Here is a 57,671-nt window from a genome sequence, read left to right as displayed (position 1 = left end):
GGCCGTACGCTGTTTTCCGGTTTGGTGACCGCGCCTCTGGTCATGCCTGAGGTGATTACCGGTCTGTCCTTGCTGTTGCTGTTCGTGGCCATGGCGCAACTTATCGGCTGGCCCGCAGAGCGCGGCGTGATGACCATCTGGATAGCCCACACGACCTTCTGTACGGCCTATGTCGCGATTGTCGTCAGTGGCCGTTTGGGCGAGCTGGACCAGTCGATTGAAGAGGCGGCCATGGACCTTGGCGCGCCGCCGTGGAAAACCTTCCTGCTGATCACCGTGCCGATGATCGCGCCGTCGATTGCCGCCGGTTGGTTGTTGTCCTTCACGTTATCGCTGGATGATCTGGTTCTCGCCAGCTTCGTCTCCGGCCCGGGCGCTACCACGCTGCCCATGGAAGTGTTCTCCGCCGTGCGTTTGGGCGTCAAACCGGAGATCAATGCGATCGCCAGTGTGATCCTGCTGGCCGTTGCACTGTTTACGCTGTTGGCCTGGTTCCTGGTGCGGAGCGCCGACAAGCGCAGCCGCATGCCCCCGCCGGAAGATGACAAGCACATCACCTGGCAGGCGGCGATCAACAGCCGCAAACATTCCTAACGCCCAAGCAGGAACAAAAGGCGCCAATGGCGCCTTTTGTTTGTCTGCTGTTTGCCTTTTCCACCCGGTGGCCGCGCTTGGCAGGGCGCCGACAATAGGTTAATCTGAATATGAATGAACGTTCATTTTATTAATGACTTCATGCCGCCAGGGTGCTTAGCTTCATAAGATGCCCATTCAATAATCTGAAGTATGTACAGCCGAGGAATACCGGATAAACTAGGCGAATGAATACTCATTCGAACACTGCAAAAATCATTCGGCCCCGGATCAAGGACAAGCGCAGCGCCATATTACAAGCCGCGCTGAAAGTCTTCGCCGAGGGTGGCGTCAACGGCGTTCCGATGCCGGCACTGGCTGAACAGGCTGGCGTCGGCACCGGCACCATTTACCGATACTTCAGCAGCAAGGAAGCTTTGGTCAATGAGCTGTTCAGGGAGGAGAAGCTCAGTCTTAATCGACGCCTCTACTCGGATCTGGACAAGAGCCTGACGCCTTACGAGAAATTTGCGCTGGTGTGGCAGAGAATGGTGCTTTACACCCGTGAAGCGCCCGCGTCTTACCGTTTTATGGAGCTGCAGGATCATCGCCCCTATCTGGACGATGAAAGCCGCACCCTGGATCGCGAGACCAGAGCACCGCTTCTCGAACACTACCGCTTGTTGCAGAAGCAAGGCGTGTACCGCAAAGATATCCGCGCCGAGGTATTGATGGCGCTGATCTGGGGTGCCTTTGTCAATCTGATCAAGGCCGAACGCGATGGCCTGATCAGCCTCGATCAGACTGACATCGATGCCGCACGTGACGCCTGCTGGAGCCTGTGTACCGGTTGAGCCTTGCTGTACCACAACTAGCCATAACGTGGAGACAAGCAATGAGCACAACAAAGAAGACCCTTCTGGGCGCCGCCCTCACGGCGGCAATGAGCACCGGCGCCAGTGCCGGTGATCTGGAGCAACGCTGGCTGGAAATGATTGCCAGTGGTGAGGCCTACCCCGCCGAAACCCTGCTGCCCCTGTTCGAGCAACTGCAGCCGGTGGATACCGAGTTCATGCTCGGCACCTGGAAAGGCGGCAAGTTTGACGGCGGCGCAGAGCCAGACCCGATCAACTGGTACGGCAAACGCTTCAACTCCACGACCGATGTCGAACCACTGCTGGTACTGGATGCCGATGGCAAGGTGAAGACCTTCGACAAGCTTGGCGGCGCGCAGATGCGCGAGATCAAATACAACGGCGTTACCTCTGCCGCACTGATTTACGACAGCCAACCGATCATGGACTACTTTCGTAAGGTCAATGACGACGTTGTCATCGGTCTGGGCGACATCAAAGGCAAACCCACCGACTTCGTGTTTCATCTGACCCGCCAATAAGCCGGCAAATCAGGTTAGGATAAGCCTTGAATCTCACCGGCCACAGGTTGGCCGGTGTTACGCAATGCATCCGATGGAGAAACAAACGTGTCCAGCCTGGTCCCTGCCATTGATCCCGATGGCCTGCTCGAATACTCCGTGGTTTTTACCGATCGCTCGCTGAACCACATGTCCGGCACTTTTCAGCAGGTCATGCGCGATATTTCCACCACCCTGAAAGACGTATACCAGGCAGCCGCTGTTGCCGTTGTCCCTGGTGGCGGAACCTACGGCATGGAAGCGGTAGCCCGGCAATTTGCCCAGGATCAGCGTTGCATGGTGATTCGTAACGGCTGGTTCAGCTATCGCTGGTCGCAGATCTTTGAGATGGGTCGTCTGCCCGCCGAAGAGATCGTACTCAAGGCACGCCAGACCTCCACTGACGAGCAAGCTCCCTTTGCGCCAGTACAGATCGATGAAGTGGTGGCCAGCATTCGCCAGCACAAACCCAGCTTGGTGTTTGCGCCGCATGTGGAAACCGCTGCCGGCATCCTGTTACCGGATGACTACCTGCGCGCTGTGGCTGATGCGGTGCATGAGGTCGGCGGCTTGTTCGTACTCGACTGTATCGCCTCCGGCACCGTCTGGGTCGATATGCAGGCCTGTGGCGTCGATGTGCTGATCAGCGCGCCACAGAAAGGCTGGAGCGCGTCGCCGTGCAGCGCACTGGTGATGCTCAGCCGGCAGGCACTGGAGCGCCTGGAAGGCACTACCAGCAACAGCTTCGCCTGCGACCTGAAGAAGTGGCTGCAGATCATGCAGGCCTATGAAAATGGCGGCCATGCCTATCACGCAACCATGCCAACCGACGCGCTATTGCAGTTCCGCAATACCATGCTGGAAACCCGCGACTACGGCTTCGCCAAGGTCAAACAGGAACAGCTGGAGCTGGGCAAGGCGGTGCGGGCGTTATTCAAGGAGAAGGGGTTTGCCAGCGTTGCTGCCGAAGGCTTCGAGGCGCCCGGCGTAGTAGTCAGCTACACCAGCGATGACAGCATCCAGAATGGCAAGGCGTTCGGCGCCCAGGGCCTGCAAACCGCTGCGGGTGTGCCTTTGATGTGCGACGAACCCGCCAGCTTCAAGACCTTCAGGGTTGGGTTGTTCGGATTGGACAAACTGCACAATATCGAGCGCACTGTCAGCAATCTGCGCAAGGCGCTGGAGGCGCTCTAAGAGCGCAGCGGCAAGCTACAAGCGTCAAGCCACAAGCTAAAACCTAAATGCCGTGGTTTGCTTGCAACTTGTAGCTTGTGGCTTGTGGCTTGCAGCTAGCGGCTCGCCGCTCAGGACTTGCCACCCGCCTGCACCATGATCTCTTCCATCTTCAACCCGGTCAGACCATGGATGGTCTTCCACAGATAAACCAGAATCAGCACCATCATGATCATCGACGGGATCGCAATCATCGGATAGCTGACCAGCGTCATGCGTCCCAGCTCTTCATTGAAGGCCTGGGTACCGGCCGGGCTCACGACAATCCATTTAGCCACGATGTAGTTCATGATCGCCGAAAAGAAGAAGGTACCCGCGAGGAAGTAGGTGGCCTTGAGCAGGCGCTCTTCAAAGATGTCTACCAGACCCCGCTCGGCCAGGCGGTCATGGATCAGATCCACGTTCAGCACATTCTTGTTGTACAAAATGGTCCGGATCAACGGGAACCGAGTGCGGGTCGAGACCAGTACCGCCAAGCCGATGGCACCAGGCACTGCAGCTTCCTTGATGGCCAACCACTGCGGGTCGAGCTTCATCAGCCCAATGCCGCCGGTAAGGAAAACACTGACCATGCCCAGTAACGCGATGAAATTGAATTTGCGGTAGCGGATCAGCTCGAACAATCCCCAGCCCAACGGGAATGCCAACGCCAGCATCAGCGCCTGACTGGCACCCAGATTCTCCTCGCCGCTGAGTTTCATCAGTATCACTGACGGAATCAGGATACTGACCAGCAGGTCGATCATCGGGCGTGGCTTGTGTTGGGGCTTGTTCTGCGGACTGTGCTGGGAATCGTGCGGACGGTTGTCGGTCATGGGCAATCAGCGGCGCTCTTCAGAGTGTGCAGGCATGATACACGGCCGCACCGGGCGGACTCCATCTCATCCGACCGGTAGCAGCGCAGCATCAGGCCACAGAGATGATGGTCCAGGCCAGATAACCGGTGTAAGCCACGTAAACCGCCATCAGGCAACCGCCTTCCAGCCGGTTGATACGACCCAGGCGCGCCTTGTAGGTAAAACACATCAACAGCAGGCCCAGTGTCAGGGCAAACATCACCACCCAGTCGCGGTACAACACCACCGACTCCACGGCCATGGGTGCGATGCCAGCGGCAATACCCACAACCGCCAGCGTATTGAACAAACCCGAACCGATCACGTTACCCAACGCCAGGTCGTGCTCATTCTTGCGAATGGCGACCAGCGCAGAGGCCAGCTCAGGGAGTGAGGTACCTACGGCAACAATAGTCAGACCGATAATCAGATCACTGACACCCAGGCTCTGGGCGATATAGACCGCGCCCCAGACCAGTATCCGCGAGCTGACAACCAGCAACACCAGGCCCACTACCAGCCAGATCAGCGCCGGCCGCAGGGGCATCGCGTTGGCCTTCAACTCCTGGTCGTAATCAGTCTCCAGTGCGTCACCGCGGCTACGCAGGCCTTGATAGATAGACCAGCCCATCAGCACGAAGAACACGATCAGCAGCACCCAGGCATCATTCCGGCTGAGCTGCCCGTCCATCAACTGGTAGCCGGCCAACAGCGTGATACCCAGCAGAATCGGCAGTTCCTTGCGCACCACCTGAGAATGCACGTTGATCGGACTGATCAACGCGACCAGGCCGATAATCAGCGCGATATTGGTGATGTTCGAGCCATAGGCATTACCCAGCGCCAGGCCGGGGTTACCCTGCGAAGCAGCCAGTGCCGAGACTACCATCTCAGGTGCAGAGGTGCCGAAACCGATAATCAGCATACCGATCAGCAGCGGTGGCATACCGAAATGTGTTGCCGTAGCGGACGCGCCGCCGACAAATTTATCTGCACTCCAGACCAACAGAACCAGACCGACGACCACCGCAGCAAATGCCAAAAGCATGATGAGCTATACCTTGAAATATCTTGGCCGGCCATTATGGTGTAAAGCCAGCCGGAGCACTAGCGCCCTCAGCCGACTTGCTGCTGACGCTGGCGCTCTTCCTCCACCAGCTCTTTCTTCGACAGCTTGCCCACCGGGGTCTTCGGCAATGCATCGCGAATTTCCATCGACTGGAGGCGCTCATGTTTGCCCAGCCGCGACTCGAGAAAAGCTTGCAGGGTGGCAAAATCAAACACCTGCGCACCCGCCTTGAGCTTGATAAAAGCCTTGGGCGCCTGGCCGCGGTAAGCATCGTAAACCCCGATCACCGATACTTCTTCCACTGACGGGTGTTCGTAGATCGCCTCTTCGATGGTGCGCGGATAAACGTTGTAACCGCTGCAAAGAATCATGTCCTTGGTTCGGTCAACGATATACACCCAACCGCCTTCATCCATGTAGCCCACATCACCGGTGCGCAGAAAACCATCGGAGGTCATGGCTTCGGCCGTGGCGTCCGGGCGCTTCCAGTAGCCGGCCGTGACATTCGGCCCAGCGATGCAGACCTCGCCCTTCTCACCGGCAAGCATTTCGCTTTCGCCGCCGTCCAGCGCCACAATCTTGATTCGCGCACCAGGTACTGGCAGGCCACAGGAGCCCGGATGTGGCTCGGCTTCCTTCGGCGTAAAGGTGCCGCTGGTAGTGGTTTCAGTCATGCCCCAACCCTCCCGCAGGGCGCAGCCCGCTACCTGCTGGTAACGCTGTTGCACGTCCAGCGGCAAGGGCGCACCACCGGAGTTGCACATTTTCAATGAGGTGAGGTCACGCTCGGCGGTCAGCGGGTGAGCCAGCAGGCCGATAAACATGGTGGGCACACCGGGGAAGGTGGTAATGCGGCTATGGTGAATTTCGTTGAGGACCGTTTCCGCATCGAAACGCGGATGCAGATAAACCTCCGACGCCATGCGCAGACTGAACAGCATATTGATCATCAACGCGTAGATATGAAACGGCGGCAGCACGGCCAATACCCGCTCCTGGCCCGGCTGCAAAGAACTGTCTAGCACTTCCTGCAGCTGCGCGCAGGACGTTGTCAGATTACCGTGGGTCAGCATCGCGCCCTTGGGCGCGCCAGTGGTGCCGCCGGTATATTGCAGCACGGCTAATGCCGAATCTGGGTCATCCAGCGGATAGGCCTGGTAGTCACCGGCGTTGTTCAGCAGGCTGCTGAAACGATGGCAGCGCTCATTGGACTCGACCGCCACCGACGGGCCAAGCAGTCCCGCCTGCTGCGCCGTAACCGCGCCACAGAATTCGGTGAGCTCGCCCACTACCAGCGACTGCAGCCGCGTGGTTTCCAGCAAGGTGAGCATTTTCGGGTAGAAGGCGGCGAGATCCAGGGTGACCATGATATCGGTCTGGCTGTCTTCAATCTTGTGCGCCAGGGTGCGCTCGGCATCCAGCGGCGAGTAGTTGACCACAGTGCCGCCGGCGCGCAGTACGCCAAGAAAGGTAATAAAATAGTGCGGGCAGTTGGGTAGATAAATACCCACATGCACTCCCGGCCCAACGCCCAGCTGTTGCAGGCCATAAGCAAAGCGGTTGACCAACTCATCCAGCTGGCGATAGCTGATCTTGTGGCCGAGAAAGTCGATCGCCTGGTTGTCGGGGAACTCGCCCACGGCCATATCCAGGAGCTCATAAACCGGACGAGATTTTAGCTCCGCATCCCAGCGAACGGTGTCAGGGTAAGATTTCAACCAGCGCAGTTCAGCGTTCAAAACGAGCCTCCAGTAAGAGCCTGTTGTTCTTGTATAGTGTTATCCAGCGCCTGAAATTAGCGCGCCGCTGTCTCGCCGAGAAGACAAATCAACCGCATATATATCAAGTCATACTCTTTGGCAGCTTTGACAACAGTCTTTTACCCATCCGCCTCTTGCTAGCCACCAACACCACAGGCTATACAGGGCAGCTACAAACAATAACTCCTGCCGAGACTGTTATGCGCAAGCGCCTGATTCCTGTACTGATTATTATGGTCGGCATTATCGGCTTCGTGGTGCTCAAGGCGACGCGCGACGTACCCGACCCGGTTAGCCCACAGGAGCGCAGCTGGCGGGTCGATGTGATGGAGATCCAGCCCGATGCCCTGCAACCCAGTCTGACCTTGTATGGGCAGTTGGAGTCGCCCCGGCGCTTTACCGTGGTTGCGCCCATGGCCGGACGTATTGGTGAGCTTCCGGTGCGCGATGGTCAACAGGTAGAGCAGGGTAGCCTGCTAGTGGCGCTGGATGAGGACGACATCCTGCCCCGGGTGAAGCAGGCCGAGGCCGATCTTGCCGATGCCCAGGCGCAGTTGCTCAGCGAACAGCTGAATCACCGTAATGATCAACAAGCCCTGGCGCTGGAACAACGCATTCTTGCCAACGCCGAGACCAGTTTCAAACGTACCGAACAACTAGTAGGCCGCGAACTGGTCTCGCGCGCAGAATTGGACAATGCCCAGGACATCGTCGAGCGCGCGGCGCTGACCGTAGCCACCCGCCAGCGCAGTATCGATAGTCACGAATCGCGCCTGACCGCACTGCAGGCCCGCGCCGAACGCGCGGAAGCGGCGCTGGAAAGCATGCAGCGCGACGCAGAGCGCAGTCGTTTCATGGCGCCCTTTGCCGGCGTGGTCGGCAGCGTGCAGGTCGCTGAAGGTGACCAGGTCAACGCCAATGCCGCATTGCTCGACTTCTACCCTGTCGAGGGCATGGAGCTGCGCGCCAGCCTGCCGCAGATTCATGCGCCGGAATTCATTCGCGCCCTGGCTGCTGGGCAACAACTGGTAGCGCACACACTGGAGACCCGCAGCCCGCTGAGCATGACACTGCAACGTATTGCCGGCCAGGCAGATGCCAGCGGCGTGGAGGCGTTGTTTACTCTGGATCAGCCGGTAGCGGGCCTGCGCGTGGGCAATCTGCTGGCAATCAGCGTGCCCAAGCCGGTCAGTGAAAACAGCGTAGCGCTGCCCTACAGCGCGCTGTATGGCAATAACACCGTGTATGCCCTGGTGGATGGGCGGATGTCGCGGATTGAAGTCGAGCGTGTTGGCGAAACCCGCCAGGAAGGTGGTCAGCGCTGGATCCTGGTGCAGTCGGAGGAGCTTAAGGCCGGCATGCGCATCATCACCACGCACCTACCCAACGCGCTGCAGGGTCTGCGGGTTGAGACCGCTGAAGGCGACGCCGTGGGGACCGCCCCGGAGAGCGTGACGGAGCGCGCAGAATGACTCCGCCCGCGACGCCGGTAGGGTTTTTCGTTCGCCACAAGGTCGCCGCCAATCTGGTCATGCTGGTCATGTTGCTCGGCGGCGTGCTCGGCCTGATGCGCATGAATATCCAGTTCTTCCCGACCTTTGCATTGGATTTCGTCACCGTGCGGGTGATCTGGAGCGGCGCAGCAGCGGAAGATATCGAACAAGCCATTACCCAACCGCTGGAACAGCGTTTGCGCAGCCTGGAAGGGCTGAAGTCGATGACCTCCACGTCGGCCCAGGGCGTCTCCAATATCACCCTGGAGTTTGTCGAAGGGACCGATGCCATCATTGCGCTGGACGATGCGCGCCAGCGGGTAGACGAATTTCGCAACCTGCCTGCCGATGCCGAACGCCCCGAGGTGATTCGCGTAGCACGCTTTGATCCGATCGCCACCCTGGTGATCTACGGCCCCTATGCTGACCACGAGCTGCGCGCGCTAGCCTACCGTTATGAACGCGACCTGCTCAGCCGTGGCATTGACCGCATTGATATCCGCGGTTTGCCCTCCCAGCAAATCAGCATCGAGGTACCCAACAGCCAGCTGCAGCAGCTGGGTATGTCGCTGGATCAGGTAGCCGAACGGGTGGCTGCGGAATCCAGCGATCTACCCGCCGGCCTGGCTGGCGAGGCGGACTCCGCTCGCGAATTGCGCGCCGTGGAACAGCGACGCAACCCGGAAGAGTTTGCCGATCTGCCGCTGCAGCCTGGCGGAGCCGACTATGTGCGGCTTGGCGATGTGGCCGACATCCGCCAGGAGCCGATGCGCAACCAGCTGCAACTGCGGCACAAGAATTATCCTGCGGTTGAGCTGTTGCTGCAGCGCGCCGAGAACGGTGATTCGCTGGCTTCAGCGAATATTCTCAACGAATGGCTCGCCGAGGTCGAGCCGACACTGCCGCCGGGCATTTCGCTCGACACCTATGATCAGGCCTGGCAACTGATCAGCGATCGTATCGGTCTGTTGGTCAGCAACGGCGTCAGCGGTTTGGTCCTGGTATTGCTGCTGCTCTATCTGTTCCTCCCGGGGCGCGTCGCGCTCTGGGTTGCTGTGGGCATTCCTACTGCCTTCCTCGCTGCACTGGGGGTGTTCTGGCTGATTGGCGGCTCCATCAACATGATTTCGTTGTTCGCGCTGATCATGGCCTTGGGGGTGATCGTCGATGACGCCATCGTGGTTGGTGAGGATGCCGACGCGCATTTTCGCAGTGGTGAAAATCCAGCCTTCGCCTCGGAGGGAGCCGCGCACCGCATGCTCTGGCCTGTAGTGGCCTCGTCGCTGACCACCATCGCGGCGTTTATGCCGCTACTGGTGGTAGGTGGCATCTTCGGCAATATCCTCGGCGACATTCCCATTGTGATGATCTGCGTACTGATTGCCTCGTTGCTGGAATGCTTTGTGGTACTGCCGCATCACCTGCGCAACGCCTTCAAACCCGTGGTGGCCTCTACCGGCACCGGGCTGTTGCAGCGCGGTGGCCGCCGTGTCGATCGCCTGCGCCAGGGGTTTGATCGGCATTTCGATCACTTCCGTGAGGGTCGCTTCCGGCGCCTGTCGCAACTCACCTTGCGCCATCGTGGGGCCACTCTAGCCTGTGCCCTGGTCAGCATTATTCTGACCATTGGGCTGATCAGTGGCGGCCGAATTGGCTTCAGCTTCTTTCCCACGCCCGAGCCTCAGGCGATCTACGCCAATGCCAACTTTGTCGCTGGCACGCCCAAGGCGGATGTAGATGCCTTTCTCGATCATCTACAGGAAACTCTGAACCAGACCGAAGAGAGCTTCGGCGTGCCGCTTATCGATAATGCCATCGTGCGCCGCGGCGAAGTCATTGGCGCGTCGGGCGCTGGCCGGCTGGGCGATCAACTGGGTTCCATCTCGGTGGAGCTGGCCTCACCTGACCATCGCGATGTGCGCAACATCGCGTTTATTCGCGCCTGGCGTGAACGTATCCAGCTACCCGCCGGCATAGACCAGTTGATCATCGCCGAACGTACCGGTGGGCCGCCGGGCAAAGACGTGAATGTGCGACTGACCGGTGAAAGCCCCGCGCAACTCAAACTGGCTGCCGAAGCGGTGGGCGTTATGCTCGGCAGCATTGCCGGGGTAGTCAGCACAGAAGACGACATGCCCTGGGGTCGCGAGCAGTTGATTTACAGCCTGACGCCCTATGGTCAATCCCTGGGCCTGAGCACCCAGACCCTGGGGCGACAGCTGCGGGCCGCCTATGACGGTCGTCTGGCGCAGATTTACCAACAGCAATCGGATGAAATCGAAGTACGCGTCCAGTTACCGCGGGCGGAGCGCGAACGGCTGGGCAGCCTGAATGATCTGGCGATCCGCCTGAATGACGGCCGCTTTGTGCCCCTCAATCAAGTCGCCGAATTCGAAACCCGCCAGGGCTTTGAAGCATTGCGCCACGCGGAGGGCCGCCTGGCCGCGGAAATCACCGCCGATATCGACGCAACACAGACTACCGCAGGCGAGGTGCTGGCGACGCTGACTGAGGCGTTGCCCGATCTGGCCAGACAGTACAACGTTCGTTACAGCTTTGAAGGACGCTCCGCCGACCAGCGCGAGACCATGGCCGATATGCAGACCGGCCTGGTCATCGGCCTGTTGCTGATGTACGCGGTACTGGTCTGGGTGTTCTCGTCATGGAGCACGCCGCTGATTGTCATGGCGGTGATTCCTTTGGCACTGGTCGGCGCCTTGCTCGGGCACTGGGTGATGGGCTTGAACATGACGATTCTGTCACTGTTCGGCTTGTTCGGGTTGTCCGGCATCGTGGTCAACAACTCGATCATTCTGGTCAGCTTCTATCAGCAACAACGCAAACTTGGCTTAAGCATATCCGAGGGCTTGAATGAGGCGGTGGTACAGCGCCTGCGCGCCGTGCTGCTAACCTCGCTGACCACCGTTGGCGGCCTGCTGCCGCTGCTGTTCGAGACCTCGTTGCAAGCGCAGTTCCTTATCCCTATGGCGACATCCATTGCCTTCGGTCTGGGCTTCTCGACCCTGCTGGTGCTGCTGGTCATCCCGGCGTTGATGTCAGTACTGGAGGAGTTCAAGGAGCGGCGGCAGGTGCGCCCGGCCTAGTATCAGGAGCACAAAAAACCCGGCCGAAGCCGGGTTTTTCTAATCAGGAAATCAAGCGCTCAGAGGGTCGGCTGCTTGACGCTTTCCATGGTCTTGGTGATGGCCGCCACCGCAGCGCCGATATTGCTCAACTCGGCAGGCAGAATCATGGTGTTGTTGGTCTTTGCCAGCTTGCCGAATTCACGCACATACTGCTCGGCAACCCGCAGACCCACTGCCTCCTTGCCGCCTTCGGTGTTGATCGCTTCAGCAACGCGGCGCAGGCCTTCAGCCGTGGCCTCGGCAATCAACTGGATTTCACGGGCACGGCCTTCCGCCTCGTTGATCTGACGCTGCTTGTCGGCTTCGGAGAGGTTGATAGTTTCCTGCTTCACGCCTTCCGACACATTGATCTTGGCCTCCCGCTCGCCTTCCGACTGGGCTACCACCGCGCGACGCTCCCGCTCGGCGCGCATCTGCTTTTCCAGTGCATCAAGAATGGTCGCTGGAAGCTCGATGTCGGCAATCTCGTAGCGCAGCACCTTCACGCCCCAGGGTTTGGCCGCTTCATCCAGCGCCAGCACCACCTGGGTGTTGATGGTTTCCCGCTCTTCAAAGGTCTTGTCCAACTCGATCTTGCCGACCACCGAACGCAAGGTGGTTTGCGCCAGCTGCATGGCTGCATAACGGTAATCATTGATCCCGTAGCTGGCCAGTTTCGCGTCCACCACCTGCAGGTAAAGTACCCCGTTGACCACGACCTGAATGTTGTCCTTGGTAACGCAGGCCTGGCTGGGTACGTCGATGGCCTCTTCCTTCAACGTATGCTTGTAGGAGACCCGATCAACAAAGGGCACCAGCAGGTGAAAGCCGGCTTCCAGAGTCTTGGCATATTTACCCAGACGCTCGACGATAAAGGCCGATCGCTGGGGCACGATGCGCGCCGTTTTGGCCACCGCGATGACGACCAATACCAGAAAGGCCAGCGAAATCATTGTAGTAATGTCCATGTACTTGCTCCGTTATGTCACGCTGATAAAAAACTACTAAGAAAACTCAGGCTCGCTCACGGCCGCTGCCGGCTGACCTTGAGTACGATGCCATTGTGATCGATCACCCAGGCATGCTCCCCGGCGATCAACGGGTCACTGGATTCAGCATCCCACTTGGCACCATTGAGCGTTACATCACCCACGCCATCGACAAAATCCACGATTACCTGGACCCGCTCGCCAATAAAGCCGGCATCGTCCATATCCTTCATCGAGCGGTCGGACTCGGTACCTTGAAGCCAACGCTGGCACTGCCGCCGCAAGACGAATAACGCAACCAGACTGATGACCGCAAAGCAGGTCAACTGCGCGCCGGTGGATTCGATCACCCCGAACAAGGTCAAAGCGCCAACGACAAGGGCGCCAAGCCCGAAAAAAGCGGCTATCAAGCCCGGTACAAAAAACTCCGATGCCAGCAATACCAGCCCCAGCAAAAGCCAGAACGCATAACCATTCAAGATCGTGCTTTCCACCATGATCAAAATCCTTATTCAAGGCGCATGCAGAGCGCTCAGCGTAACAGATACGCGCGAGGTTGGTTCGCTCTTGTACCGGGGCATGAGCAGGTTGGCGAAAAATTACTGGAAGGTCTGAATTACCATTCATCGGATTTATTTGATGAATTATATCGCGCCAGAAGCCACGACCGACGAGTCATAAAAAAGCGCAAGGGTCTTGGAACGCCCTTGCCGGCAGACCGCCTTTAGTTTGCGCAAACCCGTGTCTATGCTGATCTGGCGTATCTGTCAGATGTCGTCGCACACAACAAAAATAATGTACCAAGGCACAAAGGACACTTCTTATGCATAACAAAACCAGGCTCGCCCTGGCCTTAGGGCTGGCCGCGACCGTGGCTGTCTGTGGTCAGGCTCAGGCCAACTACACCAAAACCCAATACCCCATCGTACTTGCCCACGGCATGCTCGGCTTCGACAGTATTCTGGGCATCAATTACTGGTACGGCATTCCAGCCAACCTGCGCAGTGGCGGCGCCAGCGTCTATGTTACTTCGGTCAGCCAGCTCGATACCTCGGAAAAGCGTGGTGAGCAACTGCTGCAACAGGTGCAGAACATCGTTGCTATCAGCGGCAAACGCAAAGTCAACCTGATCGGCCATAGTCATGGCGGCCCGACCATTCGTTACGTTGCCGCCGTTCGACCAGACCTGATTGCCTCGGCAACCAGTGTTGGCGCACCACACAAGGGCTCCAAAACCGCTGACTTTATCCGCAACGTGCCGCCTGGTTCCGCTGGTGAAACAGTGGTGGCCGGGATCGTGAATGGCCTGGGCAGTCTGATCAACTTCCTTTCCGGCAGTAACACCACCACCCCACAGAACGCGCTGGGCGCACTGGAGTCGCTGAATTCGGCGGGCGCAGCGCGGTTCAATGCACGCTTCCCGCAGGGCCTGCCAACCAGCAGTTGCGGTACCGGCGCCTACAGCGTGAATGGGGTGCGCTACTACTCCTGGAGCGGCACCAGCCCGCTAACCAACGTCTTTGACGTGTCCGACGCCCTCCTGGGTGCCAGCGCCATTCCCTTCGGCTTCGAAGCCAATGATGGACTGGTTGGACGCTGCAGCTCGCGCATGGGCATGGTGATTCGCGACAACTACCGGATGAACCACCTGGATGAGGTCAACCAGGTGTTCGGCCTGACCAGCATATTCGAGACCAGCCCGGTATCGGTCTACCGGCAACACGCCAACCGGCTGAAGAACGCCGGCCTGTAGCAGGCGGGTATAGCCATAGGGCCGGTCCTCAGGGGCCGGCCTCCTGATTTGAAGCCATTTTTGCTCACTGGAGCCTGAATGAAAGTCTTGATATACCTGCCCTTCGCCGCCGCAGCATTACTCGTCGGCTGGCAACTGCTGGCGCCGGAAGATGCCGTCGTGACCGAGCGTGCGAAAGCCCCCCCGGCAGCCGCCCCCGCGCCTACCTATGAATCCATGCAACACATTCCGAACCGTTTGGGTTTGGCCGCGCCGACCGACGGCATTGAGTCGCTACGTGAAACGGAGGTGGACGGCACGCTGGAAGTCGACGCGCAGGGCAACCTGGTGATCAGCGAGCAGCTGCGCCACCTGTTTGACTATTTCTTCACCGCCGTTGGCGAAATCAGCTTTGAAGAAGCCGCCGAGCGCATTCGCATTTATCTCGCTAGCCAATTGCAGGACCCGGCTCTGGGCCAGTCGCTGGCTTTACTGCAGAACTATATCGATTACAAAACCGCGCTGGTGGAGCTGGAGCAAGGGTTTCCGGTAGTCGCTGACATTGCCGGCCTACGTGCCCGCCAGGACGAAGTCCAGCGCCTACGTGCGCGCCTGTTCAGCCCGGAAGCGCATGCGGCGTTTTTTGCCGCAGAAGAGATCTACAACCATTTCACCCTGGAGCGACTGGCGATTCTGCAGGATCCCAACCTGACCGACGATGACAAGGCGGCTATGATCGAGAACCTGCGCCAGAGCCTGCCTGACGCTGTACAGGACGTGCTGATACCGCAGATCCATCAAGAGCTGACGGTGCAAACCGAGCAGTTGCTTGAACAGGGCGCCGACCCCAGCGAAGTCCGCGAGCTACGCCTGTCACTGGTGGGCCCTGAAGCGACCGGCCGGCTGGAGGATCTGGATCAGGAGCGTCAACAATGGCAGCAGCGCATGGATGATTTCAGCGCGGAGCGGGAGGAAATTCTGAGCTATCAAGGCCTGGCCGAAGACGACAAGCAGGCTGCGATTGAGGAACTGCTCGAGAACCGCTTCAATGCCAACGAACGGCTGCGGGTTAGCAGCCTGCTTGATATGACCGCTGAATAGTCAGACAGAAACCGTAACAGCTTGCCGCCCTGAGTTGCTGGTTACGCCGACAGCTCAGGCGCATACTCGCTCAAGATCCTTCCCCCGCTGGCCTGCCAGGGTAGTCCCAGGAGAGAGACATGCGAGCTGACGAATTTCTGAAAAAATACGGCCTGGATGGCGATCACCAAAAAGCCGATCACAGCCTGCGGGGCAAATCCCTGGAGCGTGCGCTGCATCCAGGCCAACCACGCAGTGGCACCCCGCACGACTGGGAAGATTGGGAAAAATTCCAGGCCAGCGAGGCAGAAAAAACCGCAACGACACTGCCGGACCAAAAGCCGCATGATGAGTAGAACTGCTCCTGGTGTAATCGCCATGACGATACTGGCCAGCTCAACTGCGGCCTTGGCTGACACCGCAAGCATCAACCCGGCCGACATACTGGCATGGGATAGCCGCGACTTCGCCGGCCCCAGCCAATACCGCCTGGATCAAAGTGGCAACCAGACGTTGCTGCGCGCGCAGTGCATTAACGGCGCTTCTGCGCTGTATCTGGAACAGGTAATCAATCTTCAGCAGACGCCGATCCTGAAATGGTCCTGGGCGGTAGAGAACATCTTTGAGGGTATCGATGAGACCAGCAAGGACGGTGATGATTACCCGGTCAGGCTATATGTAGTGAAGGACGGCGGGCTACTGCCCTGGCGTACCAAGGCGCTGAACTATGTATGGTCAAGCGCGCAACCTGTCGGGGCTGACTGGCCGAATGCCTACACCGCCAACGCGCACATGCTGGCCTTGCGCAGCGGCCCGCCGCCCACGCCGGGAAAGCTGGTCGAGGAACAGCGCAACGTGCGGGAAGATTTCAAGACCTACCACGGCATGGATCCGGGCAGCATTGATGGCATCGCCATCATGACCGACTGCGACAACAGTCAACAGCCGGTGACGGGCTGGTATGGCAGCATCAGTTGGCACGCCGAGGACGACTAGACCAACCGATGCCAGGCTGGCGCTATTTCTTCATCCACACATCATTAAGCAGGATATATTGCCCAGCGGGCGTGCGATCCAGCGCCTTCTTGCCGGCGATCGACTCCACATCCCTAAGCTGGATGCCGTTTTCCTCGGCCAGACGCTGATATTCCTCACGACGGGCCTGGTTGATCTGCTTGGCGATCTCGGCCGCACTGCCCGAGGCGCTGACCACACCGAGGTAACCGTTAGGCTGCTCGCCCAGTTGGCCCGCGGACTTGGCCGCCGGCAGCGCGCTCATGGCTTCATTCAGGCTCAAGGCCCACACCGGCGCGCTGACCAGCAGCGCCAGTACTACTGCAAAAAATCGACTATTCATGCGCATGTCATTTCCCTCTAGAACAGGCCACTGGATTCGCTGAAGAGTTCATCCAACTGCTTGTCGACCTTGATATAGATCTCGTGCTGGATCTTCACATTCAGATTGATATTGATAGGTTCATTCGGGGCCGCCAGTTGCACGGTGGGCGTGCAACCCGCCAGCAACCAGAACGCCACCGCGGTAACCGGGATCAGACGCCATCGCATGCTTGCTACTCCTTGGTCATGGGTCGGGGGCCAGGCGCCGTTGCAACAAGCGCTCCTGCACCCGCTTCTGAATTATGTCGCTGACTTGCCCGCTGAGCTGCAAACTGGCCAGCAGCGCAGGCACATTTTCTTCCAGACGGATATTCAGATGAATCGGCCTGCCGTCCTGTAACGAGGGATTGTGCCCCTGCAATTGCAATCCCAATACCAACAAGCCGTCCTGATCATAAGCTACATCCGAGGCTAATACACTGTACTGAAAATCATCCAGCGCAGCCGCCACCTGGCGCATACCTGCATTGCTGCGTGCCAGGTCATCAAGCTTCTCCGAGCGGTAGCGCAGAAAACCACCCGGCTCGCGAGCCTGGAGCTGGCCGTCGTCAACCACCAGTTTCCCGCCCTCGAGGCTTACCGGCAAGCGGCCGTCGAGCGTGCCTCGGCCGCTCAATCCTTCCGCTGGATAGACCTCGAACAACCTGCCCAGTTCAACACCCTCCAGCTCTACGAGCACGCTCTGCCGGGGACGGGACAGATCAAGCCTGGCCGCATTCACCCGCACCTGACCGCCGAGCATGCCCATGCGCGCAGCATCGACATTCAGCACTCCGCCGGTGAGATTTGCCAGCTCCGCGCGGTATTCGCCGCTGAAGCTGACCGGTCCCAATGGCATGCCTGGGTCCAATGCCTCCAGGCGCAGGTCCGGGAACACCAATTGCAGATCATCTGCGGCGAGCGCCAGGTTAATGTTCGCCGTCAGCCCTTCGAACGTTGATCGGTCGAAAATGCCCTTGCCGCCGCTCAGCGTGAACTGGCCTTGCACGCTGTCGAGCCCCGCTGATCCGACGGCCTCCAGCTGCCCGGTCAGACGGCCGCTGGCGAAGCTCAGCAGCGACGGCCAGCCAGAGAATGTATCCGCCAGAGGATTGGCTGCGCGCAGAAACACCTCCTGCAGGCTTACATTGGCGCGCCATGGTTGCTGCTCTGGCCAATCAAACTCCACATCCAGCCCCAAACCAGTGGTGGTTTTCCCGACCCCCTTCCAGCCAATCTGCTGCGCCGAATAGTCCAGCTCACCGTCAAGCGCCCAACCCTGGGGTTCAAGTACATCGTGGTTAACGCTGGCCGCGGTCATGTTCAACGGACCTTTCAGGCTGATCTGCAGCGCCTCGTCCAGCGGTGATTGCAGCTGAAGCCCGGACAGGTCCAGCGACACGTTTTGCAACGCCATTCCGGTCGAGGCATCGACGATGCTGCTGGCCTGCAGGCGGGCCCCCTCGCCGAACTGCGCGGTCAATTGCTGCGCGTCCAGACGGCCCTCAAAAGGCCAGTCCAGCTTAAGGCCGCGCAGCTGCAACTCGTCCAGATCCAACTCGGCGGCAGCGCCCTTGAGCGTCAGCAGCTGCCATTCCGCCTGCCAGTGCGGACGCGAGGTCAGCGTGAGCTGGCCAGCCAACCCCAGTTCTACCCGGCCAGTTGCCTCAAGCTCAATCCCCAGTGACAACGGCGTGGCTCGGCCGAGCGCACTGTTATCTTCCGGGTCGATCCGCAGAATCAGTTGGTTGGGCCGCAGATCTTCGGGCAGACGCTGCAGCGCCGCCACCGCCGGCTGGTCTATCACCAGCCGGGCGGAGCCTTGTTGCAGGCCCCAGTCGCCGTTATCACCCACTACATCCAACAGCATTTGGCCTTGCAGCTCTCCGACCTCCGGCCAATACCAGGATTGTGGCAGGGCTATATCGGCATTCAGCTGCACCTGCCCATCCAGCAGATCAACCCATTCCGCCGGTCGGGTCACGGGTGCCAGGTTCCAGTCCACGCTGGCGCGCATGCCAGTGGGTAACTGCTCGAACGGATAAGCCTGACGGCCCAGCCAGGGTGCGGCATAGGCCAACAACCAATCCGCTTGCGGCCACTGTGTTACCTGCACGCTGCCGGCCCAAACAGGTAGTTGATCCCGCTGCGACCAGCGTCCTTCCAGCGTCGCAGCGGGCTGACCGGAAAGCTGTAACTGGGCTTGCAGGTCCAACGCCTCAACGTCTGAGTGCAGTTGCGCATCGAATTTCAGCCTGCCCTCGGGCGCGTTCAACACCAATTGCGCGGCGAACCGCTCTTCGCCCAGCCGGTTGAGCCGAAATTCGCCCTGTGCAGTACAACTCCCCGTTGGGCAAGGCACGCGCAACTCCAGGCTTTCCACCTGTAACTGGTCAGGCAACAACGCCAATTGGTCTTGCCAAGCTAACGGATCCGGCAGCCCATCCGTGGTGTCGTCGGCAGAGGCCTGCTGCGGTCGCCAATCCAGCTGCAGAGTCTGCAGATTGATCGCGGCCAGGCGGAACCGGGAATCACCGCCCAGCTGTAATTGCAGTGCGGAGATCTGGAAGGCGAGCGTGCCCTGCTGAGCATGATAGTTACCGGTAATCTGCTCTACCTGTACGCCACTCCAGCCTAGGCGCAGACCTTGCCATTCGAGCTGACCGATTCCAGCGGCTGTCAGCGCGCGCTGCGCCAGAAATACACCCGTCAGCGCCAGCACCAGGATAAGGCCGATCAACGCTACTACTATGCTTAACGCCTTGCGCATGCACTGCCTCGTGTCGGGGTTTTCGCCAGATTAGCATGTAAGACAGCGCACATTGTTGAACTACTCCTGTAGCCGAGCCCAGACCCGCTCTCTATAATCGGGCGACCGGCTGTCGCGCCAAAAGGCGTTGCCTGGGAGCCGGCTCAACCAGGGAGAAGGTCATGGATTGGTATCTCGAAGTACTTAGAAAATACGCGGTGTTCAGCGGTCGGGCGCGGCGCAAGGAATACTGGTTTTTTACCTTGTTCAACTTGCTCGCCATGCTGGTGTTGTCCTTTATCGACGGCATGATCGGCATGTACAGCATCGAAGCTGGCGTTGGCGTGCTGAGCGGCATTTACGCACTGGGCATTCTGATTCCCAGTCTGGCCGTGACCGTGCGCAGGCTTCACGACACCAGCCGCACAGGATGGTGGATACTCCTGGCCTTCATTCCGTTAATAGGGGCTGTGGTGCTGTTGATATTTACCGTGCTGGACAGTACACCCGGCAGCAACAAATACGGTCCCGACCCGAAAGGCATGGACGGCCAAGTACCCGTCTGACTCTGCCTGAGTAGTATGCTTTCGAGTAGCCAGTCTGACTAGCTACTCGTTCTTCCTTCTGAGTAATGTGCATGTCTTTTTCTTCGTCTTCAGCCCCCAATACCGCCAGCTCTCGCCCACTCTTGCATCCACTGCGCTGGATCACCTTGCTGTTGCTTTCAGCCTGGCTGATGACCAGCGGCTGTCAGGCATTCAGGCCGCTACCCGAGGGCCTGTCAATCGCCTCACCACCGCGCGACCTGCAACAGGCCGAGCTGCTGATCGATCAGACTTACGTCACCAGCAGCGGTGAGCGTGTCAGTGAACAACAGGTTTTCGACGAAGTGCTGCGCCTGATCGCCCAGGCCCGGAAGCTGGTGCTGGTCGATATGTTTCTATTCAACGATTTTGCCGGCAAAGACAGTTACCGCCCTCTCTCGGCAGAACTTACCGCCGCCTTGGTCCAGGCCCGAGAACAATATCCGCAAATGCCGGTTGTGTTGATTACCGACCCGTTCAATACCCTGTACGGCGGCATCCGCAACGGCCATCTGGAGCAGCTGCAAGCGGCCGGCGTCAGCGTGGTGATGACCGACCTCAGCCAGCTACCCGCTTCCAACCCGACGTGGACCGGCATTTGGACTCTGTGTTGCAGCTACCTGGGTAACAGCACTGAAGGTGGATGGCTTCCCAACCCCGTAGGCGAAGGAAAAGTCACGCTGCGCAGCTACCTGCATCTAATCAATTTCCGCGCCAACCACCGCAAGACCCTGGTCGTTGATGAAGGCGACAACTGGACCGGGCTGGTTACCTCGGGCAATCCACATGACGCCAGCAGCCGCCATAGCAACAACGCCCTGCGTTTCAGTGGCGCCGCCGCGCTCGACCTGTTGGCGAGTGAAATAGCCGTTCTGCGATTTTCCTCGGAAATAGATACCTCCGACTGGCCGGTCGCACCAGCGTCTGCAGCTACAACAGATACGCAACTGCAGGTGCTGACCGAAGCCGCCATTCGCGATGCCCTGCTGCGGATGGTCGACAGCGCTCAATCAGGCGACAAGCTGGATCTGGAGGTGTTCTATTTTTCCCATCGGCCGCTGATCGAGGCGCTGATACGCGCGCAGCAGCGGGGGGTGCAGTTGCGCGTGTTAATGGACGCCAATCGCGACGCCTTCGGCCGGGAGAAGAATGGGGTGCCTAACCGGCAGGTTGCCTGGGATCTGCACGAAGCGGGAATCGAAGTGCGCTGGTGCGCGACGCAGGGCGAACAGTGCCACCGCAAATGGCTGCGTCTGGATCACGCCGACGGTCGCAGCGAGCTGATCACCGGCTCTGCCAATTTCACCCGGCGCAACCTGGACGACCTGAATCTGGAAACCAGCGTGAGGCTGCTGGCACCCGCGCAGCAACCGGTCATGCAAGCGGCACGAGAGCAATTCGAACGCAGCTGGAACAACCCGAATGGCGAGCAGCACAGCCTGCCTTACGCGGATTTTGCCGACCACTCCCGCTGGCGTTACGGGCTTTATCGGTTTATGGAATTTTCTGGAATCTCTACCTTCTAGGTGACAGCAACCCTGGCGAGCGGCAAGCAGCAGAAAACTCTCTGCTTACCGCTTGTAGCTGCCTGCTTAGCTGCCAGCCAGTTCGGCAAAACAAGCCGCGATGATATCCATCCCCGCCTGCACTTCCATATCACTGGCCGTCAGCGGCACCAGAATACGGATCACGTTGCCGTACTGCCCGCAGGACAACAGAACCAGACCCTTATCACGGGCCAGCGCAACCACCTTGGCCGCCAGCTCCGCATCCGGCCGGCACTCGGAAGTAAACAGCTCGCACGCAACCATTGCGCCCAGTCCGCGCACATCACCAATGCGCTTGTCCTGCGCTGCAATGTCACGCAGCCGGCCCATGATCATCTCGCCCAGGGTGCTGCTGCGCGCCAGCAGATTCTCTTCTTCGAATACTTCGATAACCGCCAGCGCGGCGGCGCAGGCCAGCGGGTTGCCCGCGTAGGTACCGCCCAGCCCGCCGGGCGCGATGGCGTCCATCATCTCGGCACGCCCGCAGACACCAGCGACCGGGAAACCGCCGGCAATTGATTTGGCAAAGGTAGTCAGATCTGGCGCAACACCCATCTGCTCCATAGCAAAGAAAGTCCCGGTACGCCCAGCGCCGCTCTGCACTTCATCGGCCACCAGCACAATGCCGTGCAGGTCGCAGAGCTCACGCAGTTTCTTCATGAACGCCGGGCTGGCGACATAAAAACCACCCTCGCCCTGCACCGGCTCAATGACGATCGCCGCAATATCCCGCGGTTCGGCATCGTTCTTGAAAATACGCTCGATACTGGCGATAGCGTCATCGTCGCTGACGCCATGCAGCGGGCAGGGGAACTGCGCCCGATAGACACCGCCTGGCATCAATCCCATACCGGCTGAATAGGGCGAGACTTTACCGTTCATTGACAGCGTCATCATCGTGCGGCCGTGATAGCCGCCAGTGAAGGCAATCACACCCGCACGTCCGGTCGCTGCACGGGCTATTTTCACTGCGTTTTCCAGCGCCTCGGAGCCGGTGGTGACCAACAGGGTCTTCTTGGCAAAGTCGCCGGGCACCAGCGTGTTGAGCTTTTCACACAGCTCCACGTAGGGCTCGTAAGCCAGCACCTGAAAGCAGGTGTGGGTGAACTGCTCCATCTGCCGTTTGACCGCCTCCATCACCTTGGGGTGCCGGTGGCCGGTATTAAGTACGGCGATGCCGCCAGCGAAATCAATATACTGACGACCTTCGACATCCCACACAGTGGCGTTCTCTGCGCGCTGTACGAATATCGGGTGGATCTGGCTAACGCCACGGGCGACCGCGGCATGCCGGCGCTGCATCAAGGAATCATTGGTCTTGCTCATATCGACCTCCATCAGTGCTGACCCTGAAACAGGGCTCAGATGCCACCCAGGCACAGGTATTTGATTTCAACGTACTCATCAATGCCGTGCCGGGAACCTTCGCGGCCCAGGCCGGATGATTTCATGCCGCCAAAAGGCGCTACTTCGGTAGAGATCAGGCCGGTATTGATACCCACCATGCCGTACTCCAATGCCTCCGCGACGCGGAAGGCCCGACTCAGATCGCGCGCATAGAAGTACGCGGCCAGACCGAACTCGGTGTCGTTGGCCTGGCGGATCACGTCCTCTTCATCGCTGAAGCGGAACAGCGGAGCGAGCGGGCCGAAGGTTTCCTCACGGGCCACCAGCATGCTGCTGTCGATATCGGCCAGCACCGTAGGCTCGAAGAAAAAACCGCCCAACTCATGCGGCTTGCCGCCAACCAATACCTTGGCGCCCTTGTCAGTCGCATCCTGAAGATGCTGCTGCACCTTGGTCACCGCCGCAGCGTTGATCAGCGGCCCGGTGGTCACATCAGCCGCTGCGCCATCTCCCACCTTGAGCTTCTTCACCGCCTCAACCAACTTGGCCGCGAACGCATCATAAACGCCGTCCTGTACATAAATGCGGTTAGCGCATACACAGGTTTGCCCGGCGTTACGGTATTTGGAAATCATCGCGCCTTCGACGGCAGCATCCAGGTCGGCGTCGTCAAACACGATAAAGGGCGCGTTGCCGCCGAGCTCCAGCGACAGCTTCTTCAGCGTTGGTGCGCACTGTTCCATCAGCTTGATACCTACGCCGGTGGAGCCGGTAAAGGACAGCTTGCGCACAATCGGATTGCGACACAGTTCGCCGCCCACGGCGATGGACTTATCCACATCGGCAGTGACCACGCTGAACAGCCCGGCGGGCAAACCTGCTTGCTCTGCCAAGGCAGCCAGGGCAAGCGCCGAGAAAGGCGTCTGGGGTGCGGGCTTGAGTACCATGGCACAACCAGCGGCCAAGGCCGGAGCCGCCTTACGGGTGATCATTGCTGCCGGGAAGTTCCACGGAGTGATCGCCGCAGTCACGCCTACCGGCTCTTTCTGCACGATAATGCGCTTGTCCGGCTGGTGGCCCGGAATGGTCTCGCCGTAGACGCGCTTGGCCTCTTCGGCGAACCATTCGATAAAGGAAGCGGCATAGGCTACTTCGCCGCGCGCCTCTGCCAGCGGCTTGCCCTGTTCGGCAGTCATGATGCGCGCCAGATCTTCCTGGTGCAGCATCATCAAATCGAACCACTTGCGCAGTACTGTTGTTCGCTCTTTGGCAGTACGTTTACGCCACGCGGGCTGAGCAGCGCGAGCGGCCTCGATGGCGCGCGCGGTTTCTTCCACGCCCATATTCGGCACACTGCCCAGCCGCTCGGCGTTGGCCGGATTGAAGATCTCGGTACGTGCGCCGCTGTCGGCCTCACACCACTGACCGCCAATAAAGGCTTGTTGGCGAAACAGATCGGGGGCGTGTAATTCCATGGAAGATCCTCACTGGCAACGGTAAAGCATTTGCCGTCAGGCGTAATGCATTTACCACATAGATGTTTGATATTTCAAACATGCTAAGGCGCAGAAAGGTTTCAGGCAAGAGCCCAATGGAAAAAACGAGAGGAGGAAGCGAGCTAATGCGGGGAGGGCTGCGATGCCCTGGCGGCGGTGGCTGGCATACGCTGGCAACATCAGCCAGCGCAGCCGCGACGCCGGGCTGTCAAATCAGGCTGCGGACTCGCTTTCGAACAGCTCGGCAGGACCGTGTTGATCCGCTTCAAGCAAACCGGCCACCCGCTGCAAACTGGCCAACATCATCAGTTGCTCCCAGTCGGCGAGCTTGCCAAAACGGTCAAGAAACTCAGCGGGCAGCAACGCCGGCTCAGCTTGAATAGCCGCCAGACCCTTGGTGCTCAGGGCCAAATGCACCTTGCGCTTGTCGCTCTTGCTGCGAATACGCTGCAACATATCGCGATTTTCCAACCGATCAATAATGGTGCTCAGAGTTGCCTGAGAAACACTGACCTTCTTCGCCAGATCGCCCAGGGTGCCTTCTCCCATCGCCTGAATGCTGTGCATGATCAACAGCTGGATGGGGGTCAGGCCACTATGCCGACCCAAACGCTTGGCATGTATTTCGGTGGCGCGTTGCAGGCGGCGCAACGCTAAATAAAGATCGTGCATCATGTACATGTTCAGCTCCCGGCAGCACTCTCGGATGAGCGCGCATTTTGCCACACAGTCTAAATATTACAGTAGTAACTAGAAGTTTTGGCTAAGCGCCGCCCAAACAACCTTAGAGCCCCTGCCTAGCACAAAATAATCTTCAATAGAGCGAGAGATTACACCAATTTTATTTTTACTTCAAAATACTTTGACGGAAATACGCGCCAGCAACAGTTGGTATGGGAAAGGGCTCATGCGCAAAGGACCCCACCCGCGTCTGCAAGTCAGGGTTGCGCAAAGCTTGGCGCATCAAGCTGTGCATAACCCTGTGTATAAACCGTGGCAACGGCTCTGAGATGCAAGCGATAACGGCTGTGCGCCATAAGCTGCGCAGGCCTGTGCAAGGAGTTGCGCAACTTTACGAGACGCGCATCACACCATTACTGCACACCCCAACGGCAAACGTCCTAACTTCCTGTTATTCATGGCTTTACAAATAAATGGCACAACTCTTGGACTAACCAGAGCTCCCGGACACCAAGTCCAATCCATCAGGCAAGGAGAGCTCTAATGCCAACACCCGCGTATATGTCCATCGAAGGAACCAAACAAGGTCTGATCACTTCCGGTACCTTTACCGAAGATTCGGTCGGCAACATTTTTCAGGAAGGTCACGAAGATCAGATCCTGGTTCAAGCCTTTGATCACCAGGTAATCATTCCGCGTGACCCGCAGTCCGGCCAGCCGACTGGTCAGCGCGTGCACAAACCGCTGATGATCACCAAGGTGTTCGACAAGTCCTCGCCGCTGATCTTCAACGCCCTGACTTCCGGTGAGCGCCTGAGCAGCTGTCGCCTGGAGTGGTACCGTACCTCCTCTACCGGCACGCAGGAGCATTACTTCACTATCGAACTGCAGGACGCGATCATCGTCGATGTGCAATCGCACATGCCGAACTGCCAGGATCCGGCCCAGTCTCATTTCACCCATCTGGAAGATGTATTCTTCACCTATCGCAAGATCGTCTGGACCCACGAAGTATCCGGCACGTCCGGCTCCGACGACTGGCGCACTCCGATTTCCGCTTAAATCGAAAGCCAGCAACACCATCAGCCGGGCCATCCGGCTGATGTCTACGAGCAGCCCCAAGCCCGAACCCCCACGTACCCAGCATCCCTATCAAACACAACTTTACTAAACGCAACTCTAAGCCCGTCTGCCTGTCCATACTCTAGCAACGGGGCGAATAAGCCCACCTACATTCACCCCCTGACAAGGGCGACAGTATGTGCGGAATTGCAGGAGAGTTTCGTTTTGATGGTTTGCCAGCGGATATGGCTACCCTGGATCGTATTACCCGGCACATGGCACAGCGCGGCCCCGATGCCTCGGGACTCTGGGCCCAAGGCGGCCTGGGACTGGGTCATCGCAGACTCAAGATCATGGACCTCGCCGAAGCATCCGGCCAGCCTATGGTGGACGCCGAGGCAGGCCTGTCGCTGGTATTCAACGGGGCCATTTACAACTACCCACAGTTACGCGCCGAGCTGGAAGCCATGGGCTACCGGTTCTTTTCCGGGGGCGATACCGAGGTCATCCTCAAGGGCTATCACGCCTGGGGCGAAAAGCTGTTGCCGCGCCTCAACGGCATGTTTGCCATGGCCATCTGGGAGCGCGACAGCCAGCGCCTGTTTCTCGCCCGCGACCGCCTGGGCATCAAGCCGCTGTATTTGAATCGTACCGAGCAGCGCCTGCGCTTCGCCTCCAGCCTCACCGCACTATTGCAAGGCGATGGCGTCGATACCAGCATCAACCCGGTCGCGCTGAATCATTATTTGTCGTTCCATGCCGTCGTGCCGCCGCCACTGACGCTACTCAACGGCATCGAAAAATTGCCACCCGGCCACTGGATGCGCGTGGAAAGCGACGGCACCAGCCATCAGCAGCGCTGGTGGGATCTGGAGTACGGCGCCCGCGCCGACGAACAGTCGCTGACCTTCGACGACTGGCAGGACCGGGTGCTCGATAGCCTGCGCATGTCGGTCAAACGCCGCAATCTGGCCGCAGTGGATGTGGGCGTGCTGCTGTCCGGCGGCGTCGATTCCAGCCTGCTGGTCGGCCTGCTGCGCGAAGCGGGAGCGGAGAAACTGCAAACCTTTTCCATCGGCTTTGCCGACGTGAATGGCGAAGCCGGTAACGAGTTTCAGTATTCCGACCTGATCGCCGAGCACTTCGCCACCGAGCATCACCAGTTGATGATTCCCGAGCAGGAAATTATCGCCCAATTACCGAGTGCCATCGGTGCGATGAACGAGCCCATGGTCAGTCACGATTGCATTGCCTTCTATCTGTTATCACGCGAGGTCAGCAAGCATTGCAAGGTGGTACAAAGCGGTCAGGGCGCGGATGAAATCTTTGCCGGCTACCACTGGTATCCGCAAGTGGATCAAGCAGCTGATCCGGTCGCCGCCTATCAGCAGGCGTTCATGGATCGCAGCTTTGCCGAATACCAGCAGACCGTTAGTTCAGGCTGGGCTACGCATGACTACGCCGGCGATTTTATTCGCGAACATTTTGCTCAGCCGGGCGCGAGCAGCGGCCTGGACAAGGCCCTGCGACTGGACACTCAGGTGATGCTGGTCGATGACCCGGTCAAGCGCGTGGATAACATGACCATGGCCTGGGGCCTGGAAGCGCGCGTACCCTTCCTTGACCATGAAGTAGTGGAGCTGGCAGCCAGAGTGCCCGGCCGTTTCAAGCTGCCGGACGACGGCAAATATGTGCTCAAGGAAGCCTCGCGCAAGGTGATTCCCGCTGCAGTGATCGACCGACCCAAGGGTTACTTTCCGGTACCCGGGTTGAAGTATCTGGAAGGTTCGACGCTGGATTGGGTAACGGAGTCGCTGACCAGTCAGCGTGCTCTGGAGCGTGGCCTGTTCAACCCAGGTTATATCGACACCCTGCTCAGCGACCCGAAGGCGCACATCACACCGTTGCGCGGCTCCAAACTCTGGCAGCTGGCGATGCTTGGCCTGTGGCTTGATGCGCATAATCTGTAAGGAATGACTGACCATGTCCAGACCCATGCCACCGGATCAACAACGCATGCTGCGCGGCAATGCCCCCACGTTCGAGAGTCTGCGTGCGAGTCACGCCAAGCAGGGAACCAGCACCGGAGCGGCCACCGATGCCGCGGTGCATTGCGGTTGGGGCAGATTGTTGTTCGGCCAGACTTTTTCCGATTATCGCTTGCTGGCCGAGACTCTCCTGGATGAACAACCTGGCGAGCGCGATATCGTGCTCTACGTTGAAGATCCGCAGGTGGTACTTTCCTTCGCGCCACAGCAACTGTTCCTTGACCCCTCTGACACCCTGCGCCTGTGGTTTAGCGATTACCGGCCCGCACATGAGAGCCCCCAAGGATTCAATCTGCGACACCCGCATGGCGATGCCGACTGGGAGGCGATCAATCGGCTCTACAAGCTGCAGAATATGGCCTGCGTGGACCCGGACAAGATAACGCCCAGGGAGGCCGGCGGCCCCGTGTTCTGGCTGGCGGAAGATGAGGAAAGCGGCGAAGTGATCGGCACGGTGATGGGCCTGAACCATCGCAAGGCCTTCAATGACCCGGAGCAGGGCTCCAGCCTATGGTGCCTGGCGGTAGACAGCAGCACTCAGCGCTTCGGCGTAGGGGAGACGCTGGTTCGGCATCTGGTCGAATATTTCATGAGCCGCAGCTGTTCCTACCTCGACCTCTCGGTGCTGCACGACAATAAACAGGCCAAAGCGCTGTATCGCAAACTGGGGTTTCGCAAGCTGCGTACTTTTGCCTTGAAGCGCAAGAACAGCATCAACCAGGTGCTGTTTATCGGCCCGGACTCGGATCAGGAGCTGAACCCCTATGCCCGCATCATCACCCGCGAGGCGCGGCGCCGGGGTATCGAGGTGAATATCCACGATGCTCCTGCAGGACTGTTCAGCCTGACCCACGGCGGGCGCCGGATCCGCTGTCGGGAATCGCTCAGCGATCTGACCAGCGCCATCAGCATGACCCTGTGCCAGGACAAGCAGCTGACCCATCGGACGCTGCAACGCGAAGGCCTGAGCACACCGCGGTTTAAGGTGGCAGACACGGCCGACGTCAACGCGGCCTTTTTGGCAGAGCACAACGCTGTGGTGGTCAAACCTAACAACGGTGAGCAGGGGCAGGGCGTAGCCGTGGATATTCGCGACGCCAACGCGCTGGAGTCTGCTGTAGCCGCGGCGCGCCAGTTCGACAGCGAGGTGTTGCTGGAAAGTTACCACCCAGGCCAGGATCTTCGCGTGCTAGTGATCAATTACGAAGTAGTGGCGGCGGCGATCAGGCGGCCTGCCGAAGTATGCGGCGATGGGGTAAAAAGCCTGCGCCAGCTAATTGAAAAGCAAAGCCGCCGACGCCAGGCCAGCACCTATGGTGAAAGCCGTATACCGATGGACGATGAAACCCGGCGCACGGTTGAAGTCCAGGGCTTCAGCCTGGATGATGTATTACCCTATGGAAAACAATTGTTCGTGCGGCGCACCGCCAACCTGCACACTGGCGGCATGCTGGTAGATGTGACACGCAAGCTGGACCCGACGCTCCGGCAGGCCGCAATCGACGCGGCCAAGGCACTGGAAATACCCGTCGCCGGACTGGATATGATGGTTCCCGAACCGGATCAACCAGACTATGTGATTATTGAGGTGAACGAGCGCCCAGGGCTTGCCAACCACGAACCGCAACCCACCGCGGAACGCTTTATCGACCTGTTGTTTCCGCTCACTCGCTCGCCATCATGACGGCAGCGCAGCGACAGGAAGCTCAGGCACACAGACGGAGGAATGCATGACCGAGACCTACCCCGGACCGAACATGGAATTTCTCGAGCGCACACTGCTGGAAATGCTCGCCATTCCCTGTCCCACCGGCTTTACCGATGGCATCGTCCGCTATGTCGCCGAGCACCTGGACGCCATGGGCGTGGAATATGAACTGACCCGGCGCGGCACCATTCGCGCCACGCTCAAAGGCAAGCAGGCTACTCCGGACCGCGCCATCGCGGCTCACCTGGATACCATCGGCGCCATGGTCCGCGGCATCAAGGACAACGGGCGGTTGGAACTGGCACCCATTGGTCACTGGTCCAGCCGCTTTGCCGAAGGCAGCAGGGTCAGCCTGTTTGGCGACCACGGCTGCCTGCGCGGCAGCGTGCTGCCATTGATGGCCTCTGGGCACGCCTTTAATGAAGGTGTAGACAATCTTGCGGTGAGTTGGGATACCGTCGAGTTGCGCGTAGATGCAGCCACCACCAGCCGCGCCGAAACCGAAGCCCTGGGCATTCATCTCGGCGATTTTGTCGCCTTTGATCCTTGCCCCGAGTTCACTGATACCGGCTATATCAATTCCCGGCATCTGGATAACAAGGCTGGTGCGGCTGCGCTGCTCAGCGCAATCAAGCAGGTAGTCGACAGCGGCGAACTGCTGCCGATGGATTGCCACCCGGTCTTCACCATCACCGAAGAAACCGGCACCGGTTCGGCGGGAGTGCTGCCCTGGGATGTCAGCGAATTCGTTGGCGTGGATATCGCGCCTTCAGCTGCTGGTCAGAGCACCACCGAGCATTCGGTCACCCTGTGCATGCAGGATTCTGGCGGCCCCTACGATTACCATCTGACGCGGCATTTGCAGAGCCTTTGTCACCGCGACGAAATTCCGGTGCGCCGGGACCTGTTCCGCTATTACCACAGCGACGCGGAATCCGCGATCCGTTCCGGCACCGACACCCGTATCGCCCTGATCGGCTTCGGCACCGACGCTACCCACGGGTACGAACGCACCCACCGTGATAGCCTGGCGGCATTGAACCGCTTACTGGTGGCCTATATGTTCAGCCCACCCATATTCGAACACGATGATAAAAGCGACCCGCCATTGGATAACTTCCGCGACCAACTGGCCACCGATTCGGTCAGTGGCAGCGAAACCCTGTTGCCGCCGCTCAAACGTATTCTGTCCCCCGACAAACGCAATAACTGAACGCCTGCGGCTTTTATAAGCCGCCTACACTGAGCGTTTTCCTATAACAGCAACCAAGCGACTCCCATGAAAAAAATTGCACCATGCGCCATTGGCATTCTCTCCAGCCTGAGCTTTCCGGCTGCCAGCATCGCCCAGGAACGCCAGCTCAGCCTGCCCGCGCAAGTAGTGCTGGGTAGCGAGGCGCAGGAGGACGACACGCGCTTGCCATTGGCTCGCAGCACCCTGTCGGCGGACGAGCTCGAGACCTCCAACCTGGGCGCGAATCTATCCGAGTCGCTGCAACGGGTGCCCGGCCTGGTGGCCGTAAACCGGCAGAATTACGCCCAGGATCTGCAGATATCCTCCCGAGGTTTCGGTGCGCGCGCGGCCTTCGGCGTACGGGGCGTGCGCCTGGTGCAGGACGGCATTCCGCTAACCATGCCCGACGGCCAGGGCCAGCCAGCCCTGTTCGATCTGGATAGCATGCAGCGCATCGAAGTGCTGCGCGGCCCGCTGACCACGCTATACGGCAACGCCTCTGGCGGCATCATTCAGGGCTTTACCGGGGAAGGCAGTTTCTACCCGACGCTGGAAAGCCGCAGCGCCTTCGGCCCCGACGGCCTGCGCCGCTCGCGCCTGCGCTACGGTGGCCAGCATGGCGACCTGAATATCAACGCCAACGTCGCCCGCCTGGATACCGACGGCTATCGCGACCACAGCAAAACCCAGCGCGACACTGCCAACCTGCGCCTGGGCTGGGATATCGATGACGCCTCCAGCCTGACCCTGCTGATTAACAGCCTGGACCAGCCGGAAACCGAGGACCCGCTGGGTCTGACTGCGCAGCAGGTGCGTGAAGATCGGCGCCAGTCCGTAGCCGGCAGCCAGACCTTCAATACGCGCAAGACCGTGCGACACAATCAGGCAGGGCTGAATTACACCCGACGGCTGAGCAACGATGATCAGGTGACCGCCATGGTCTATGGCGGCGAACGTTATGTGCAGCAGTATCTGGCGTTCCCGGGCGGCGGCCAGTTCTCTGGCGGTGGAGTGATAGAGCTGGATCGCAATTTTGGCGGTGGTGAACTGGGCTGGCAACGCAATACCGAGGCATTCGGCCTGCCCGTCGAGCTGGCTGCCGGCGTGACCTATGACTACCAGGGCGAACAACGTCAGGGCTTCGTCAACGAGACCGGTCGCAAAGGCGCTCAGCAGCGCGATGAGTTCAACGCCGTCGACAGCCAGGATGCCTATCTGATCAGTACCTGGCAGTTGGACCCGCGCTGGACGCTAACGGCAGGCGTGCGTCACAGCCGCGTCGAGTTTGATTCGGACGACGATTATCTAATCGACGGTCAGGACGATAGCGGCAGCGTGCGTTACAGCCAGACCAATCCAGCTCTCGGACTAAGCTATCAGTGGACGCCAGCGGTAAGCTTGTACGCTGCGCTGGGACAGGGTTTTGAAACGCCGACCTTTCAGGAACTGGCCTACCAGCCCCAGGGTAGCGGTCTGAACTTTGATCTGACACCGAGCAAGTCGCGCAACGCCGAAATTGGTATGAAATATCGTCAGGATCAGACGCGCATTGATCTGGCGCTGTTCGAAAGCCGGGTAGAAGACGAGATTGTAGCCGGCGAAGAGCAGCAGCTCACCGGACGCGGCACCTTTGCCAACGCCGGGCGCTCGACCCGACGCGGTATAGAACTGGCGGTAGAGCAGGGCTTTGATCACGGCATCAGCGCTTATCTGGCCTATACGCTATTGGATGCACGCTTCGACGAATACCAGCGCGCCGATGGCAGCGATCTGTCAGGTCGCACCCTGCCTGGTGTGCCCCGCCATAGCCTGTTTGCTGAGCTCAGCTGGCAACCGCCCGGCACGGGCTTTATTACCGCGCTAGAGGCCCAGAGCCTAAGTCAGCGCTACGCCACCGATGACAACACCGCAGAGGCGGCCTCCGGCTATGCAGTATTCAACTGGCGCGCGGCGTACACGCATGCGGTCGGCAATTGGGAAGTCGAACCTTTCGCGCGGATTGATAATCTGGGTGACCGTGAATATATCGGTTCGCTTATCGTCAACGGTGCGGGAGCCCGCTATTACGAGCCGGCACCGGATCGGCAATGGCTGGTTGGCGTCGGCCTGCAGTACCAGTGGCGCTAAGGCCAGTAAGCTTGGTGTGGAAGAGTCCTGGCCGCACTGGGACTCGCTAAGCTGTACGGTCGGTTTGCGGCGCAGCGACGGCAACGTCGCTGAACGCCCCGCGCTGCCAGGCCAGAACGATAAAAACCAAAGCGGCAATAGCCATCAGCAACGGCAGCGCATGGCTGCTCAGCCACTGACTCGCGGCGCCGGTCGATAACGGCCCGAGCAGACTGCCAATCCCCCACAGCATTGCGATATGCGCATTGGCTCGCACCAGCGCATCGTCCCGGTAACGCTGCCCGATCAGGATCAGTGACAAGGTATATAACCCGCCAGCGCTGGCACCAAAGAGCACCAGTACCGGCCAGATCAATACGCTCTGCAGAATTGCTGGTATCGTCAGGCTGGAGACCAGCAGCACCAGACCACATGCTTTGTACAACGTGGTACGCGACAGCTTGTCCGCCAGCCAGCCGATCGGTACCTGGAGGGCCGCATCACCAATGACCACGGCGCCAACCATAAAAAGCGCACGCTGCGCATCAAAACCTTCGCGGATCAGATACACCGGCAACAAGGTCAGCGTCATCGCCTCGAATGCAGCAAACAGCATCACCGCCCAGGCCACCGCCGGCAATTTGCGCACAAAACCCATCAAGGCCCTGCCCGAGGTGCTGGCCGCATCCACTACCGGAGCGCCGGTGGCTTGCAGCAGCAACACAAAGCCCAATAGCAGCAAGCCACTGGACAACCAGAAGCCGATGTCATCATCGGTGCCAATGACGCCCAGCAACAGTGGGCCGCACAATTGGCTAAGCGCAAAGGCGCTGCCATAGACCGCGACCAGCCGGCCACGCAGGCGATCTTCGATCAGTTGATTGATCCAGCTTTCGCCGAGCACAAAGGTCACCGTCAGCGAGACGCCGAGCACCAGCCTGAGGACCAGCCACAACGCATAACTCGGCCACACCGCCAGCAACCCTACCGATATGGCGCTGCAAACCATAACCAGCCGCATGGCATTCTCGGTACTCAGCCAACCCGCCAGCCGCGCGGTGATCTTGGCGCCGACCAGCATGCCCACCGCCGGAATAGCCGCCATAACGCCGATGGCAAAGGCATCATAACCCCACTCATCCAGGCGCAAGGACACCAGCGGCAGGGTAATGCCCAGCGCCAGTCCGACGCAGATCACTGCCGTGGTCACAATCCCGTAGGTTTTCCAATCCATACTCGTGTCTATCCCACCCTTGAGAGCCAAACCCTAAGTGCAGCGCACACCCCTGGGCGCCCGCTCAACGGACAAAAGGGCATAAGGGACGGGCTTCGATCTGACAAACAGTAATCAGCCGACTCAGTAAATTCAATATATTTGACAGAAGGTCAGTAGATATTGCGTTTAAATGCGAAACACGGTCTTTTTCGTTTGTTATTTTTGACATAAACTCGGGGCGATCTCTTGTTTTGGTATCATTGTCTTCGCCACGCAACCACCCGCTACAGCAGCGCCAGGAAAGCCCCATGAACAGCATGCAACAGCCCGCTACCCAGTCACAGGACCAAAGTCTTGACGAGTTCTGGATGCCATTTACCGCCAATCGTCAGTTCAAGAGCCGCCCGCGCATGCTGGAAAGCGCCGAAGGCATGTTCTACACCGACGTCGAAGGCCGACAGATCATCGACGGTACCTCGGGGCTGTGGTGCTGCAATGCCGGGCACGGCCGCAAGGAAATTGCCGAAGCGGTGAGCAAGCAGATCGTCAAGATGGATTTCGCCCCCACATTTCAGATGGGTCACCCTCTGCCGTTCCAGCTTGCCGAGCGCCTGGTGGAGATCGCCCCCAAGGGCCTGGATCGGGTGTTCTTCACCAACTCTGGCTCCGAGTCGGTAGACACCGCGCTGAAGATTGCGCTGGCTTACCAGCGTGCCCGCGGTGAAGGCACCCGCACCCGTTTGATCGGTCGCGAGCTGGGCTATCACGGTGTCGGTTTTGGCGGCATTTCCGTCGGCGGCATGGTCAACAACCGCAAAGCCTTTGGCGTGCAATTACCCGGCGTCGATCACCTGCCGCACACGCTGGATCTGGAACGCAACGCCTTTACCCGCGGCCTGCCAAAGCACGGCGCGGAACTGGCTGATCATCTGGAAAAACTGGTTACGCTGCACGGCGCGGAAAATATCGCCGCGGTGATCGTTGAGCCAATGTCCGGCTCTGCCGGCGTCATTCTGCCGCCGGTCGGCTACCTCAAGCGCCTGCGTGAAATCACCGCCAAGCACGGCATCCTGCTGATTTTCGATGAAGTGATTACCGGCTATGGCCGCGTCGGCGCGCCTTTTGCTTCGCAGCGCTGGGAAGTCACTCCGGACATCATGACCACCGCCAAAGGCCTGACCAACGGTGCCATTCCCATGGGTGCGGTGTTTGTCAGCGAGCAGATTCAACAGGCGTTTATGCACGGCCCCAAAGGCCTGATCGAATTCTTCCACGGCTATACCTATTCCGGCCACCCGGTCGCCGCTGCCGCCGCACTGGCGACGCTGGATATCTATGCCCGCGACGGCCTGCTGACCCGTGCCCAGGAGCTGGAAATCTACTGGCAGGAAGGTCTGCACAGTCTCAAGGGCATGCACCATGTGATCGACATCCGCAACACTGGCCTGGTTGGTGCCGTGCATCTGGCCAGCCGCGAGGGCGAACCCGGCGCACGTGGTTACGAGGTGTTCGAGGCCTGTTACTGGGACGGTCTGATGGTACGCTGCACCGGTGACATTATTGCCATGTCGCCGCCGCTGATTGTCGAGAAGAGCCATATCGACCGGATGATCAATATACTCGGGGATGTAATTCGTCGGACTCCTTGAGCGGTAAGTATCCGCCGGCCCCCGCTATGTTCTGCGTTCCTGGGGGCGGCAAGCTCGGAGATTATAGCAGGTGGCTGGATCAGCCATTGCGGACCGTCGGTGGCAGGGATGCCACCGATGAGCTACAGGGACGTACTTGCTGCGTGTCCGCAATGGCTGGTCCAGCCGCCAGCCAGCACACATACATCAAATAAACATACATACTCTTTACAGCACTGGTGACCCAATGACCCTGCAACTGACTCATTTCATCAACGGCAAGCGCACCGCCGCCAGCGAACGCACCCAACCGGTATTCGAACCCGCCACCGGCGAAGAGCGCGGCCAGGTTTCCCTGGCCAGCGTCAGCGAAGTAGAGCAGGCGATTGCGGTGGCGAAAGCGGCGCAACCGGACTGGGCCAAAACCACGCCGCTGAATCGCGCGCGCGTGCTGTTCAAGTACAAGGCGCTGGTGGAAGCACACGCCGATGAGTTGGCCGAGCTGATCACCCGCGAGCACGGCAAGGTGTTCGAAGATGCCAAGGGCGAACTGACCCGCGGCCTGGAAGTGGTCGAGTTTGCCTGCGGCATTCCGCATTTGCTCAAGGGCGAGCATACCGAACAGGTCGGCGGCGGCGTGGATGCCTGGTCGGTCAATCAGCCGCTGGGCGTGTGCGCGGGTATCGCACCGTTCAACTTCCCGGCGATGGTACCCATGTGGATGTTCCCCATCGCCATCGCCTGCGGCAACACCTTCATCATGAAGCCATCGGAAAAAGACCCCAGCACGCCCATGCGTCTGGCCGAACTGCTGACTGAAGCCGGCCTGCCCGATGGCGTGTTCAACGTCGTCAACGGCGACAAGGAAGCGGTCGATGTACTGCTGACGCATCCCGATGTGCAGGCCGTGAGCTTCGTTGGCTCCACGCCGATTGCCGAATATATCTACTCCACCGGCTGTGCCCACGGCAAGCGCGTCCAGGCACTGGGCGGCGCCAAGAACCATATGCTGGTGATGCCCGATGCCGACCTGGACCAGACCGTCAACGCACTCATGGGCGCCGCCTACGGTAGCGCTGGCGAGCGGTGCATGGCGATTTCCGTCGCGGTTGCGGTGGGTGACGAGGTCGCCGACAAGCTGGTGGCTGCGCTGAAGCCGCAGGTCAAATCGCTGAAGATGGGCAACGGCATGAGCGGCGGCATGGAAATGGGCCCGCTGGTATCGGCGGCGCATCTGGCCAAGGTCAAGGGCTATGTCGACCAGGGCGTGAAGGAAGGCGCAGAATTGGTAATCGATGGTCGCGAAGTTGGCGTGCCCGGCCTGGAGAGTGGCTTCTTTATGGGTGGCTGCCTGTTCGACAAGGTCACCGCCGATATGAGCATCTACCAGGAAGAAATCTTTGGCCCGGTGCTGTGCATCGTCCGCGTGCCCGATTACGCGACCGGCGTAAAGCTGATCAATGAGCACGAATACGGCAACGGCACGGCGATCTTCACCCGTGACGGCGATGCCGCTCGACAGTTCTGCAACGAGATTCAGGTCGGCATGGTCGGCGTCAACGTGCCAATTCCGGTGCCCATGGCCTTCCACAGCTTTGGCGGCTGGAAGCGCTCACTGTTTGGTCCGCTGCATATGCACGGCCCGGACGGCGTACGCTTTTACACCAAGCGCAAGGCGATTACCTCGCGGTGGCCAACCGGTATTCGTTCGGGTGCGGAGTTCAGCATTCCGACCATGAAGTAATTATTAACCCTTTTCGCGCCGAGGCCGGCGCTCCCACCAGGACGAATCCCCACGGTACATTTCTGTGGGAACGCTAGCCCAGTTAACTCACGGGCCCTATGGGAGCGCCGGCCTCGGCGCGAAAACCATCTCCCGAGACTCTTCATGTCCATCTCCAGCATTATCGACTTCGCCACCGCCACCAGCGAGGCAGAACACTATCGCCCCGACCCGGCCAAAGTGCTCGCCGGTGACCCGGCGCAAAGCGTGCAGAATCATTACAGCAGCCCCTGCGGCCAGTTCTCCTCCGGCGTCTGGGCTTGCGAGCCGGGACATTGGAGCATCAGCTACAGTGAGCATGAATACTGCGAAATTCTCGAAGGCGAATCCATCCTGCACGATAGCCAGGGCGCTAGCCGTGCACTCAAGGCCGGTGATCGCTTCGTGATCCCGGCGGGCTTCGTCGGCAGTTGGGAAGTGCTCAAGCCCACCCGCAAGGTGTATGTGATCTTCGAACAGGCCGGCGGTTGAACCAGGGCGCTGGCAAATCGCCAGGCTCAGCGCAAATTGAAATCGGCATGGTCTAAACGTGACCAAGCAGTTACAGTTCTCGTCAGCATAAGCAATCGAAGAACATACCCAGGCTCAGCTAGGCAACCTTGCCAGCGGAGCAGTTGGGCACTGCCAGGAGTCATGCGTTATGTCGCGTTTGCCGGTTATTGTCGGGTTCGGTGGGTACAACGCCGCCGGCCGCAGTTCCTTTCACCACGGGTTTCGTCGTACCGTGATCGAATCCCTGCCCAGCGCGGAGCGTCAGGAAACCCTGGCCGGCCTGGCCGTTCTGATGAAGCTGGTGCAGGTAGAGAACGACCAATATGTCGATGACGAAGGCCAGGTACTGACCCCGGCAGATATCGAGTCGCGTTTTGGCCAGCAGATTCTCGACGGCACCCTGGTGCGCCGGATTGAAAAGCGCTACCTGGACGTGGACGCAGCCCACTGGCAGAAAAACCTGACCATCACCGGCGAAGCCGGCAAGCCCTTTTCCTTCATCACCCTGGCCAAGCAACTGCCCGAGCCGCTGCCAACCGACTGGGTGATCGAGAACCTTAACGACACCGAAGTCATGGTCACCGTCTACGACGGCTGCGATATCAAGGTCGACAGCTACCGCGCGCTGCCGGTCAAATCTGCCGGGCAACTGCCCAGCGGCTTCGAACCGGGCGAGCAATACGCGTCACGCTTCCATCCGCGCGGCCTGCAGATGACCATAGTCGCTGCCACTGATGCGCTGCGCTCCACCGGCATCGCCTGGGAAACCATCGTCGACCGCGTACAGCCGGACGAGATCGCAGTATTCGCCAGCAGCGCCATGAGCCAACTGGACGAAAACAGTTTTGGCGGCCTGATGCAGTCGCGCCTGAAGGGCAACCGGGTCAGTGCCAAGCAACTGGCGCTGGGCCTGAACAGCATGCCGGCGGACTTTATCAACGCCTATATTCTCGGCAGCGTCGGCACCACCGGCGCGATCAGCGGCGCTTGCGCCAGCTTCCTGTACAACCTGCAGAAAGCCACCGAAATGATTACCAGCGGTCGTGCGCGCGTGGTGCTGGTAGGTAACGGCGAAGCGCCGATTACCCAGGAATGCATCGAGGGATACGGCGCCATGGGCGCGCTGGCCACCGAAGAAGGCCTGCGCAGCATAGAAGGCAAGGACGACGTCGACTTCCGCCGCGCCAGCCGGCCATTCAGCCAGAATTGCGGTTTCACCCTGGCCGAGTCCAGCCAGTTCTTTATGCTGATGGATGACGAACTGGCCATGCAACTGGGCGCGGACATCCATGGCGCGGTGCCGGATGTATTCGTCAATGCTGATGGCTTCAAGAAGTCCATTTCCGCGCCTGGGCCTGGCAACTATCTGACCATGTCCAAGTCGATCAACAGCGCCATGCAGATTCTCGGCGAAGACGCGGTCAAGCAGCGCAGCTTTATCCACGCCCACGGCTCCAGCACACCCGCCAACCGGATAACCGAGTCGGAGCTGCTAGACCGTGTCGCCGAGGCCTTCGGTATACATGAGCTGCCACTGACGGCGGTCAAGGCTTTTGTCGGGCACTCGCTGGCCAGCGCCAGCGCTGACCAGTTGGCCTCGGCTTTGGGCACTTTCAAGTACCAGATCGTGCCCGGTATCAAAACCATCGATGCTGTTGCTGATGACGTATTCCAGCAAAACCTGCGCATCAATACCCGCGATGTTGGCCGCGCAGATAACCCGCTGGAAGTGTGCTTTATCAATTCCAAGGGCTTCGGCGGCAACAATGCCAGCGCCGTGGTACTAGCGCCCACTGTGGTCGACAGAATGCTGCGCAAGCGCTATGGCGAGGCGGCTTTCGCCGACTACCTCGCACGCCGCGAACAAACCCGCAGCGCCGCGCAAGCCTATGACCAGCGCGCGCTCAAAGGGCAGCTGGATATCATCTACAACTTCGGGCAGAACATGATCGACGATCATCAGATCGAGATCACCCAGGACCATATCCGCGTTCCCGGCTTCAACCAGCCGCTGGTGTTCCGCAAGGATGATCGCTTTGGCGACATGATCTAGCCGGTTCGGGTGTCAGCGTGGCTGGGCATTTGCACGGCAGCTTCAATGGATTCCCGCTTTCGCGGGAATGACGGTGTGTGGCGTAGGAGTTTCTCGACCGCCCGATACACCGCTTGGATTCCCGCCTACGCGGGAATGACCGAGTGAAACCGGAACCACAGAGTGGAACCGGAATTACGAAGTCAGGTGGGAATGACCGAGTGCAGCGAAGGACCTACTGAGATAGGGATGCCAGAACGGTCATGACGAAGTGGGACGGTCGAGGGAGACCCAATACGTCAAGTCCCCACCCACTCCATTTCCGCCCTCCACCCCGTCATTCCCGCGCAGGCGGGAATCCATTCTGACCTTCCGCAGACTACCGAGAAAAGCGAGTAGACACAGGGGCCCGCGTGTTACTTCTTGCCAGCCTTGGCTGCGGCAATAAACGCCGCCATCTCGGCATTCTTGTCCGCTTCGACCTGCTGCACGTTGGCGTTCTTGCCTAGCTGCTCCAGCAGCGCCTTGGCTTGCGGGAAGTCCGCCAGCAGGTCGATCTCAAACAATTTCTTCGCCACCGCACAGGCCAGGTCAAAGCTGTAGAGGAACATCACGTCAGCAATGGTCATCTCGCTGCCGGCCACGTAGGGCGCAAACTTGCCATGGCGCTTTAGCGTAGCTACGCCGGCCAGCAGTTCAGCCTTGGCCTTGTCCTTGATCGCCTGATCGACCTTGCCGCCAAAGAATACTTCCATGTAGCAACTGCGAGCCGGCAGCTCGATATAGAGCTCGATCTCCTTGGTCAGGGCACGCACGATAGCGCGCTGGTAGGCGTCCTCCGGCAGCAGACGCTTGCCGCCCTGGGTCTCCTCGATATATTCCAGAATCACGTTGGTTTCATTGATGAACCCGTGTTCGGTTTCCAGGCAAGGCACCTTGCCGCGCGGGCTGATGGCCAGAAAGTCCGGATCCTGGCTGCCATGCACCACCTTGATCTCAAAATCCAGGCCCTTCTCGAGCAGCGCAAGCTTGACCATGTTGAAATAGTTACTGACGGCAAAACCATGAAGTTTAAGCATGAAAGGAGTCTCCGAAGCTGGTTATTCTTGTGTACTGCTGTTGTAGCCCTGCGCCGGAAAAATTTCCAGTGGCATAAGCTCGCTGAATGCCCGGCCCACTACGACAAATAGACGAGAAACCCTATGCTTTTGCGCCGGGTTTAGCGCTAGACTGCGAGAACAATATCCGAAAAAGGAACTGCCCATTATGCTGAAGCCGGAAGAAATTGCCGAAATCAACTTGCTGAATCAGTTCAACCTGGCCAGCTCCCTGGAAGGGCTGAAAATTCACCAGCATGAAGCGTCTGCAGACGTGGTAGCAGCCGCGGGCCGGCTGCATGAGCGCGGACTAACCACCCTGCCCGATGGCGGTTACCTGACCAGCCTGGGGCTGGATGCCGCCGCCCACAGCCAGGCGCTGCTGACCATATTACGCGCCGAGTGAGGATGAAATAGCCGTTTATGGCCCAGCGTGGGGAAATTCAGTTACAGCTTGAAGATGGCATCGACCGCAAGGCGCTGACCACCCTGCGCAAACGCTTTATGGGGATCAACCAGAGTCGCCTGCAGCGCGTGTTGCAGGCGCTATCCCCGCGCCAGTACAACGTGCTGCAGTTGATCCCGCTGCTGTTTGATGTAAACCATCCATTGCTGCCAGGTTATGTCGCGCGCCAAACGCCGCATGGGCTGCCCGGCTACACCCCTGACCCACAAACCTTGCTCGGCGCTCAGGCGCTGACGCGCAGTTTCAGTTACCGTCGCCACCCGGCTGGATTCACCCCTGACATTCAGGCGCTCTACCTGATGGGTAGCGGCGGCACCATTGCGCAATCGGACCAGAGTGATCTGGATATCTGGGTCTGCCATTCTCCAGAGTTGAGCGCTCAGGCCATCGCAGAACTGGCCAGTAAGTGCCAACTGATCACCGACTGGGCGGCGACCCAGGGCAGTGAAGCGCATTTTCATCTGGTCAATCCCGAAACCTTCAGCCTCGGGTACCGGAGCAACGCGTTATCCATTGAAGATTGCGGTAGCACCCAGCACTACCTGCTGCTCGACGAGTTCTATCGCACCGCCATTCTGATCGGCGGCCGCTTCCCACTCTGGTGGCTAGTGCCTGCCAGCGAGGAGAAGGATTACCCCAACTACACGCGGCACCTGATCGACCGGCGCTTTATCCGCGAACAGGAAAGTCTGAATCTGGGACATATGGCCCGCATTCCAGCGGGCGAATATGTCGGCGCCGGGCTCTGGCAGTTGTTCAAAGGCATCGAGTCGCCCTACAAGTCAGTGCTCAAGCTGCTGCTGACCGAGGTCTATGCCAGCGAACACCCGGCGGTGCATTGCCTTAGCCTGGACTTCAAACGCCAGGTCTATGCCAACCGCCTCGACCTTGACGAGCTTGACCCCTACGTGATGCTTTACCGCCGCATCGAAGCCTATCTGCTCAAACGTGATGAACGCGAACGACTGGAGCTGGTGCGCCGCTGCCTGTATATCAAGGCTGACGTGCAACTGAGCCGCCGCAGCGGCTCGCTCGGCTGGAAACGCAGCCTGATGGAGAAGCTGGTCAGCGAGTGGCACTGGGATACGCGCCAGTTGCAGCAGATGGACAACCGGCAGCTATGGCGGGTTAAAGAAGTGGCACAGGAGCGCTTGCAGCTGGTCAGCGAACTGACCCACAGCTACCGCTTTCTGTCCCAGTTCGGCCGCAGCCAGAAGGTGATCAATCAGGTGAATCGCCGCGACCTGTCATTGCTAGGTCGCCGCCTGTACGCCGCATTCGAGCGCAAGGCCGGCAAGATCGAGCTAGTCAATCCGGGCATTGCCCCAGATTTGAGCGAGCCGCTACTGACGCTGGCGCAGCGGCCCGGCGGCGAAGACCGTCAAGCGCACTGGAGCCTGTACCGCGGCACGCTGAAACACCAAGAGCTGGCTGATCACTCACCACTTAAGCGCAGCCGGCACCTGATCGAACTGTTGACCTGGGCCTACCGCAACGGTCTGGTAGACATGGCGACCCGCGTGGCCGTGCATCCCGGTGACAGCGCGCTCAGCGAATTCGAGCTGGGTAACTTGCTGGCGGCGATCCGGCACAATTTCCCGTTGCCTCTGCCAGCGTTGACCGAAGATGCACTATCCCGCGCGAGCCAGCCGTGCCAGAGCCTGTTGTTGATTAACGCCGGGCTTGATCCGCTACCTGCCACCAGTCAGAAAAATCTGCACCTGATCAGCAGTCACACCGATGCCCTGGGCTATTCCGGCCTGCGCGACAACCTGATTCTGAGCATTGATCAGATCACGCTGAACAGCTGGAACGAGATATTGGTCACCCGTTTTGAGGGTGACCAGGCGTGCATTCAGGCGCTGTGTGATTACCTGAACAAAGGTCATGAGTATCAGCGTCTGCCCGAGCTGAACGTCGCCTGCTTCTGCCGCAACCGTTCCACCGCCATCGCCGAGCGCGTTGAGCACCTGTTCCGCGACGCCACGCGAGAGCTGCTCTGCGACCCGCCAGCGCGTTTCCTGCTGCAGGTGCAGAACAGCTATCAAGTGCTGGAACGCAAGGGCAGTCAGATCGATATTACTCAGATCGCCGATCGAGAGCGGCTGGGGCGCTATCTGGGCAATAATCGCGCGGACTACAGCCCGCTGACGCTCGACCGTTACGCGCTGCAAGGGCAGGACCTGGCGCTGGTACTGCAACAGGCCCAGCCCGGGCGCATTCAGGTGTTTTACCGATTACTGCCCCAGCGCCAGGCAGAAGTGACGGTGCTGGATGAACTGGGCTCGGTCTGGAATCACCGCCAGAGCTATCGCGATGAACGCACCTTGCTGCTGCCGCTACTGCGCTTTCTGCACAGTGTGCGCTTGCGCAAACAGGTGAACCTGAGCCTGGAGAGCAGCCTGCGCGAAGAGCCCATTCAGCTTGCGGCAATATTGCCGGCCAGTGAAGGTCGGACGTTGCGTCTTGAACAGCAGGCACTGCCCGCACAGGGTGTAGAAGCCGATTATTACGCGGTACAGGCGATTGCTGAACCGGATGAAGGCCAGCGGCTACAGGTGAGCATTTTTTGTGACCAACGGGAGTTTTCTGAGCTGGAGCATGGTACGCGGCTGTATTCGGAAGTGGCCCAGCACATCCTGAAGAAACGCCGTAGCGATGAAGACTATCCCTGTTACATCACCGACCTCGATCTTTCCGCTATCGATCCGGCCGGCAGCATGCAAACGGTGCAGTACCTGCGTTATCGGCAACAGCTTGAGGACTCATTGAACGCCGCGGTGCAGAGTCTCAGGGCTTGATCCGCGCTGCCTGACGGCTGCCGTGGCGTTGCCGCGCGGCAAGGATAATCTGTTGCTGACGCGCGTCTGACGCGGCTGCCCACTCCAGTATCTCTTTCATCAGTCGCCCGCAGCCCAGGCACTCGTCGCCGTCCAGGCAGCACTGGCGCACGCAGGGTGATGGCTGGCGGCCTGGTGCAGAAGCGCTGCTGGCCACTATTCGGTATCCAGCTCGAGCTCGACTTCTTCCCCGGTCAGGTCTTCGAGTATGTCGCTGAGTACCGAGGCTAACGGCTCATCATCGCAGTCGTGCAGCCAACCTTCGCCAAGCCGATAACCGAAATGCCGGGTGCTGTCCGGCGCCGCCAGCCAGATTTCACGCGACGCCGGCTGACGCCCGATAACCAGCCGCGGGCCTTCCGCGAGCATCAATACCAGCGAGCCTTCCCTTTGCTCCATGTCCAGATCCAGGCCGCTGGCGTCCATCGCGTGTTCGATCTGATCCTGCAGCTGGTCGGCCTGCTTGTTGAATTCGTCTTCGCTCAGTTCATGCATACATGCTTCTCTTCTGTCTGATACTGGCGCCGGTCGGGTGCGCCAAGCCGGGCGGCTGGGTATACTGCCGTATATTGCCTGTAATTCAATAAGGATTTTATTATGAAGCTTTCCGCTGCGTTGATCTTTGCTTTGCTGGTGCTGGCTGGCTGTGGTCAGAAAGGCCCGCTGTACATGCCCGAAGAGCCCGCTGGTCAGCCGGAAGATCCGGCACAAGAGGCATTGATTCAGCAACCGACGGAAGACTGATAGCACCAATGACAGCCTTTGATTATCAAAACGGCGAACTGCACGCCGAAGCCCTGCCATTGTCCGCAATTGCCGACCAGTATGGCACGCCCTGTTTCGTTTACTCGCGCAACGCCATCGAGCAAGCCTGGCTGGCCTGGGATCAAGCCTTGGCTGGCACGCCGCATCTGGTCTGCTACGCGGTCAAGGCCAACTCCAACCTGGCAGTGCTGAATCTGCTGGCACGATTGGGCGCGGGTTTCGATATTGTCTCTGTTGGCGAGTTGGAGCGCGTACTGGCCGCTGGCGGCCAGCCATCGCGGATCGTCTTCTCCGGCCTGGGTAAAACCGCCGATGAGATGCGCCGTGCGTTGGAAGTGGGCATCCATTGCTTCAATGTCGAATCCACCGCCGAGCTGGAGCGCCTGCAAACGGTCGCCGCCGAGTTGAACGTCAAGGCGCCGATATCGCTGCGGGTCAATCCTGACGTCGACGCCATGACGCATCCGTATATTTCCACCGGGCTGAAAGAGAACAAGTTCGGTATCGATATCGCCAAGGCGCCCGAAGTGTACCGCCGCGCCGCGCAAATGCCGAATATCCGCATCTGCGGAGTGGATTGCCATATCGGCTCGCAACTGACCGACGATACGCCGCTGATCGATGCACTGGATCGGCTGCTGGCATTGATCGACCAGATGGCCGCAGAAGATATCCACATCGGCCACCTGGACCTGGGTGGCGGGCTGGGCGTGACCTACCGCGATGAGGTGCCGCCGACGCCTGCAGAGTATCTGGGCAAGGTCCAGAATCACCTGGCTGGCCGCGATCTGACCGTGCTGGTCGAGCCCGGCCGGTCAATTGTCGCCAATGCCGGTGTATTGCTGACGCGGGTCAATCTGCTCAAGCCCACCGAGCACAAGAACTTCGCGATTATTGATGCGGCAATGAACGATCTGATCCGTCCGGCGCTCTACAGTGCCTGGATGGGAATTGATGCCGTGACACCGCGCACTGATTTTGCGCCGTTGCAGTGGGATATCGTCGGCCCGGTGTGTGAAACCGGCGACTTCCTCGGCAAGGACCGCGAACTGGCGCTGGCCGAAGGTGATCTGCTGGCCGTACGTTCCGCCGGGGCCTACGGTTTTGTCATGAGCTCGAATTACAACACCCGTGCGCGCGCGGCTGAGATCATGGTCGACGGCCAACACAGTCACCTGGTCCGCCGCCGCGAAACCATCAGCGAACTTTTTGCTGGCGAATCCCTGTTACCCGAGGTCTGAAATGTTGCTGCGATTTACCAAAATGCATGGGCTGGGCAATGACTTTATGGTCATCGACCTGGTGACCCAGCATGCGCAGCTGTCAGCTAAGCTGATCCGCCAGTGGAGCGACCGGCACACCGGCATTGGCTTTGACCAGTTGCTGGTGGTCGAGCCACCAGGCAATCCGGACATGGACTTCCGGTACCGCATTTTCAATGCCGATGGCGGCGAGGTAGAGCAGTGCGGCAATGGCGCACGCTGCTTTGCGCGCTTCGTGCAGGACAAGCGCCTCACCGCCAAATCCGAGATTCATGTGGAAACCGCGGGTGGCCCAATCATTCTTAATGTCAACGCCGACGGGCAGATCACCGTGGACATGGGCGCGCCGCGCTTCTCTCCCGCGCAGATCCCGTTCCAGGCCGATACCGAGGCGCTGACCTATACGCTGGAAGTAGGCGAGCAGCAACTGCAGATCTCCACGGTGTCCATGGGCAACCCGCACAGCGTGACGCTGGTGGATGACCTCGACAGCTTCCCGGTGGCAAGCCTGGGCCCGCTGATCGAAAAGCACCCGCGCTTCGACCAGGGCGTCAACGCCGGCTTTATGCAATTGATCGACCGCCACCATGCGCGCCTGCGCGTGTATGAGCGCGGCGCCGGTGAAACGCTGGCCTGCGGCACTGGCGCCTGCGCCGCAGCCGTGGCCGGCATCCGCCTGGGCCACCTGGTATCACCCGTCAGTATTCAATTGCCCGGCGGTTCACTGCACATAGAATGGGCCGGCCCCGGCCAGCCGGTGATGATGACCGGCCCCGCCACTCGGGTTTATGAAGGACAGATACGCGTATGAGCGACAAGCCAACTCAACCTGCGGCAGCACTGGACGCCGCCCAGGTCGCCGAATACCTGCGCCAGCACCCGGCGTTCTTTGCCGAGTACGACGACCTGTTGCCGGAGCTGATTATCCCCCATCAGTCCGGCCAGGCCGTCTCGCTGGTCGAGCGCCAGGTCAAACTGCTGCGCGAACGCAATATCGATGTACGCCATCGTCTCGGGCAACTGATGGACGTGGCCCGCGAGAATGATCGACTGTTCGAGAAAAGCCGCCGGCTGATCCTCAACTTGCTGGAGGCGCAGAGCCTGGAGCAAGTGATTGCCAGCATCGAAGACAGTCTGCGCGATGATTTTCAGGTGCCCTATGTCAGCCTGATTCTGTTCAGTGAAACGCCGCGCTTCAGCAATGCCCGCTGCGTTACCCACAGCGAAGCCCGCGAAGCCATCGGCCATCTGCTCGACAGCGGCAAGACGCTCAGCGGCGTGCTACGCCCGCACGAACTGACCTTCCTGTTTGGCGAAGCCGGTAGCCAGGTTGCCTCCACCGCGTTATCGCCAATCCAGCATCAGGGAACCCATGGGGTAATTGCACTGGGCAGCCGTGATGCCAATCATTATCGCAATGCTACCGGCACCCTGTTCCTCGGCTATATCGCCGACGCCCTTGCGCGGGTGCTGCTACGCCAGCGGCCGCTGGCCGATGAGGGGCAAGGCTGAGCATGCCCGCCGCGGCGTTGCAGGACGATCTGGATGCGTTTTACCGGTACCTGCGTAACGAACGGCAACTCTCCCCGCGTACGCTTGAAGCCTACCGGCATGATCTGGAAGGTTTGCGCGACTTTCTGGTTGAGCGCAAGATCACCCGCTGGCAGGCGCTGGACTCCCCGCAGCTGCGCTTGTTCGTCGCCCAGCGGCACCAGGCCGGCCTTTCCGGGCGCAGCTTGCAGCGCTTGCTCAGCGCCGTTCGCAGCCTGTACAGCTATCTGATCCGCGAACGGCTGTGCAAGCACAACCCCGCGGTTGATCTGCGCGCACCCAAATCACCACGCAAGCTGCCGAAGGCATTGGACGCTGACCTGACTTCCCAACTGCTCAACGACAACAGCGATGACGACTGGCTCGCCGTACGCGATCACGCCATGCTGGAGTTGTTCTATTCCTCGGGGTTACGCCTGTCCGAGCTGGCGAGCCTGGACGTGTTGGCACTGGACAGTGCCCAAGGCGAAGTCCGGGTGCTGGGCAAGGGCAACAAAACCCGTCTGGTGCCAGTAGGGCGCCTGGCGCTGGAGGCACTGGAACGCTGGCTGCCGGTACGCATGCTGGTGGCCGGCGACAACCCGGCACTGTTCGTCGGCAAGCAAGGCCGGCGCCTGAGCGCCCGCGCGATTCAACTGCGCGTGCGCGCCTGGGGCGTGCAGCACATCGGCCAGAACCTGCATCCGCACATGCTGCGGCATTCCTTTGCCAGCCATATGCTCGAGTCCTCCGGCGACCTAAGAGCGGTGCAGGAACTGCTCGGGCACGCCGATATCAGCACGACACAAATCTATACACACCTAGATTTCCAGCATCTGGCTCAGGTGTATGATCAAGCCCATCCCCGAGCCAAACGCAAGAACGAGACCTGAATGATCCGCCTGCTGACCTTTGATCTGGACAACACGCTGTGGGAAACCGAATCGGTGGTCGCGGCTGCCGAGCAGACCCTGATGGCCTGGTATGCCGAGCATGCCCCACAGTTCGCCGAGCGTCTGGACAGCGAGGCGCGCAAGGCGTTACGCCATGAAGTATTGGCCAGCGATCCGCTGCTCAGACATCGGGTGACCGACTTTCGCATTGCGGTCATGTCCCTGGGGCTAACGCGTGCCGGTTACGCCGAGGAGCAGGTCCAAGAGCTGACGCAGAAGGGCTTTGAAGTCTTTCTCGAAGCGCGCCATGCCCTCACCCTATTCCCGCATGCCGAAAGCCTGCTGGAGCAGCTCTCGCGCCGATACACTTTGGCCACTATCTCCAATGGCAATGCCGATGTCCGGCGTCTGGGTTTGGCGAAGTACTTCAGTGTGATTGTCTCAGCGGACGAGGTCGGCATCAGCAAGCCCGACCCAGCCCCCTTTCTGGCGGCCCTGGAACGCGCTGGCGTCGAGCCTGCGCATGCATTGCACATAGGCGACCATCCGGTAGACGATATCCAGGGTGCCCGTGAATCAGGCTTGCATACGCTCTGGTTCAACCGCACAGGCAAACCCTGGACGGATCCGGTACGCCCTGATGGAGAGGTGAATTGCCTCAGCCAGATACCCACCTGGCTGGAAGGCTATACCGCGCAGCTAACCCGATTGCCGAAATAGCCCGCAGTCACGTTCAACCGTTCAGCCCAAGGCAGATAACCGCCGATCATCTGCCTTGCCGATCTGCTCAGATCGGCCGGCTACCGTATTTGCTGTCAGGCTTTCTCGGCGGGTCGCCGACTACGTTGGGATCCACTTCCTGGATCTTGCCGCCTCTGGCCATAAACTCTTCCATCTGCCGCGCAAGCATTTCCCGCTCGCGGGCCTTGGCTTCGATGGACAAACCCTCAAGCAGATCTTCTGCTGCGGCCGCCTTTTTACGCGTTTTGACCGCCGGCTCATCACCGTCGTCATCGCCGCTGTCGTCACTATCTACTACTGGCAGATCATCCGATTCACCGTCATCATCTGCGGCGTTCAGGTCATCATCGTCAATATCGTCGTCGCTCATTCAAACCCCTCCCAAGGAAAACACGCTATATATAGCTCAACGGTGGGATTTGGCTAGTACCCGGCAGACTTTTTTTGTGTCAAACACACATCACATGGCTCTGACGCTATCAACCTGGCTCGCCAGACGCAGCGTTTCATGCTCTTCCAGCTCCAGCATTTCCTCCATCAGCTCGCGCACTTCAGGCGTCGGCGCGCGTCCGGCAGCGGACCGATACAGCTCTATCAACTGGTTGTGGATGTCCATTATCGCTTCGCTGATTTCCTCGAAACTCATGCCGACGAAGGACAGCGTCTGGCGTTGGTCCGCGGGCAGCTTTTCGCTGAGGTGCTCGTACAGCCAGGTATGCAAAGCACCGGCATTACCGTGCTTGCTGATCTTGCTCACCACGTCGTTGAGTTTGCGCTCATGGTCGGCCAGGTATTCCAGCAGCCATTTGGCCTTTTCGCCGGGCTCACCATCCATGCCTTGCTCCAGTCGCTCTGCCAGCTTGCGGTGCAAGGCACCGGTCCACTCGATCAGCTCTTCGTAAGTTTCTGACTGCATTTCTTTATCCACCATATTAGGCTCCATTCAACATGAGATTGCGTTACCGCTAGGACCCCATGTAGTTCGGTAAGTTTAGCCTGTGTTGCCAGCTCCCTGAAGGGCGATGACACAATCGCCTCTCAGAAACGAAACAGGGCGCCCGAAGGCGCCGTGTTGGGTACTGCATAAGTTGACTCAGTCAGCGTGATTACTTGCTGCTGGTGAACTCGGGGTAGGCTTCCATACCGCACTCGGACAGATCCACACCGCCGTACTCTTCTTCTTCCGTAACCCGGATACCCATGACCGCCTTGAGGATGGTCCAGAGAATCAGGCTGGTGATGAACACCCAAAGGAAGATGGAGACGATACCCAGCAGCTGGCCACCGATGGTGGCATCGCTGTTGGTCAGCAGAACCGCCAGCACACCCCAGATACCAACCACACCGTGGACGGAGATGGCACCGACCGGATCGTCGATCTTGATCTTGTCGAAGCCAAGGATGGAAAACACCACCAGCACACCACCAACCGCACCGATCAGGGTAGCCTGGAAGCCACCGGGGGACAGCGGATCAGCAGTGATGGCAACCAGACCAGCCAGCGCACCGTTCAGTGCCATGGTCAGATCGGCCTTGCCGAACAGGATGCGTGCAACAACCAGAGCAGCGATCAGACCACCCGCCGCGGAGGCGTTGGTATTAACAAACACCTGGGCAACAGCGTTGGCATCTTCAATGTTGGACACGATCAGCTGCGAACCACCGTTGAAGCCGAACCAGCCCAACCACAGGATGAAGGTACCCAGTGTAGCCAGTGGCAGGTTGGCACCGGGGATCGCATTGATCTGACCGTTGGAGCCGTACTTGCCTTTACGTGGCCCGAGGATGATCACGCCAGCCAGAGCCGCAGAGGCGCCCGCCAAGTGAACGATACCGGAACCGGCGAAGTCGCTGAAACCAGCTTCGGACAGGAACCCACCGCCCCAGCTCCAGTAGCCCTGGATCGGGTAGATGAAGCCAGTCATGATGACCGCGAAGGTCAGGAAGGCGAACAGCTTCATGCGCTCGGCTACCGCGCCGGAAACGATCGACATGGCAGTAGCAACAAACACCACCTGGAAGAAGAAGTCAGCACGAGCTGAGTAGTAGGGAGCGTCATCGCCACCTGCCAGCACATCTTCAACTGCGTTTTCGCTACCGATCAGCAGACCCAGGTTGGGCATAATGCCGCCTTCGTCGCCGGAGTACATGATGTAGTAACCGACCAGCAGGTACATCACGCTGGCAATTGCATACAGCGTGATGTTCTTGGTGAGAATTTCGGTAGTGTTCTTGGCACGGACCAGACCAGCCTCGAGCATGGCAAAACCCGCTGCCATCCACATGACCAGTGCGCCACAGATCAGAAAGTAGAACGTATCAAGCGCGTACTTGATTTGGACGATATCTTCCATAATAAGCCCCCCATGTAGGCTTAGTTACTGCATTCAGTGATGAGGTGACTGCTCAGACTGCGTCTGTGCCCGTCTCGCCTGTACGGATGCGGACAGCCTGTTCCAGGTTGACCACGAAGATTTTGCCGTCGCCGATCTTGCCGGTGTTGGCGGCCTTGGTAATGGCTTCAATGACGCGGTCGAGCATGTCGTCACCGATGGCCACGTCGATCTTCACCTTGGGCAGAAAATCCACTACATACTCTGCGCCGCGGTACAGCTCGGTGTGACCTTTCTGCCGGCCAAAACCTTTGACCTCAGTCACGGTGATGCCCTGAACGCCGATCTCGGAGAGTGCTTCACGCACGTCGTCCAATTTAAAAGGCTTGATAACAGCCGTTACTAATTTCATGTTGTTACTCCCGATTGATGGACTGCCCTGGGGGACAGGACCAGTCTATGCCGAGTTAGAGGCTTTTAGAAACGGACAATGCACAGATGTTGTTGCAGTCGTCCGCGCCGGCAGCACACTCCGGCAGGGCAACGGCTGTCATAGCCTTTATCAACTGCTTCATCTTCTTATGCTCCTTGGATGGCTTTTTGCAAAGTCATGCTGCTCAGAGGCGGAATGCGCGAAAAGGTTACTCCGCCCAATTCAGCTGGGATGTGCATTGCAGAAAGCCTGCCACTTTTAATTTATCGCTATATTTCAATCAGTTAACCCTCCAGCACAGTCAGGACTCTGGCCATTCGCTTTTATCGGCGCACCAACCTGGTGCGTCGTGCTTTTACGACGTGCTGATATCGGGCACAAATCCGCAGTGCGCTGAAATGGCACGAAAACTACCCAGGATGTTAGACTCGGAGATCACATACCGGACCGCTCCTTGAGCGGCCTCATCGCCAGCGAACAGGTTGTACAGTCATGTTGCATAAAGTCTTGATTGATGCGGTAAGCAGCCAGGCCACGCGCCTGCTGATGAGCGAAAAAGGCTTGCCCGCGCCGGACGTGGAAAAACACCTCAAGAGCCTGCTGCAAAGCGCGTTGGCAAAACTCGACGTGGTCAGCCGCGACGAGTTCGAGACCCAGCAAGTGGTACTGCAACGCACCCGCGAACGGCTCGAGGCACTGGAAAAGCGCGTCACCGAAATGGAGCAACGCGCTCAACCCCCGTCCGCCTGAGAAAGCAGGACGGACTGATCAAGGAGCGATCATGTCCCTGGCTATTGTTCACAGCCGCGCCAAATTGGGTATTCAAGCGCCCGCCGTTACCGTTGAAGTACACCTGGCCAACGGCATGCCCAGCCTGACGCTGGTCGGCTTACCGGAGACCGCGGTCAAGGAAAGCAAGGACCGCGTGCGCAGCGCCTTGCAGAATGCCAATCTGGATTTCCCCAGCCTCAAACGCATCACCATCAACCTCGCCCCGGCCGATCTTCCCAAAGAAGGCGGGCGCTTTGATCTGGCAGTAGCTTTGGGGTTGCTGGCCGCCAGCGGTCAGATACCCGCCGATAGCCTGGAACATTGCGAATGCCTGGGTGAGCTGGCGCTGTCTGGTGAACTGCGGCCGGTACAGGGCGTATTACCTGCCGCGCTGGCCTGCCGTGAACAACAGCGAACCTTACTGCTACCGCGCGCCAACGCGAGCGAAGCGGCGTTGGTGCGCGGCGTACACATCATCGCCGCAGACCATCTGCTGGAGCTGTGCGAGCATCTGCGCGGCGAGCGCCAACTGCAACCGGTGCCGACCGATAGCCAGCCGCAGGCAGCCACCGGGCTTGCCGACCTGATTGATGTGCAGGGCCAGGCCCAAGCCAAACGCGCTCTGATTGTTGCCGCCAGCGGGAACCATAATCTGTTGCTGTTCGGCCCTCCCGGCACCGGAAAAACGCTGTTGGCCAGCCGCCTGCCGAGCATACTGCCGCCACTGACCGAGCATGAAGCTCTGGAAGTTGCCGCGATTCAATCGGTCTGCGGCAGTGAGCCGCTGCAAGCCTGGCCAGTGCGCCCCTTTCGCTCGCCCCATCATGGTGCATCTGCTGCGGCACTGGTGGGCGGCGGCAGCCAACCCCGGCCGGGCGAGATAAGCCAGGCGCATCAGGGCGTATTATTTCTGGATGAGCTACCCGAGTTCGACCGCAAAGTATTGGAAATGCTGCGCGAACCCATGGAGTCCGGGGTGATTCACATAGCCAGAGCGCGCGAACAGTTGAGCTTTCCTGCTCGCTTCCAATTGATCGCCGCCATGAACCCCTGCCCGTGCGGCTACCAGGGGGATGCCTCGGGGCGTTGCCGCTGTTCGCCGGAACAGGTGCAACGCTACCGTAGCAAGCTCTCGGGCCCTCTGCTGGACCGCATAGACTTGCACCTGGCCATGCACAACGAACCATTCAGCCTTGCAGGGCAGACCCAGGGTGATCTTGACAGTAGCAGCGCGGCAAAACAGGTCAGCCAGGCAAGAGCACGCCAACTGGCCCGCCAGCCCTGCCTCAACGCACATCTGGATCTCTCTGGGCTGCGGGACCACTGCCAACTGAGCGACGCGGATGGCAAATGGCTGGAGCAGGCTATCGAGCGCTTGGGGCTATCCCGGCGTGCCAGTCACAAGGTATTGAAGATTGGGCGGACCTTGGCGGATCTGGCAGGCGAGGAGGCTATCGGCAGGCAGCATCTGGCAGAAGCTCTGCAATACCGACAATTGGACCGGCGTTTATTGGGTTGATACGCGATGGAGCAGAGAACGCGGGGATAGCCCGCTAGATCAGAGACTTTCGCCAATGACCTTTTGGTCTTCGCGGCCCATGCGGTAGGCATCAAGGAAGTAGCAAAGCTCTTCAAACGGCATCGCCGGGCTGATAAAAAAGCCCTGGACCTGATCACAGCCCATCTGCCGTAGCGAATCCAGCTGCTGACGATGCTCAACACCCTCAGCCACCACCTCCAGATCCAGACTATGGCCCAGATCGATCATCGCATGGACCAATTGCCGGTCAGAGCCGGATGAATCAATGCCTTTTACAAAGCTGCGGTCGATCTTCAACAGATCGATCGGCAAACGCTGCAGATGCATGAAGGAAGAGAAGCCGGTGCCAAAATCATCCAGCGAGAAACGCACACCCAGGCCGGCCATGCCCTGCATGGTCATCAATACCTGATCCGGGTTCTGCATGACGGCGGTTTCAGTCAGCTCGAATTCCAGCCAACGAGGATCGATAGTGGTTTTTTCCAGCAAGCGTTTGACGGTGGGCAACAACTGGCTGTCCTGGAACTGCCGAAACGACACATTCACCGCGATATGAATCGGCGGCATCTTGCGCTTCTGCAGCTGCGCCAAGTCGTGACAGGCGCGGGCAATCACCCAGTAACCCATCGGTACGATCAAACCGGTTTCTTCGGCCAGCGGAATGAACTCGTTGGGGCCCAGCAAGCCGCGTTCTGGATGGCGCCAGCGGATAAGCCCTTCCAGGCCGACAATCTTGCCGGTGCTCAAATTTACCCGCGGCTGATAATGCAGCTCGAACTGGTTGCGGCGTAGCGCCTGGCGCAAAGCGGTTTCAAATTCGATCAGACTGTTGGCCTGCAGGTTGATGCGGTCATCGTAGAAATGATAATGGCAGCCACGTTGCCCCTTGGCCTGCAGCATCGCCATATTGGCGTGCAGCATCAGACTGTCCACCGTCTGTCCGGCCTCCGGATAGGTAGCAATACCAATGCTGCAGCCTAACAACAGGCTTTCGGTTTCGACGAAAAATGGCTCAGCCATTTCACTGGTCAATTTTTGTGCAATATGCAGCAGATTACTGGCGCGCGCGTAGTCTTCAACGATCACCGCAAACTCGTCCCCGCCCATGCGTCCGACTGTATCGGTATTGCGCAAAACCCGGCGCAGCCGGGTAACCACTTCCTGTATGATGACGTCGCCCGCACCATGACCCAGCGTATCGTTTACGTGGCGGAAATTGTCCAGGTCGATGAACAGCACTGCCAACGGCTGGTTGGTACGCAGCGCCCGGCGCATGCCCAACGTAAGCCGGTCCTGGACCATCTGGCGATTGCACACACCGGTCAAGGCATCGTAGCTGGAGGCATGGCTGATAGCCGATTGCAGATCGTGCCGTTCAATGGCGTATTTGAGGCAGCGGATCAGTTCGCCAGCGCTGGCCTGGTCCCAGATACTGTCGTCTACCTGATGCGGGTTTTGATCGAATTCGGGCTCGCTGGCCAGATGAATCACCGGTACCGGCGAGTCCCAGTCTTCCAGCAGAAAGGACGGGCGAGCAAGAATGGCTTTGAATTCACCCTCAGCCAGCAGCTGTCGAGCGCTAGACCAGCTATCCGCTTGAACCAGCTCATAGGGGTTGGATCTGAGCGACATGAGCCGACGGCTCAACTGCACCGAAGCGCCAGGGTCGGTGTCAAGCAGCACAATACGCAGCAATTGACGCTCAGAAGCCAAACTCATTTCTCCGAATGATCCATATAAATTAGCTATATAGAACGTATTTATAAAGTAGGTTATATCTAAAAAATGAGCAATAACCAAGACACGTTTTAGCCAAATGTCCTATAGGCAGTCAGATTTGGCGTCAATTAGCCCAAAAATCGAGGAGAAAATCGCCGGTGGCCAGTCTCAACCCGCGGCAGCAGGAAGCCGTCAACGACATCAGTGGACCCTTGCTGGTCCTTGCCGGCGCCGGTAGTGGCAAAACCAGCGTGATCACCCGCAAGATAGCCTATCTGGTGCGTGAATGTGGCTACAAGGCGCAGAACATAGTAGCTGTGACCTTCACCAACAAGGCCGCCCGCGAGATGAAAGAGCGCGTTGGCATGCTGATCAAGGGCAAGGACGCCCGCGGCCTGACCGTTTCTACTTTTCATAATCTGGGGCTGAACATCATCCGCAAGGAACACCAGCGCCTGGGTTACAAGCCCGGTTTCTCGATCTTCGATCAGCAGGATGCTCAGGCGCTGATTACCGACCTGATGCACCGCGATTACGGTGCCGACGACGGCACCGAGGGCATTCAGTCACAGATTTCCAGCTGGAAGAACGACCTGATCATGCCCGATCAGGCCCTGGCCCAGGCCAAGACGCCGCAGGAGCAGACCGCCGCCAGCGTGTATATGCACTACAACCGCACGCTCAAGGCCTATAACGCGGTGGATTTCGACGACCTGATTCTGGTGCCGGTGACGCTGTTCCGCGAGCACCCGGATATCCTGGAAAAATGGCAGTTCCGCATTCGCTATATGTTGGTCGACGAATATCAGGACACCAACGCCAGCCAATATCTGTTGGTCAAAATGCTGGTGGGCAATCAGGCGCGCTTTACCGTGGTCGGCGACGAT

The 57,671-nt window shown here is 59.3% G+C and carries 52 protein-coding genes (2 of these 52 only partly in view); 32 read left to right on the top strand and 20 right to left on the bottom strand.

Annotated features, from left to right (window positions below; all coding sequences use genetic code 11):
• The 4 genes from DT594_RS13450 to DT594_RS13435 form a co-directional block, all read left to right on the top strand.
• Positions 1 to 594, top strand: the 3' portion of a protein-coding gene (locus DT594_RS13450; RefSeq protein WP_149333125.1) for an ABC transporter permease subunit. Its footprint begins 279 nt before the window's first position; 594 of the gene's 873 nt are visible here — the last part of the coding sequence; the start codon falls outside the window, past its left edge; the stop codon is at positions 592 to 594.
• 227 nt (positions 595 to 821) lie between these two features.
• A complete protein-coding gene (locus tag DT594_RS13445; RefSeq protein ID WP_149333124.1) occupies positions 822 to 1,427 on the top strand; it encodes a TetR/AcrR family transcriptional regulator in 606 nt (201 codons plus the stop codon).
• Positions 1,428 to 1,468: 41 nt separating this feature from the next.
• Positions 1,469 to 1,969: a DUF4334 domain-containing protein gene (locus DT594_RS13440; protein WP_218574518.1), complete on the top strand. Its 501-nt coding sequence runs from the start codon at positions 1,469 to 1,471 to the stop codon at positions 1,967 to 1,969.
• An 87-nt stretch (positions 1,970 to 2,056) separates the two neighbouring features.
• Positions 2,057 to 3,181, top strand: a complete 1,125-nt coding sequence (locus DT594_RS13435) for an aminotransferase class V-fold PLP-dependent enzyme (protein WP_149333123.1) — start codon at positions 2,057 to 2,059, stop codon at positions 3,179 to 3,181.
• Between the two features lie 110 nt (positions 3,182 to 3,291).
• On the opposite strand, the gene DT594_RS13430 is transcribed toward DT594_RS13435, so the two are convergent.
• From DT594_RS13430 to DT594_RS13420, 3 genes are all read right to left on the bottom strand, one after another.
• Positions 3,292 to 4,035, bottom strand: a complete 744-nt coding sequence (locus DT594_RS13430) for a VC0807 family protein (protein WP_149333122.1) — start codon at positions 4,033 to 4,035, stop codon at positions 3,292 to 3,294.
• Positions 4,036 to 4,126: 91 nt separating this feature from the next.
• Positions 4,127 to 5,104 carry a calcium/sodium antiporter gene (locus tag DT594_RS13425; RefSeq protein WP_178091521.1) on the bottom strand — a complete coding sequence of 326 codons (978 nt, stop codon included), beginning with the start codon at positions 5,102 to 5,104 and terminating at the stop codon, positions 4,127 to 4,129.
• 68 nt (positions 5,105 to 5,172) lie between these two features.
• Positions 5,173 to 6,864 (bottom strand): AMP-binding protein, encoded by a 1,692-nt coding sequence (locus tag DT594_RS13420; RefSeq protein WP_149333121.1) that lies wholly within the window; start codon positions 6,862 to 6,864, stop codon positions 5,173 to 5,175.
• Between the two features lie 221 nt (positions 6,865 to 7,085).
• Here DT594_RS13420 and DT594_RS13415 point away from each other — a divergent pair, with 221 nt between their 5' ends.
• Both DT594_RS13415 and DT594_RS13410 read left to right on the top strand, forming a co-directional pair.
• Positions 7,086 to 8,357: an efflux RND transporter periplasmic adaptor subunit gene (locus DT594_RS13415; RefSeq protein ID WP_149333120.1), complete on the top strand. Its 1,272-nt coding sequence runs from the start codon at positions 7,086 to 7,088 to the stop codon at positions 8,355 to 8,357.
• Positions 8,354 to 11,482, top strand: coding sequence for an efflux RND transporter permease subunit (locus DT594_RS13410; RefSeq protein WP_149333119.1), 3,129 nt, complete (start codon positions 8,354 to 8,356; stop codon positions 11,480 to 11,482). The genes DT594_RS13415 and DT594_RS13410 overlap by 4 nt, the downstream gene beginning before the upstream one ends.
• A gap of 59 nt (positions 11,483 to 11,541) precedes the next feature.
• Here DT594_RS13410 and DT594_RS13405 read toward each other — a convergent pair whose 3' ends face one another.
• Positions 11,542 to 12,471 carry an SPFH domain-containing protein gene (locus DT594_RS13405; RefSeq protein ID WP_149333118.1) on the bottom strand — a complete coding sequence of 310 codons (930 nt, stop codon included), beginning with the start codon at positions 12,469 to 12,471 and terminating at the stop codon, positions 11,542 to 11,544.
• A gap of 56 nt (positions 12,472 to 12,527) precedes the next feature.
• Entirely contained in the window at positions 12,528 to 12,989 is a 462-nt protein-coding gene (locus tag DT594_RS13400) for an NfeD family protein (RefSeq protein WP_149333117.1), read from the bottom strand.
• A gap of 326 nt (positions 12,990 to 13,315) precedes the next feature.
• Here DT594_RS13400 and DT594_RS13395 point away from each other — a divergent pair, with 326 nt between their 5' ends.
• The 4 genes from DT594_RS13395 to DT594_RS13380 all read left to right on the top strand — a co-directional run bounded on the left by DT594_RS13395 (position 13,316) and on the right by DT594_RS13380 (position 16,300).
• A complete protein-coding gene (locus tag DT594_RS13395) occupies positions 13,316 to 14,245 on the top strand; it encodes a triacylglycerol lipase (RefSeq protein WP_149333116.1) in 930 nt (309 codons plus the stop codon).
• A 78-nt stretch (positions 14,246 to 14,323) separates the two neighbouring features.
• Positions 14,324 to 15,325 (top strand): lipase secretion chaperone, encoded by a 1,002-nt coding sequence (locus DT594_RS13390; RefSeq protein WP_149333115.1) that lies wholly within the window; start codon positions 14,324 to 14,326, stop codon positions 15,323 to 15,325.
• A 119-nt stretch (positions 15,326 to 15,444) separates the two neighbouring features.
• A complete protein-coding gene (locus DT594_RS13385; protein ID WP_149333114.1) occupies positions 15,445 to 15,660 on the top strand; it encodes a hypothetical protein in 216 nt (71 codons plus the stop codon).
• 22 nt (positions 15,661 to 15,682) lie between these two features.
• Positions 15,683 to 16,300, top strand: coding sequence for a DUF3047 domain-containing protein (locus tag DT594_RS13380; protein ID WP_218574517.1), 618 nt, complete (start codon positions 15,683 to 15,685; stop codon positions 16,298 to 16,300).
• Positions 16,301 to 16,322: 22 nt separating this feature from the next.
• Here the strand turns inward: DT594_RS13380 and DT594_RS13375 are convergent, their stop codons facing one another.
• From DT594_RS13375 to DT594_RS13365, 3 genes are read right to left on the bottom strand one after another with little or no spacing between them, the layout of a single operon-like run.
• Positions 16,323 to 16,661: a YdbL family probable chaperone protein gene (locus DT594_RS13375; protein WP_425460556.1), complete on the bottom strand. Its 339-nt coding sequence runs from the start codon at positions 16,659 to 16,661 to the stop codon at positions 16,323 to 16,325.
• A gap of 17 nt (positions 16,662 to 16,678) precedes the next feature.
• Positions 16,679 to 16,870, bottom strand: coding sequence for a YnbE family lipoprotein (locus DT594_RS13370; protein WP_149333112.1), 192 nt, complete (start codon positions 16,868 to 16,870; stop codon positions 16,679 to 16,681).
• 16 nt (positions 16,871 to 16,886) lie between these two features.
• Positions 16,887 to 19,451: an intermembrane phospholipid transport YdbH family protein gene (locus tag DT594_RS13365; RefSeq protein ID WP_149333111.1), complete on the bottom strand. Its 2,565-nt coding sequence runs from the start codon at positions 19,449 to 19,451 to the stop codon at positions 16,887 to 16,889.
• A gap of 161 nt (positions 19,452 to 19,612) precedes the next feature.
• Here DT594_RS13365 and DT594_RS13360 point away from each other — a divergent pair, with 161 nt between their 5' ends.
• Positions 19,613 to 19,996: a DUF805 domain-containing protein gene (locus DT594_RS13360; protein WP_149333110.1), complete on the top strand. Its 384-nt coding sequence runs from the start codon at positions 19,613 to 19,615 to the stop codon at positions 19,994 to 19,996.
• Positions 19,997 to 20,067: 71 nt separating this feature from the next.
• Positions 20,068 to 21,540, top strand: coding sequence for a phospholipase D family protein (locus DT594_RS13355; protein WP_149333109.1), 1,473 nt, complete (start codon positions 20,068 to 20,070; stop codon positions 21,538 to 21,540).
• A gap of 66 nt (positions 21,541 to 21,606) precedes the next feature.
• Here DT594_RS13355 and gabT read toward each other — a convergent pair whose 3' ends face one another.
• The 3 genes from gabT to DT594_RS13340 all read right to left on the bottom strand — a co-directional run bounded on the left by gabT (position 21,607) and on the right by DT594_RS13340 (position 25,085).
• Complete coding sequence (gabT, locus tag DT594_RS13350; RefSeq protein WP_149333108.1) at positions 21,607 to 22,887, bottom strand: 4-aminobutyrate--2-oxoglutarate transaminase; 1,281 nt, start codon at positions 22,885 to 22,887, stop codon at positions 21,607 to 21,609.
• Between the two features lie 35 nt (positions 22,888 to 22,922).
• Positions 22,923 to 24,383 (bottom strand): NADP-dependent succinate-semialdehyde dehydrogenase, encoded by a 1,461-nt coding sequence (gene gabD, locus DT594_RS13345; RefSeq protein ID WP_149333107.1) that lies wholly within the window; start codon positions 24,381 to 24,383, stop codon positions 22,923 to 22,925.
• A gap of 234 nt (positions 24,384 to 24,617) precedes the next feature.
• Positions 24,618 to 25,085 (bottom strand): MarR family winged helix-turn-helix transcriptional regulator, encoded by a 468-nt coding sequence (locus DT594_RS13340; protein ID WP_149333106.1) that lies wholly within the window; start codon positions 25,083 to 25,085, stop codon positions 24,618 to 24,620.
• Positions 25,086 to 25,628: 543 nt separating this feature from the next.
• Between DT594_RS13340 and DT594_RS13335 the strand changes: the two genes are divergently transcribed.
• From DT594_RS13335 to DT594_RS13315, 5 genes are all read left to right on the top strand, one after another.
• Positions 25,629 to 26,147, top strand: coding sequence for an Hcp family type VI secretion system effector (locus DT594_RS13335; RefSeq protein WP_096346341.1), 519 nt, complete (start codon positions 25,629 to 25,631; stop codon positions 26,145 to 26,147).
• 197 nt (positions 26,148 to 26,344) lie between these two features.
• The gene (locus DT594_RS13330; RefSeq protein WP_149333105.1) at positions 26,345 to 28,117 is read left to right on the top strand and encodes an N-acetylglutaminylglutamine amidotransferase; all 1,773 of its coding nucleotides are present in this window, start codon (positions 26,345 to 26,347) and stop codon (positions 28,115 to 28,117) included.
• A 13-nt stretch (positions 28,118 to 28,130) separates the two neighbouring features.
• Positions 28,131 to 29,879, top strand: a complete 1,749-nt coding sequence (gene ngg, locus DT594_RS13325; RefSeq protein WP_246164635.1) for an N-acetylglutaminylglutamine synthetase — start codon at positions 28,131 to 28,133, stop codon at positions 29,877 to 29,879.
• Between the two features lie 46 nt (positions 29,880 to 29,925).
• The gene (locus DT594_RS13320; protein ID WP_096346344.1) at positions 29,926 to 31,116 is read left to right on the top strand and encodes an osmoprotectant NAGGN system M42 family peptidase; all 1,191 of its coding nucleotides are present in this window, start codon (positions 29,926 to 29,928) and stop codon (positions 31,114 to 31,116) included.
• A gap of 66 nt (positions 31,117 to 31,182) precedes the next feature.
• Positions 31,183 to 33,264, top strand: a complete 2,082-nt coding sequence (locus DT594_RS13315; RefSeq protein ID WP_149333104.1) for a TonB-dependent receptor family protein — start codon at positions 31,183 to 31,185, stop codon at positions 33,262 to 33,264.
• A 46-nt stretch (positions 33,265 to 33,310) separates the two neighbouring features.
• On the opposite strand, the gene DT594_RS13310 is transcribed toward DT594_RS13315, so the two are convergent.
• On the bottom strand, positions 33,311 to 34,477 hold the full coding sequence (locus DT594_RS13310) for an MFS transporter (protein ID WP_149333103.1): 1,167 nt from the start codon (positions 34,475 to 34,477) through the stop codon (positions 33,311 to 33,313).
• A 290-nt stretch (positions 34,478 to 34,767) separates the two neighbouring features.
• Between DT594_RS13310 and aptA the strand changes: the two genes are divergently transcribed.
• From aptA to DT594_RS13290, 4 genes are all read left to right on the top strand, one after another.
• Positions 34,768 to 36,108, top strand: coding sequence for an omega-aminotransferase AptA (gene aptA / locus DT594_RS13305; RefSeq protein WP_425460555.1), 1,341 nt, complete (start codon positions 34,768 to 34,770; stop codon positions 36,106 to 36,108).
• Between the two features lie 226 nt (positions 36,109 to 36,334).
• Positions 36,335 to 37,831, top strand: coding sequence for a CoA-acylating methylmalonate-semialdehyde dehydrogenase (locus tag DT594_RS13300; RefSeq protein ID WP_149333102.1), 1,497 nt, complete (start codon positions 36,335 to 36,337; stop codon positions 37,829 to 37,831).
• A 144-nt stretch (positions 37,832 to 37,975) separates the two neighbouring features.
• Complete coding sequence (locus DT594_RS13295) at positions 37,976 to 38,341, top strand: cupin domain-containing protein (protein ID WP_149333101.1); 366 nt, start codon at positions 37,976 to 37,978, stop codon at positions 38,339 to 38,341.
• 169 nt (positions 38,342 to 38,510) lie between these two features.
• A complete protein-coding gene (locus DT594_RS13290) occupies positions 38,511 to 40,415 on the top strand; it encodes a beta-ketoacyl synthase (RefSeq protein ID WP_149333100.1) in 1,905 nt (634 codons plus the stop codon).
• Positions 40,416 to 40,810: 395 nt separating this feature from the next.
• Here the strand turns inward: DT594_RS13290 and DT594_RS13285 are convergent, their stop codons facing one another.
• Positions 40,811 to 41,473, bottom strand: coding sequence for a glutathione S-transferase family protein (locus DT594_RS13285; protein ID WP_149333099.1), 663 nt, complete (start codon positions 41,471 to 41,473; stop codon positions 40,811 to 40,813).
• Positions 41,474 to 41,660: 187 nt separating this feature from the next.
• Between DT594_RS13285 and DT594_RS13280 the strand changes: the two genes are divergently transcribed.
• Both DT594_RS13280 and DT594_RS13275 read left to right on the top strand, forming a co-directional pair.
• Positions 41,661 to 41,897, top strand: coding sequence for a TIGR02647 family protein (locus DT594_RS13280; protein ID WP_149333098.1), 237 nt, complete (start codon positions 41,661 to 41,663; stop codon positions 41,895 to 41,897).
• 17 nt (positions 41,898 to 41,914) lie between these two features.
• Entirely contained in the window at positions 41,915 to 44,758 is a 2,844-nt protein-coding gene (locus DT594_RS13275; RefSeq protein WP_149333097.1) for a class I adenylate cyclase, read from the top strand.
• On the opposite strand, the gene DT594_RS13270 is transcribed toward DT594_RS13275, so the two are convergent.
• Both DT594_RS13270 and cyaY read right to left on the bottom strand, forming a co-directional pair.
• Complete coding sequence (locus DT594_RS13270; RefSeq protein WP_149333096.1) at positions 44,748 to 44,954, bottom strand: DUF1289 domain-containing protein; 207 nt, start codon at positions 44,952 to 44,954, stop codon at positions 44,748 to 44,750. The genes DT594_RS13275 and DT594_RS13270 overlap by 11 nt on opposite strands.
• Positions 44,954 to 45,292, bottom strand: coding sequence for an iron donor protein CyaY (gene cyaY, locus DT594_RS13265; RefSeq protein ID WP_149333095.1), 339 nt, complete (start codon positions 45,290 to 45,292; stop codon positions 44,954 to 44,956). The genes DT594_RS13270 and cyaY overlap by 1 nt, the downstream gene beginning before the upstream one ends.
• 102 nt (positions 45,293 to 45,394) lie before the next feature.
• Between cyaY and lptM the strand changes: the two genes are divergently transcribed.
• From lptM to DT594_RS13235, 6 genes are read left to right on the top strand one after another with little or no spacing between them, the layout of a single operon-like run.
• Entirely contained in the window at positions 45,395 to 45,541 is a 147-nt protein-coding gene (gene lptM, locus DT594_RS13260; protein WP_149333094.1) for an LPS translocon maturation chaperone LptM, read from the top strand.
• 8 nt (positions 45,542 to 45,549) lie between these two features.
• A complete protein-coding gene (lysA, locus tag DT594_RS13255) occupies positions 45,550 to 46,803 on the top strand; it encodes a diaminopimelate decarboxylase (RefSeq protein WP_149333093.1) in 1,254 nt (417 codons plus the stop codon).
• Between the two features lies 1 nt (position 46,804).
• On the top strand, positions 46,805 to 47,635 hold the full coding sequence (gene dapF, locus DT594_RS13250) for a diaminopimelate epimerase (protein WP_149333092.1): 831 nt from the start codon (positions 46,805 to 46,807) through the stop codon (positions 47,633 to 47,635).
• Positions 47,632 to 48,336, top strand: coding sequence for a DUF484 family protein (locus tag DT594_RS13245; RefSeq protein ID WP_096346357.1), 705 nt, complete (start codon positions 47,632 to 47,634; stop codon positions 48,334 to 48,336). The genes dapF and DT594_RS13245 overlap by 4 nt, the downstream gene beginning before the upstream one ends.
• A gap of 17 nt (positions 48,337 to 48,353) precedes the next feature.
• On the top strand, positions 48,354 to 49,247 hold the full coding sequence (gene xerC, locus DT594_RS13240; protein ID WP_281290907.1) for a tyrosine recombinase XerC: 894 nt from the start codon (positions 48,354 to 48,356) through the stop codon (positions 49,245 to 49,247).
• On the top strand, positions 49,248 to 49,967 hold the full coding sequence (locus DT594_RS13235; RefSeq protein WP_149333090.1) for an HAD family hydrolase: 720 nt from the start codon (positions 49,248 to 49,250) through the stop codon (positions 49,965 to 49,967).
• A gap of 67 nt (positions 49,968 to 50,034) precedes the next feature.
• Here DT594_RS13235 and DT594_RS13230 read toward each other — a convergent pair whose 3' ends face one another.
• The 4 genes from DT594_RS13230 to glnK form a co-directional block, all read right to left on the bottom strand.
• A complete protein-coding gene (locus DT594_RS13230; RefSeq protein ID WP_149333089.1) occupies positions 50,035 to 50,358 on the bottom strand; it encodes a hypothetical protein in 324 nt (107 codons plus the stop codon).
• Positions 50,359 to 50,448: 90 nt separating this feature from the next.
• Entirely contained in the window at positions 50,449 to 50,919 is a 471-nt protein-coding gene (locus tag DT594_RS13225; protein WP_149333088.1) for a hypothetical protein, read from the bottom strand.
• Between the two features lie 175 nt (positions 50,920 to 51,094).
• Complete coding sequence (locus DT594_RS13220) at positions 51,095 to 52,342, bottom strand: ammonium transporter (protein WP_149333087.1); 1,248 nt, start codon at positions 52,340 to 52,342, stop codon at positions 51,095 to 51,097.
• A gap of 52 nt (positions 52,343 to 52,394) precedes the next feature.
• Positions 52,395 to 52,733 carry a P-II family nitrogen regulator gene (gene glnK / locus DT594_RS13215; protein WP_096346362.1) on the bottom strand — a complete coding sequence of 113 codons (339 nt, stop codon included), beginning with the start codon at positions 52,731 to 52,733 and terminating at the stop codon, positions 52,395 to 52,397.
• 513 nt (positions 52,734 to 53,246) lie between these two features.
• Here glnK and DT594_RS13210 point away from each other — a divergent pair.
• Positions 53,247 to 53,504, top strand: coding sequence for an accessory factor UbiK family protein (locus DT594_RS13210; protein ID WP_149333086.1), 258 nt, complete (start codon positions 53,247 to 53,249; stop codon positions 53,502 to 53,504).
• Positions 53,505 to 53,535: 31 nt separating this feature from the next.
• Positions 53,536 to 55,044, top strand: a complete 1,509-nt coding sequence (locus tag DT594_RS13205; protein ID WP_149333085.1) for a YifB family Mg chelatase-like AAA ATPase — start codon at positions 53,536 to 53,538, stop codon at positions 55,042 to 55,044.
• A gap of 39 nt (positions 55,045 to 55,083) precedes the next feature.
• Here DT594_RS13205 and DT594_RS13200 read toward each other — a convergent pair whose 3' ends face one another.
• Positions 55,084 to 56,784 carry a putative bifunctional diguanylate cyclase/phosphodiesterase gene (locus DT594_RS13200; RefSeq protein ID WP_149333084.1) on the bottom strand — a complete coding sequence of 567 codons (1,701 nt, stop codon included), beginning with the start codon at positions 56,782 to 56,784 and terminating at the stop codon, positions 55,084 to 55,086.
• Between the two features lie 158 nt (positions 56,785 to 56,942).
• Between DT594_RS13200 and rep the strand changes: the two genes are divergently transcribed.
• Positions 56,943 to 57,671, top strand: the start of a protein-coding gene (gene rep / locus DT594_RS13195) for a DNA helicase Rep (RefSeq protein ID WP_149333083.1). Its footprint extends 1,284 nt past the window's final position; only the first 729 of its 2,013 coding nucleotides appear in the window; the start codon lies at positions 56,943 to 56,945; the stop codon falls past the right edge of the window.

The sequence above is a fragment of the Halopseudomonas laoshanensis genome (assembly GCF_008365385.1).
GTDB lineage: Bacteria > Pseudomonadota > Gammaproteobacteria > Pseudomonadales > Pseudomonadaceae > Halopseudomonas > Halopseudomonas laoshanensis.
Note: the sequence above shows the minus strand (reverse complement) of the source record. Positions and strands in the feature narration are given on the sequence as shown.

Bases quoted from the DNA above. Each gene is read 5' to 3' on its own strand.
- DT594_RS13445 (WP_149333124.1), top strand. From the start codon at position 822: ATGAATACTCATTCGAACACTGCAAAAATCATTCGGCCCCGGATCAAG.
- DT594_RS13440 (WP_218574518.1), top strand. From the start codon at position 1,469: ATGAGCACAACAAAGAAGACCCTTCTGGGCGCCGCCCTCACGGCGGCA.
- DT594_RS13430 (WP_149333122.1), bottom strand. From the start codon at position 4,035: ATGACCGACAACCGTCCGCACGATTCCCAGCACAGTCCGCAGAACAAG.
- DT594_RS13425 (WP_178091521.1), bottom strand. From the start codon at position 5,104: ATGCTTTTGGCATTTGCTGCGGTGGTCGTCGGTCTGGTTCTGTTGGTC.
- DT594_RS13415 (WP_149333120.1), top strand. From the start codon at position 7,086: ATGCGCAAGCGCCTGATTCCTGTACTGATTATTATGGTCGGCATTATC.
- DT594_RS13410 (WP_149333119.1), top strand. From the start codon at position 8,354: ATGACTCCGCCCGCGACGCCGGTAGGGTTTTTCGTTCGCCACAAGGTC.
- DT594_RS13405 (WP_149333118.1), bottom strand. From the start codon at position 12,471: ATGGACATTACTACAATGATTTCGCTGGCCTTTCTGGTATTGGTCGTC.
- DT594_RS13400 (WP_149333117.1), bottom strand. From the start codon at position 12,989: ATGGTGGAAAGCACGATCTTGAATGGTTATGCGTTCTGGCTTTTGCTG.
- DT594_RS13395 (WP_149333116.1), top strand. From the start codon at position 13,316: ATGCATAACAAAACCAGGCTCGCCCTGGCCTTAGGGCTGGCCGCGACC.
- DT594_RS13390 (WP_149333115.1), top strand. From the start codon at position 14,324: ATGAAAGTCTTGATATACCTGCCCTTCGCCGCCGCAGCATTACTCGTC.
- DT594_RS13385 (WP_149333114.1), top strand. From the start codon at position 15,445: ATGCGAGCTGACGAATTTCTGAAAAAATACGGCCTGGATGGCGATCAC.
- DT594_RS13380 (WP_218574517.1), top strand. From the start codon at position 15,683: ATGACGATACTGGCCAGCTCAACTGCGGCCTTGGCTGACACCGCAAGC.
- DT594_RS13375 (WP_425460556.1), bottom strand. From the start codon at position 16,661: ATGAATAGTCGATTTTTTGCAGTAGTACTGGCGCTGCTGGTCAGCGCG.
- DT594_RS13370 (WP_149333112.1), bottom strand. From the start codon at position 16,870: ATGCGATGGCGTCTGATCCCGGTTACCGCGGTGGCGTTCTGGTTGCTG.
- DT594_RS13365 (WP_149333111.1), bottom strand. From the start codon at position 19,451: ATGCGCAAGGCGTTAAGCATAGTAGTAGCGTTGATCGGCCTTATCCTG.
- DT594_RS13360 (WP_149333110.1), top strand. From the start codon at position 19,613: ATGGATTGGTATCTCGAAGTACTTAGAAAATACGCGGTGTTCAGCGGT.
- DT594_RS13355 (WP_149333109.1), top strand. From the start codon at position 20,068: ATGTCTTTTTCTTCGTCTTCAGCCCCCAATACCGCCAGCTCTCGCCCA.
- gabT (WP_149333108.1), bottom strand. From the start codon at position 22,887: ATGAGCAAGACCAATGATTCCTTGATGCAGCGCCGGCATGCCGCGGTC.
- gabD (WP_149333107.1), bottom strand. From the start codon at position 24,383: ATGGAATTACACGCCCCCGATCTGTTTCGCCAACAAGCCTTTATTGGC.
- DT594_RS13340 (WP_149333106.1), bottom strand. From the start codon at position 25,085: ATGTACATGATGCACGATCTTTATTTAGCGTTGCGCCGCCTGCAACGC.
- DT594_RS13335 (WP_096346341.1), top strand. From the start codon at position 25,629: ATGCCAACACCCGCGTATATGTCCATCGAAGGAACCAAACAAGGTCTG.
- DT594_RS13330 (WP_149333105.1), top strand. From the start codon at position 26,345: ATGTGCGGAATTGCAGGAGAGTTTCGTTTTGATGGTTTGCCAGCGGAT.
- ngg (WP_246164635.1), top strand. From the start codon at position 28,131: ATGTCCAGACCCATGCCACCGGATCAACAACGCATGCTGCGCGGCAAT.
- DT594_RS13320 (WP_096346344.1), top strand. From the start codon at position 29,926: ATGACCGAGACCTACCCCGGACCGAACATGGAATTTCTCGAGCGCACA.
- DT594_RS13315 (WP_149333104.1), top strand. From the start codon at position 31,183: ATGAAAAAAATTGCACCATGCGCCATTGGCATTCTCTCCAGCCTGAGC.
- DT594_RS13310 (WP_149333103.1), bottom strand. From the start codon at position 34,477: ATGGATTGGAAAACCTACGGGATTGTGACCACGGCAGTGATCTGCGTC.
- aptA (WP_425460555.1), top strand. From the start codon at position 34,768: ATGAACAGCATGCAACAGCCCGCTACCCAGTCACAGGACCAAAGTCTT.
- DT594_RS13300 (WP_149333102.1), top strand. From the start codon at position 36,335: ATGACCCTGCAACTGACTCATTTCATCAACGGCAAGCGCACCGCCGCC.
- DT594_RS13295 (WP_149333101.1), top strand. From the start codon at position 37,976: ATGTCCATCTCCAGCATTATCGACTTCGCCACCGCCACCAGCGAGGCA.
- DT594_RS13290 (WP_149333100.1), top strand. From the start codon at position 38,511: ATGTCGCGTTTGCCGGTTATTGTCGGGTTCGGTGGGTACAACGCCGCC.
- DT594_RS13285 (WP_149333099.1), bottom strand. From the start codon at position 41,473: ATGCTTAAACTTCATGGTTTTGCCGTCAGTAACTATTTCAACATGGTC.
- DT594_RS13280 (WP_149333098.1), top strand. From the start codon at position 41,661: ATGCTGAAGCCGGAAGAAATTGCCGAAATCAACTTGCTGAATCAGTTC.
- DT594_RS13275 (WP_149333097.1), top strand. From the start codon at position 41,915: ATGGCCCAGCGTGGGGAAATTCAGTTACAGCTTGAAGATGGCATCGAC.
- cyaY (WP_149333095.1), bottom strand. From the start codon at position 45,292: ATGCATGAACTGAGCGAAGACGAATTCAACAAGCAGGCCGACCAGCTG.
- lptM (WP_149333094.1), top strand. From the start codon at position 45,395: ATGAAGCTTTCCGCTGCGTTGATCTTTGCTTTGCTGGTGCTGGCTGGC.
- lysA (WP_149333093.1), top strand. From the start codon at position 45,550: ATGACAGCCTTTGATTATCAAAACGGCGAACTGCACGCCGAAGCCCTG.
- dapF (WP_149333092.1), top strand. From the start codon at position 46,805: ATGTTGCTGCGATTTACCAAAATGCATGGGCTGGGCAATGACTTTATG.
- DT594_RS13245 (WP_096346357.1), top strand. From the start codon at position 47,632: ATGAGCGACAAGCCAACTCAACCTGCGGCAGCACTGGACGCCGCCCAG.
- DT594_RS13235 (WP_149333090.1), top strand. From the start codon at position 49,248: ATGATCCGCCTGCTGACCTTTGATCTGGACAACACGCTGTGGGAAACC.
- DT594_RS13230 (WP_149333089.1), bottom strand. From the start codon at position 50,358: ATGAGCGACGACGATATTGACGATGATGACCTGAACGCCGCAGATGAT.
- DT594_RS13225 (WP_149333088.1), bottom strand. From the start codon at position 50,919: ATGGTGGATAAAGAAATGCAGTCAGAAACTTACGAAGAGCTGATCGAG.
- DT594_RS13220 (WP_149333087.1), bottom strand. From the start codon at position 52,342: ATGGAAGATATCGTCCAAATCAAGTACGCGCTTGATACGTTCTACTTT.
- glnK (WP_096346362.1), bottom strand. From the start codon at position 52,733: ATGAAATTAGTAACGGCTGTTATCAAGCCTTTTAAATTGGACGACGTG.
- DT594_RS13210 (WP_149333086.1), top strand. From the start codon at position 53,247: ATGTTGCATAAAGTCTTGATTGATGCGGTAAGCAGCCAGGCCACGCGC.
- DT594_RS13205 (WP_149333085.1), top strand. From the start codon at position 53,536: ATGTCCCTGGCTATTGTTCACAGCCGCGCCAAATTGGGTATTCAAGCG.
- DT594_RS13200 (WP_149333084.1), bottom strand. From the start codon at position 56,784: ATGAGTTTGGCTTCTGAGCGTCAATTGCTGCGTATTGTGCTGCTTGAC.